The following is a 55803-nucleotide window of genomic DNA, read 5'->3' on the forward strand; positions in this document are numbered from 1 at the left end:
CATATCTGGCGTTGACTTTTGGCACGCTGTTGAGTTCTCAAGGAACGGAAGCTTCCTTCAGACCGTTTCACCGGCCCTCCGGGCTTTCCCTTCGTCGTGTCTCCGACTCTATCAGACGCTTTCCAGTGCCTGACCCCCAGTCAGCGGGGCTTGTCTTTCCGGCTGTTCGGCCGTTCCGACGAGTGAGACATTAGCTGAACTTCGGCGGTCGAACCAAATCGGCCGCTTTCCGTTCCCGCCCCATTCCGAATGCGCACAAGTGAACGCCACGGCATGCCGTAGTCGCTCGTTTGTTTGCTGCGGAATGGTCGTCCGGGGACCGACCGGAGTCGGCGCTCACGCTCGGACAACCCGGAGAACGTTACGCACGGGTCCGGAGAGTGTCAACTCGGTGCCCTGGCGGTGGCCGGAGGGCTACTGTGGGTCGTATGACATCGCATGCGTGCACCTCTCAGTGGTGGGCCGCCTAGGGCGGCCAGGAGTCACGTATGCATCCAACGGCCGCCGCCTCGGCGGCCGTTTTCTGTTGTCCCGGCCGCGGTGGGCGGTGGTCCCGCGAACCCGACCAGGACCAGGAGACAGCAGTCATGACGCGGATTTTCAGTGGGGTCAAGCCGACCGGGCACCTCACCTTGGGGAACTACCTCGGCGCGATCCGGCGGTGGGCGGACGAGGACCAGCACCGGGCGGAGTCGCTGTTCTGCGTGGTCGACCTGCACGCGCTCACCGTCGACCACGATCCGGCGCGGGTGCGACGGCTCACCCGGCAGGCGGCGAGCCTGCTGCTGGCGGCCGGGCTCGATCCGCAGGTGTGCACGGTGTTCGTGCAGAGCCACGTCGACGAGCACGCGCGGCTGTCGTACGTCATGGAGTGCGTGGCCACCGACGGTGAGATGCGGCGCATGATCCAGTACAAGGAGAAGTCCGCGCGGGCGCAGGCGGCCGGGCAGAGCGTACGGCTGTCGCTGCTCACGTACCCGGCGCTGATGGCGGCGGACATCCTGGCGTACGGCGCCGACGAGGTGCCGGTCGGCGAGGACCAGACGCAGCATGTGGAGCTGACGCGGGTGCTGGCGGAGCGGTTCAACCAGCGGTACGGGCGGACGTTCGTCGTGCCCCGCGCCGTACGGCCCGCCGTGGCCGCGCGGGTCATGGACCTCCAGGACCCCACCGGCAAGATGGGCAAGTCGCACGACGCCACCGCCGGGATCATCTACCTGCTCGACGAGCCCGAGGCGATCACCAAGAAGGTGATGCGGGCGGTGACGGACAGCGGGGCCGGCGAGGTGGAGTACGACCGCGAGGCGCGGCCGGGCGTCGCGAATCTGCTGGACATCCTGGCGGCTTGTACGGGCAAGGAGCCGGAGACGCTGGCCGGGGAGTACACGGCGTACGGGGCCCTGAAGCGGGACACGGCGGAGGCGGTGGTGGAGCTGCTGCGGCCGTTGCGGGCGCGGCACGCCGAGTTCAGCGCCGATCCGTCGTACGTGGACGGGGTGCTGCGGGACGGCGCGGCGGCGGCGCGGGCGCTGGCCCGGCCGACCGTTGACGCGGCCTACCGGGCGGTGGGGCTGCTGCCGCTCACGTAGCCGCGGCCGTATCCGTACTGCTCCCGTGCCGCCTCGCTACCCGCGGCCGTACCCGTCGAGCCGGGTCATCCGTTGCCGGAGGCCAGCTCGCGGCTGCGGTCGCGGGCGGCTTCGAGGGCGGCGAGGAGGGCGGCGCGTACGCCGTGGTTCTCCAGCTCGCGGATGGCGTTGATGGTGGTGCCCGCCGGGGAGGTGACGGCTTCGCGGAGCTTGACCGGGTGCTCGCCGCTGTCGCGGAGCATCACGGCGGCGCCGATCGCGGACTGGACGATGAGGTCGTGGGCCTGGGCGCGCGGGAGGCCGAGCAGGATGCCCGCGTCGGTCATGGCCTCGACCAGGTAGTAGAAGTACGCGGGTCCGGAACCGGACAGGGCGGTCGCGGCGTCCTGCTGCTTCTCCGGGACGCGGAGGGTCTTGCCGACCGGCTTGAAGATGGCCTCGGTACGGGCGAGGTGGGCCTCGGTGGCGTGGCGGCCCGCCGAGATCACGGACATGCCCTCGTCCACGAGCACGGGGGTGTTCGGCATGACGCGTACGACCGCGATGCCGTCCGCGAGCCGCTCCTCGAAGAAGGCGGTCGGGATGCCGGCGGCGGCGCTGATGACGAGGCGGTCGGCCGGTACGTGCGCGGCCAGCTCGTCCAGCAGGGCGCCCATGTCCTGGGGCTTGGCCGCCAGGATGAGGGTGTCGGCGGCCTTGGCGGCCTCGGCGTTCGTGACGGCCTCGACGCCGTAACGGGCGCGCAGTTCCTCGGCGCGTTCGGGGCGGCGGGCGGTGACCAGCAGGTCCTCCGGGGCCCATCCGGCGCGGATCATGCCGGAGAGGAGGGCTTCGCCGATTTTGCCGGTGCCGAGAACGGCGACTTTCTGCTTCTGGGCGGTCATGGGGTCATCTTCGCAGGGGCGGACGGGGCAAGCGGGCCGCGTCCGCCCTTCGGTCGTACGTCCGGGCAACCGGGGTGGCTCTGCTCAGGTGGTGCGGCTCAGGTGGTGCGGCTCAGGTGGTGCGGCGGCGCAGGGTGGCCGAGCCCAGGCCGAGGGCCAGGAGGGCGCAGCAGGCGACGATGATCAGATCGCGTACGAAGTCGCCGGTGACACCCGTGTGGTGGACGATCTGGGTGGTGGCGTCGGCGGCGTACGACATGGGGAGCACGTTCGACAGGCCGCTGAGGACCGGCTGCATGTCGCCGCGCGGGACGAACAGGCCGCAGAGCAGGATCTGCGGGAGCAGCACGGCGGGCAGGAACTGCACGGCCTGGAACTCGCTGGACGCGAAGGCGCTGACGAACAGGCCGAGCGCGGTGCCGAGGAAGGCGTCGGCGAGCGCGGCGACCAGCAGCAGCCACGCCGAGCCGGTGACGTCGAGGCCGAGCGCGAGGACGGACAGGCCGGTGGCGAGCGCGGCCTGGACGACGGCGACGGCGCCGAACGCGAGCGCGTACCCGGCGAGCAGGTCGGCCTTGCCCAGCGGCATGGACAGCAGCCGCTCCAGGGTGCCCGAGGTGCGTTCGCGCAGCGTGGCGATCGACGTGACCAGGAACATCGTGATCAGCGGGAAGATGCCGAGGAGCGAGGCGCCGGCCGAGTTGTACGTCTGCGGGCTGGCGTCGAAGACGTACTTCAGCAGTGTCAGCAGCACGCACGGGACGACGAGCATCAGGGCGATCGTGCGCGGGTCGTGGCTGAGCTGGCGCAGGACGCGGCGGGCCGTGGCGAAGGTGCGGTCGAGGTTCATCGCGCGGTCGATTCTGTGGGGGTGGACTCGGCGGATTCGTTGGCACTGGCACTGGCTTGTGCGGGGGGCTTCTGCTGAGAGGCGCCGCTCGCGCCCTCGGCCTGGCCGCCCTTGGCGTCGCCGCCCTTGGCATCGCTCGCGCCGCTGGCTTCGTCGTTGGCCGCGTCGACCAGGCGCAGGAACGCCTCTTCGACGGTGTCGGAGCCGGTGCGCTCGCGCAGTGCGTCGGGGGTGTCGTCGGCGAGGATGCGGCCCTCGCGCATCAGCAGCAGGCGGTGGCAGCGTTCCGCCTCGTCCATGACGTGCGACGAGATGAGTACGGTCGCGCCGCGCTCGTCGGCCAGCCGGTGGAACAGTTCCCACAAATCCCTGCGGAGCACCGGATCGAGGCCGACCGTCGGCTCGTCCAGCACGAGCAGTTCCGGCTCGCCGAGGAGGGCCACCGCGAGGGAGACCCGGCCGCGCTGGCCGCCGGAGAGGTTGGCGGCGAGGCTGTCGGCGTGCGACATCAGGTTGACGTCCGTCAGGGCGCGTTCGACCTGGGCGGCGCGGTCGCGGTGCGCGATGCCGAGGACGGCGGCGTAGTAGTCGAGATTCTGCCGGGCGGTGAGGTCGGAGTAGACCGACGGCGCCTGCGTCACGTATCCGAGGCGCGGGCGCAGGCTGCGGTGGCCCGCCGGGTGGTCCAGCACGTTGAGGGTGCCGGTGACGTGGGCCTGCGAGCCGACGATCGCTCGCATCAGCGTGGATTTTCCGCAGCCGCTCGGTCCGAGGAGGCCGGTGATTCGGCCGGGCGGGAGGGTAAAGGAGAGGTTGTCGAGCACGGTGCGGCCACCGCGTACGACGCGGAGGCCGGCGGCCTCGATGGCGGGTCCGGGGGCTTTATTCATCATGTGATGAATAAACACCCGTGACGGGGTGCGCGTCAAGCCGTGCTCCTCCGGAGGGGGTGGGTTTTCGGGGGGCCTGGCGGCGGCTCGGTGGGGGGCCGGGGTTCCTGGGCCGGGGAGCCTGGTCGGGGGGCGGTGTTCCTGGGCCGGGGGGTCGGTGTCCTCATCCGGATGGCCGGGGTTCCTGGGGCCGGGGTTCCTGGGCCCGGGGGTCGGGGTTCCTGGGCCCGGGGGTCGGTGTCCTGGTCGGGGGTCCGGGGTCGGTCAGGGTCATCCCCTATGGCGTACGCGGTGGGGGCGAAGGATCGTTGCGGTATGAGGCGTTCATCCCGAGAAGTTGCTGCATCGCGCGTTGAGAAGCGGCAGTTGGCCGTGGCCTCGGCGACGCTTGGACCTTGGCGGCCGGCCGCTGCCGTCGGTGCGATCGGGGGTGGGGTGTCGCTTGCCCTGCACCTCGTGCACGGGCACTTCGGGCTCGGCATTCTGGCCGGGGCGCTGTCCGTGGGCGCCCTGCTTTTCTACTGCGTGGGCGGGGCCGGGGCGGTGCTCGGGTACTCCGGGGGCGCGCGGGGGCGGGATCACCGGATACGGAGGTGGGCGCGGGAGCATCCGTGGCGGGTGGCGGCTGTGCCCGGGGCGCTCATGCTTGTCAGCGACTTCGTTATTCGGGAGGTCCTGACCAGTCAGGGGTTCTTCGGGTCGCTCTGGACCGGGGTCTGGCACGGGGCTGTCGTGGCGGCTGTCGTGGGAGCCGTCGGGACCGTTTCGGCTGCGCGGCGTGCCTGAGGCTTTGACGTCTTGAGCGCTTCAGTCTTTTGAGCGCTTGACGTTTCTTGAGCGCCTGACGTCACCCGTGTCGCAATGTCGGCGCACCTCGGTGCCTGGGGGGTCTTTCCCCCCGGGCACCTTTCCTTTGCCCACCGCCCTGTCCTTGGTGTCGGTCCCGGGCCGGGGCACCTCCTCGAGCTGCGTGCTGCCTGCCCCTTTCCCATTCGTCCACGCCCTGTCGGCACGCAAATCTGCGGGGGCACCCCGCCCCGTCCCCTCCGGCCCGTCTGCGCCTGACGGTCCCCCGTGGGTGGGGGGAGGGGGTGGGGGCGGTTCGCCGTGGGGTGGGCGGAGGGGGGTGGGTACCCGCCCCCTCCGGCACGGCTGCGGATGACGGTCCGCCGTCTTGGGCGTCAGGGTCAGCCCACACTCGAAGTCCTCGCCCGCCAAGCGGCGCGAGCTCATCGGCCTCGGAGCGGTAGTTGAAGCCGACCGAGGTGAGCCGACCGTGCAGGATCCGCTCGTCCTCCGCGGCGTCGATCTCGGCGATCCGCTCGTTCAGCTCGGCGAGCGAGGCGACGTCGGGAACGGGGACCAAGTGGGTGCGGCGGAACCGGCCGCCCTCCTGTTCCACCCCGCCCTTCTCGTGGGCGCCTTCCTGACCGGGGATGCAGTAGAACGCGTCGAAGCCGTAGCGGGAGCGGAAGGCCACCCAGCGTTCGGATTCCACTCGGCTGCGGCCGGTGCAGACCTGGTTTGACCGCCGGCTTGAGGTTGTCGTAGCGGATGTGCCTGGTCGGCACCCCTCCCAGCACGCGGAAAGCTTCGACGTGGCCTTCCAGGAAGGCTTCCTGCGCTTCGAAGGCGAAGACCCGGCGGACGGCCTTGCCCGAGTACTAAAGCCGCAGCGTGAACAGGTGGCACTTGACCGTGGTGCCGGCCAGCCGGGCCCACACGTCCGCGAAGTCCACCTCGGCTTTCTCGCCCGGCAGGTGGATCTGCGGGACCATCCCGTCCTGGTGGACCCGGCCTTCGCGGGCCTCCGCTTCGATTTGCGGTGTCCCGACGAATGCTTGCGAACAGCTCGACCCGCGACAGCGCCAACCTCGGCCTCCCGACACAACCATGACCGCAGCCACGGCCCCCGACAGGCCGTGATCACTGGATCACACCCAGGCGCGGCTGTCGAACAAAGTACCTGGATTCACTCGAAAGCGGGCGAGGCGCAGGGCCGAGCGGCCGGCCAGTGGCTGCCAGGAATCCTCTGCCGAGGCGGAGCTGCACGACTCAGTCGAGCCAGACCAGCATGGCCTCGCCTGCTTGGGCGGCGGCGCCGAAGAACGGAACCAGCGGGTCGAACCACCCACGCACCCATTCCAGGGCGTCGGCCTCATCCCACAGGAGCGGGTAGATCTGCGCGGCCGTCATCTGCTCGGGATCCACGTCCCGGATCAAGTCCTGGAAGGACAAGCCGGCCAGGACTCCGGCGGCGAGCTTGACCTGGTCCGCGTCCAGGTACTTGGCCGGCCCATAGCCCCAGTCCTCGCTGGTGAACGTCTGCCCGCCATGAACGATGTCCACGGGGAAACTCGCGCGTTCGAGGAGGAATGCGATGGCGTCGAACGCCTTGTGAGTCGATAGCTGCCGTGCATCTGAGGGAGCGACGTCATTGATGCCGTCTGTCTCCATGATCTCCATGACGTACTCGAACGCCCAGTCCGGGTCCTTGACTGCCCTGGCCAGCTCGGCCGGTGTTACACGCAAGTACTCACCATTCATGCTCACCCGCGCAGAGTACGAGGCACCACCGACACTGCGATGCCCAGGAGCACTGAGGGGCAGCTGGAGCCAGATCAACCTGCCACAACCTGGAGCCCGAACTACCTGCTGCAGTGGTCCCAGAAGAACCTGCCAGAGACATCCGGGGGGTTGGGTGGGGGCGGGGATAGGTTGGGGGGATGGGGGAGTTGGGGTGGGTGGAGGGGTGGCCGGGTGACGGGATTCGGACGGGGCGGCTCTGGTTGAGGGAGCCGGAGGCGGGGGATCGGGGGGCGGTGATTGAGCTGTTCTGTTCGGCGGAGGTGGGGACCTATGTGGGAGGGCCCCGGGAGCGGGACGAGATGGAGCGGGCGGTGCCCGAGACGCCAAGGCGGCGGCACGGGCTCTTCGTGGTCGACCTCGACGGGGCGATGATCGGCATCGTCACGATCGACCGGCACGGCGCCGGGAGCAAAGGGCACGTCCGTCCGGAGGGCGAGGAACCCGAACTCGGCTACATGTTCCTGCCCGAGGCGTGGGGCCACGGATACGCCACCGAAGCCTGCGCGGCAGCGCTCAACTGGGCCGCCGAAGCGCTCCCCGGCGAGCCGGTGGTGCTCTGCACCCAGACCGCCAATACGGCATCGCTGCGCGTCGCGGAAAAGCTTGGATTCACCGAGGTCGAACGCTTCGAGGAGTACGGCGCCGAGCAGTGGTTCGGCCTGTGGACGCGCCGAGGGTGACCCCGCGCAAGTAACCCCCTCCCCCCATCAGCCACAACGGACAGGCGGACGCCGACGGGCGAGGAGGGGGCGGGCCGGGGTGCCCCCGCAGGGGGACGAACGGACAAGGCCAGAAGCAGGCGCAGGTGCCCGCAGGTTCGTCGCCCGAGGTGCCCCGGCCCGGCACCGACCAGGCACAAGCGGCACCCGCAAGGAGGAGTAGAGGGGTTCGAGTTTTTCACCGACCGCGCGCGGCGCGCTGTGGTGCTGTCCCAGGACGAGGCCATCGCCCTCGGACACGACTTCATCGGTACATAGCACGTCCTGCTCGGCTTGCTGGCGGCGGGAGAAGGCCGCGGCCTCGAGGTACTGGCGGCCCTGGAAGTGGAACCCGCCGGCCTGCGCCAAGCGGTACTCACCCGGGTGGCCAGGGAGACGTCATAGCGACGACCGGGATATGCGCCCACCGCCCGGCCGGACAGGCCCTAGGACCGGCGGCGTGCCGAGGCGGTCGCGTGCTCGGCGCGGTGCAGCGCCTCCCCCGGCGCTTCGGTGAAGGCCCGAAGGAAATAGGCGAGGAGCACGCCGAGAAAGCCGATCGCCAGAAGTCCCTGCTCGGCCCCCGCCTCCCGCCGCCGCGAAAACCCCCGCCACGTCCGCTGGAAAGCGAGAGCGCTGCACACGGCGAACCCGGCCACCGCCAGAAACGTCACAAAGGGTCCGACGTCGGCGTCGGCCAGCCCCTGAAAGCCGAACCGCAGCACCGCCGCCCCCACCGCGATGGCGACGAGGGACCCGACCGCGAGCCCGGCCCGCCGCCAGGCGTATCCGCCGTCGTGCGCGACCCACGTCGTCCCGAAGAAACGGATCGGCTCCGGCCGCGGCACCCCCTCGGCCACCCCGCCGCTTCCGCCACCGCCCCCGCCAACCCGCCGCTTCACTTCGCTCACCTCGTCCACGCCATCGATTATGACCCAGAACGGGACGTTCCCTGACACACCCGTTCGGCCGACGGTCGACGAATCGCACGACGCGATGCGTTTTCCTGACGATATGTCAGACATCCGGTCAGACGTCCCCCCGGCCTCGCCCGGGCTCCGACGCCGTCCCCCCGCCCCCCACCTCCTCCTCGGCCTGGGCGCCGCCGCCCTCACCGCCGCCGCCTGCACCCTGGCCGCCGGGTCCGGCGCGGCGACGGCCGCGGGCCCCCGCGCGGCCGAGGCGGCGACCAGCTCCCTGGTCGACCTCACCCTCGCACCCGCCCCGCCGCTCGGCCTGAGCGCCTTCCACGGCCGGTACGGCCACGCCTCCTCCGCCCCGGACGGCGGTCCGGACGGCGGTGACTTCTCCGACCCGTCCGGCGTGCTGTCGCACCTGACGGTGATCGGCGCGGTCACGGCCCGTACGGACGCGGGTCCGGGCAAGACCTCCGCGCAGGCCCAGGCGGGCGGCTTCACGCTCGGCCTGAACTCCAAGGACTTCGTCAGCGTCGGGTCGCTGGACGCGTACGCGGAGTGCGTGCCGCCGCCGGTGGGCCCGTACGCGCTCGCGTACGCGCGGACGGACGGCGGGGTGATCGACGTACTCGGCCACACCGTCCCGGTCGGGACGACCACCTTCGACGTGACCGGCGCGGAGATCGGCGCCTCCGGCATCGGCGGCGGCACGCTCACCGTGACGTACGAGCCGTACCAGCACCCGCCCGGCGGCGCCCCGACCGCCGCCACCAGCGCGGACGCGGGCGTCGACATCACCGTCAGCGGCACGTTCACCGACACGAGCGGCGCCCCGGCGTACGCGGGACCGCTGGTCGACCTCCGCCTCGGCCACGTCGCCGTCACCTGCGAGACCACCACCCCGACCCCGACGAACTCGGTCGACTCGACGACGCCGGTGCCACCGACGACGACACCGCCGACCACCGCGACGACGACGCCGACGACGCCCACCCCGACCGGCCCGGAAACCGGCGGCACGACCCCACCGCCCACCACCCCGCCCACGACATCACCGACCACCCCGCCCACCACCTCCCCGGACCCGTCGGGGACGGCCGGCACCACTCCCCCGCCGACGCCCACCGGAACCTGGACCACCCCCGGCGGCGACACCCTCCCGCACACCGGCGCCGAGGTCGGATGGGCAGCGGGACTCGCCGGCGGATCGCTGCTCCTCGGCGGCTTCCTCGTGTTCAGGACCGCCCGGGCGAGGCGCGGCCGGCACCTCTGATTTGGCATATGCCAGCGTCATTCTCTGCCCAGGGGTCATACTTACTGTCCATGGAAGGAAAATTAACGGCGCACGCCGCTGAGAACCCCGCGCGGCAGGAGCGATTCCGCACGCTGGCGCGGTATCTGATGACGCACAGCCTCCGCCGTACACTCCCCGCGCACCTGCGGGTGCGCAGGGACGTGGCGGTGGTCGTGGACGAGCGCACGGTGGCCGAACCGGACATCGTCGTGGTCGGCGCGGAGGCGGAGAACGTTGTCGTCCTCGCCGTGGAAGTCCTGCCCGCCGACGCCGACGAGAGCGAGCCTCACCCGTACGAGGAAGCGGGGGTCACGCACCTGTGGCGCGTGGAGGAGGACACCGAGACCGAGCGCCCGATGGTCTACGTGCACGAGTGGGATCCGGCCTCGCACTCGTACGCCCTCACCGGCGTGCACCGCGAGGAGCTGACCGTCCAGGTCCCGTACCGCATCAACGTCGACCTCACGGGCATCGACCACCTCTGACGTCGACCCGTACGCGTGCGCGTCAACGTGCACGAACATGTGCCCGTCCCCGCACGGATACGCGTACGTCCAGGCACAGCGCGGCCGTACGCACGACGCCCCCGCACCGGGTCACGGTGCGGGGGCGTCGTGCGTGCGCTGCCGGTGTCAGCGCTCCAGCTTGGTGATGTCGCGGACGGCGCCGCGGTCGGCGCTGGTGGCCATGGCCGCGTAGGCGCGCAGGGCCGTGGAGACCTTGCGGGTGCGGTCGCGCGGGGCGTAGACGCCGCCGAGGGCTTCGCGGCGGGCGGCCAGCTCCTCCTCGGACACCAGGAGTTCCATGGAGCGGTTGGGGATGTCGATCCGGATGCGGTCGCCGTCCTCGACCAGGGCGATGGTGCCGCCCGAGGCCGCCTCGGGTGAGGCGTGGCCGATGGACAGGCCCGACGTGCCGCCGGAGAAGCGGCCGTCGGTGACCAGGGCGCAGACCTTGCCGAGGCCGCGGCCCTTGAGGAAGGACGTGGGGTAGAGCATCTCCTGCATGCCGGGGCCGCCGCGCGGGCCCTCGTAGCGGATCACGACGACATCGCCGGGGTTGACCTGCTTGGCGAGGATCTTGTCGACGGCCTCTTCCTGCGACTCGCAGACGACGGCCGGGCCCTCGAAGGTCCAGATCGACTCGTCCACGCCCGCGGTCTTCACGACCGCGCCGTCCAGGGCGAGGTTGCCGCGCAGCACGGCCAGGCCGCCGTCGGCGGAGTAGGCGTGCGCGACGTCGCGGATGCAGCCGCCCGCGGCGTCGGTGTCCAGGGTGTCCCACCGCTCGGACTGCGAGAACGCCTCGGCGGAGCGCTTGCAGCCGGGCGCCGCGTGCCACAGCTCGACGGCCTCGTCGGAGGCGGAGCCGCCGCGCACGTCCCAGGCGTCGAGCCACTCCTTGATGGAGGGCGAGTGGACGGTGTGCACGTCCTCGTTGAGCAGCCCGCCGCGGTACAGCTCGCCGAGGATGGCGGGGATGCCGCCGGCCCGGTGGATGTCCTCCATGTAGTACGTGCCGCCGGGCGCCACGTTCGGCGCGACCTTGGCCAGGCAGGGGACGCGGCGCGAGACGGCGTTGATGTCGTCCAGGCCGTAGTCGAGCTCGGCTTCCTGGGCGGCGGCCAGCAGGTGCAGGATCGTGTTGGTGGAGCCGCCCATGGCGATGTCGAGCGCCATGGCGTTGTCGAAGGCGGCGCGGGTGGCGATGGCGCGCGGCAGCACGGACGCGTCGTCCTGCTCGTAGTGCCGCTTGGTCAGCTCCACGACGGTGCGGCCGGCGTTCTCGTACAGCGCCTTGCGGGCGGTGTGCGTGGCCAGGACCGAGCCGTTGCCGGGCAGGGCCAGGCCCATGGCCTCGGTGAGGCAGTTCATCGAGTTGGCGGTGAACATGCCGGAACAGGAGCCGCAGGTCGGGCAGGCGTTCTCCTCGATACGGAGGATGTCCTCGTCCGAGATGTTCTCGTTGACGGCGTCCGCGATGGCGTTGATCAGGTCCAGCTTGCGGACGGTGCCGTCGACCAGCGTCGCCTTGCCGGCCTCCATGGGGCCGCCGGAGACGAAGACGGTCGGGATGTTGAGGCGCAGCGCGGCCATCAGCATGCCCGGGGTGATCTTGTCGCAGTTGGAGATGCAGATCAGCGCGTCCGCGCAGTGCGCCTCGACCATGTACTCGACGGAGTCGGCGATCAGGTCGCGGGACGGCAGGCTGTAGAGCATGCCGCCGTGGCCCATCGCGATGCCGTCGTCCACGGCGATCGTGTTGAACTCGCGCGGCACCGCGCCCGCCGCGAGGATCGCCTCGGAGACGATCCGGCCGACGGGCTGAAGGTGCGTGTGACCCGGTACGAACTCGGTGAAACTGTTGGCGACCGCGATGATCGGCTTCCCGATGTCGCTGTTGGCGACGCCGGAGGCGCGCATCAGCGCGCGGGCGCCCGCCATGTTGCGGCCGTGGGTGACCGTACGTGACCTCAGCTCGGGCACGGTGTCCACTCCCTTGGGTTCACTTGGCTCGTACTGCTCCGTACTAGAGCATCGAGGGTACGCCCGTCGCCCAGGATCCGGACGTTCGGTCCGGTATGCGGGACGTGCGGTCCCATGGGGCTGTACGGGGGCGGGGTCCTACGGGTGGACGTCGGCGGCGGTGAGGTAGCGCTGGAGGACCGGGCCGACCATGGCGACGATGTCCTCGGGGTCGGCGGAGGCCATCGGCTCCACCCGCACGATGTACCGCAGCATGATGATCCCGACGAGCTGGGCGGCGGCGAGCTGCACGCGGAACTCGGCGTCGGGCACGTCGAGGCCGCCCGCGAGGCGGGCCAGGACGCGGCGGCTGACCAGGCCGCGGAAGACCGCGGCGGCCGTCTCGTTGGTGACCGCGGACCGGACGATGGCCAGCAGCGGCTCGCGCGAGACCGGGTTCTCCCAGATCCGCAGCATCAGCCGGGCCACCCGCTCGCCCATGCCGTCGACGCCGCCCGCCACGACGAGGTCGGGGATGTTCATGGCGGGCGCGAAGGACAGCTCGATGGCGGCGCCGAAGATCTGTTCCTTCGTGCCGAAGTAGTGGTGGACGAGGGCGGAGTCGACGCCCGCCGCCTTGCCGATCGAGCGGACGGAGGTCTTGTCGTAGCCGCGGGCGGAGAACTCCTCGCGGGCGGCGGCGAGGATACGGTCACGGGTCTCGGCGGTCCCGGCCTTGGTGCCCGCGGGACGGCCGCGGCGGCGGCCGGCCGGCTTGCCGGACTCCTGGGGGCCCTCGGATTCCTGGGGCTCGTCGGGTTCCGGGAAGCCGGGGGACGCCTTCGCCGTACTCACGCCGGACCACCGCCGACCGGCGCCGGTGTCGCGTAGTGCAGCCGGGTGAAGGCCAGCGCCTCCGCCAGGTCGGCCTCGCGCTCGGCCCTCGACATCGCCCGCCGGGTGGTCACCTCGACCACCACATGGCCGTCGTAGTCGCTCGCCGCCAGCGCCGCCAGCAGCTCCGCGCACGGCAGATTCCCGCGTCCCGGCACCAGGTGCTCGTCCTTGGCGGAGCCCGTGCTGTCGCCGAGATGGACGTGCACCATCCGCTCGGCCATCCTCGCCATCAGCGCGAACGGCTCGGTACGGGAGGTCGCCGCGTGCGAGAAGTCCACGGTCAGGTGGCGGTAGTCGTCGTTGGTGACGTCCCAGTCGGGCGCGTACGCCTGCATCTCGCGGTCCCGGTAGCGCCACGGGTACATGTTCTCGACCGCGAACCGTACGTCCGTCTCGTCCGCCATCCGCCAGATCCCGGCGACGAAGTCCCTGGCGTAGCCGCGCTGCCAGCGGAACGGCGGGTGCACCACGACGGTCGAGGCGCCCAGCGTCTCGGCCGCCGCGCGGGCCCGCTGGAGCTTGACCCACGGGTCGGCGGACCAGACGCGCTGCGCGATCAGCAGGCACGGCGCGTGGACGGCCAGGATCGGCATCCGGTGGAAGTCCGACAGGCGGCGCAGCGCGTCCACGTCCTGGCTGATCGGGTCGGTCCACACCATCACCTCGACGCCGTCGTAGCCGAGGCGGGCGGCGATCTCGAAGGCGGTGGCGGTGGAGGCCGGGTAGACGGAGGCGGTGGACAGGACGATCTTCGACGTGCCGCCGCGGGGCCCCGCGGTCGGGGCGAGACGTTCCCGCGCGTGCTGCGCGCGCTGCCCCGTACGCCATTCGCGTCTCAGGGCGGCGTCCGTCGTCCGGCCGTCCGTCTTCCGGCCCGCTGGTTCAGCCACGGGAAACAGCGTACGGCGGCGGCCGGGGCGGAAGGGGCAGGTGCCGGGGGGTGCGGGGGGACTGTCGCCGATCTCACGGCGGGGCGCGGCGGGCGCGGCGGACCGGCTCAGTCGCCCCAGCGGGCCAGGGCCGCCCCCGGTCCGGCGTCGTTCACCATCAGGTCGAGCTTGCGCAGGATGACGCCCTCGCGCAGGGCCCAGGGGCAGATCTCCAGCTCCTCGACGCCGAAGAGGTCCATCGCGGCGTCCGCGACCAGGGCGCCCGCCAGGAGCTGCCCGGCCCGGCCGACCGAGACGCCCGGCAGGGTGCTGCGCTGGGCCGCCGTCATCTCCGCGAGCCGCGGCACCCACTCCTCCAGCGCGCCGCGCCGCAGCCGGCGCTGGGCGTACAGGCCGTCGGCGGAGCGGGCCGCGCCCGCGAGCCTGGCGAGCTGCTTGAACGTCTTGGACGTGCCCACCGCGTGGTCGGGCCGGCCGAAGCGGGCGAAGTCCGGGACCGTACGGGCGATCTCGGCGCGTACGTGCCTGCGCAGCGACCGTACGTCGTGGGCGGTCGGCGGGTCGCCCGGCAGCCACGCACCGGTCAGGCGTCCCGCGCCGAGCGGCAGGGACACGGCCGCGTCCGGGTACTCGTCCATGCCGTAGCCGACCTCCAGCGACCCGCCGCCGATGTCCAGCACCAGCAGCCGCCCGGCCGACCAGCCGAACCAGCGGCGTACGGCGAGGAACGTCAGCCGCGACTCGTCCTCGCCGGACAGGACGGTGAGGCGTACGCCCGTCTCCGCGTCCACCCGGGCCAGGACGGCCTCGCCGTTCGCCGCCTCCCGCACCGCGGAGGTCGCGAAGGACAGCACGTCCTCGGCGCCCTTGTCCTCCGCCACGCGCAGCGCGTCCGCGATCGTGGCGACCAGGCGGTCGACGCCGGCGGCGCTGATCGCGCCGTGCTCGTCGAGGAGTTCGGCCAGGCGCAGCTCCGCCTTGTGCGAGTACGCGGGGAGCGGGCGCGCGCCCGGGTGCGCGTCCACCACCAACAGGTGGACGGTGTTGGAACCCACGTCGAGCACTCCGAGTCGCATGGGCAAGACGCTAGCGCGCCGACGTGGGTGTCCGTTCCGCGGGCCGCGCGGGGCCGCCGGGCGGTGGCGCGCGGGCGATCCGCGACCCGTTGGCGACCATTCGGCGCATTCCGGTCTTACTCTTGGGCGCGTGGCGAAGGTGAAGGCCCTCAAGGCCAAGAAGAAGAGTGCAGGCACGGTCCGCGACGAGGTGGGGCTGGACTTCGCCCGCGCCTGGGTCGAATTCGCCGATCCGGCCGACGAGGAGCAGGTCTTCCGCTGCGACCTCACGTGGCTCACCTCGCGCTGGACGTGCGTCTTCGGCAGCGGCTGCCAAGGGATCGTGGCGGGGCGCGCGGACGACGGGTGCTGTTCGCTGGGCGCGCACTTCTCGGACGACGACGACGAGAAGCGGGTGGCCGGGCATGTGGCCAGGCTCACGCCGGAGACGTGGCAGTTCCACGCCGAGGGCGCCGACGGCGCGTGGGCGATGGAGAACGAGGAGGGCGAGCGGCAGACGCGTGTCGTGGACGGGGCGTGTGTCTTCTCCAACCGGGCCGGGTTCGCGGGCGGCCAGGGGTGCGCGCTGCACGCGCTGGCCCTGCGGGAGGGGCGCGAGCCGCTGGAGACGAAGCCGGACGTGTGCTGGCAGTTGCCGATCCGGCGGACTTTCGACTGGGTGGACCGGCCGGACGATTCGCGGGTGCTGGTCGTGTCGATCGGGGAGTACGACCGGCGGGGGTGGGGGCCGGGGGGCCACGACCTGCACTGGTGGTGCACGTCGGCGACGTCCGCGCACGGTGCCGGTGACCCGGTCTACGTGTCGTACCGCCCGGAGCTGACGGAACTCATGGGTCCCGACGCCTACGCCGTGCTCGCTGCGCTGTGCGAGTCCCGCCTGTCCACCCCCCACCTTCCTCTTCTGGCCCCCCACCCCGCCGACCCCGCTTCCTAGGGCCCTCTTGTGCGTGGGGGCGGCTGGGGGGGTCGGTCCCGGCACCGTCCGGGCGCCCTCTTGTGCGTGGGGTCGGTCCCGGTACGGGGTACCTCCTCGAGCTGCGTGCTGCCTGCTCCCGCGCATCCGTCAACGCCCTGTCGGCACGCAAATCTGCGGGGGCACCCCGCACCGTCCCCTCCGGTGCGTCGGCGCCCGACGGTTCGTGGGGGTGGATGGGGCCGGGCACGGGGGCTGCGGGGGGGGGTTGACGCCCCACACGGTGGTCAAAGGGGACGTGTTCGATGTTCGGGGGGGAGGCGCTTTGCGGGGTGTCGTCAGCCGAGGTGGCGGAGGGTGTCGGAGATGGTGGACCGGAAGGTCTGGAGGGCGTGGAGGCCGGCGGTGTAGCGGTCCTGGTGGGCGGCGATGTCGGCGGTCTGCTGCTGGGCGCGTACGGCGTGCAGGAGTTGGGCGGTGTGGTGGCGGCGCTGGCAGGTGACGTCGGCGACGGCGGTGCGCCGCTCGGTCGGGGTGTGCGTGGTGTTGCCGTCGCTGCCGCGATGCCACGCCTTGTCCCCGAAGGCCGCGAGCGGGTCGGAGTAGCGGGCGAACCCCTGGCCGGCCACGCAGCGGGACCACGCGTCCCAGGCCGCGAGCAAGCGGGGATCGCGTTTGACGGCCTTGTCGATCTCGACCGAGCGCGTGCTCGCGTAGAGCCAGTCCCGTTTGACGTCGATCCCGCGCATCAGCCGCCGGTTCGCCTCCACGTTGCAGGCCGGAAAGTCCGCGTACTCGGCCTGGGTCATCCGACGGCCCTGCGGCCGCGTGGGAGTGGACTTCGCCGGGTCCCATCCGTAGCCCCAGCGGCTCGCGTTGGCGAGGTCGAGTGCGCCGTAGCCAGTGCTGACCGCGGTGAGCACGGTGGGGTCGACGGGGTAGCGCGGATCGAGCGGAAAGTCCGCGTGCCCGCGTTTCGCCATGCACTGCCGGACCAGCAACGCCGTTGCCCGCTTCTCCCGTTGATAGTCCTCGGGCGTGTAGTTATAACGATCCGCCGGAAGCGGCCCAAGCCCCACCGTCGCACGGACCGCCTCCGCCCGCTCCGGCCCCGAGGCAGCCACCCCCGCCAGCACCGCCACCCCCACCACGGCCCCAAGCCGCCACCCCCGCGTCCCCATGCCCCCGGATGCTAGCCCCCGCCCCACCCGAGCCCACCCACCCCCCTCCGCCGACTGCCACCGGACAGGCGGACACCGACGTACCCAAGCCCCCCACCCCCTCCCCCCCCCAGCCACAGCGGACAGGCGGACGCCGACGTACCCAAGCCCACCCACCCCCTCCCCCCCACCCCCACCGGACAGGCGGACGCCGACGGGCGAGGAGGGGACGGGCCGGGGTGCCCCCGCAGGGGGACGAACGGACAAGGGCTGGACGTTTTCGAAGTGGGTGCACGTTCGTCGCCCGAGGAGGTGCCCCGGACCGGCACCGACCAGGCACAAGCGGCACCCGCAGACGAAGAAAGCACCCGCACGGGCGGGCGGGCGAGAAAAATAAGCAAGATGAGGACACACGCGGTGATCGCCTCCCCCGTAGGCGACCTGACAGTGGTCCGCGAGGGCCCCGCCCTCGTAGGGCTCTACTTCGAGGGCCACAAACGAAGGCCCAACAAAACCACCTTCGGCGAACGCGCCGACGAATCCTTCGACGACGTACGCCACCAGCTCAAGGAATACTTCGCCGGAACCCGGCACACCTTCGACCTCGAACTGACCCCGGAGGGCAACGAGTTCCAGCGCCGCGTCTGGACCCTGCTGACCCGCATCCCGTACGGAGAAACCCGCTCCTACGGCGACCTCGCCCGCCAGCTCGGCGACATTTCCCTCTCCCAGGCCGTCGGCGCCGCGAACGGCCTGAACCCCTTGTCGGTGATCGTCCCGTGCCACCGCGTGGTGGCGGCCGACGGAAACCTGCGCGGCTACGCGGGCGGCCTCGCCCGCAAGCGGTACCTGCTGGAACTGGAGGAGCCCGACGCCGCCTCGGCGGACCGCCTCTTCTGAAGCGAACCGCAGTTCCGCGGCGAACCGCACCTCCGAAGCGAACCGCAGTTCCGCGGCGGACCGCAGTTCCGAAGCGGACCGCAGGTCCAAAAGCCCCCCGCGAAAGCCACCTCACGTTTCGGCGCCCCCACGCGTTTACCCCATGTGAGCAAGCCACTGTTCGAACAGATCGTGACCGACCACGGGCCGATGGTGCTCCGGGTGGTCCGGGCCGTCGTGGGCCCGCACGACGCGCAGGACGCGTGGTCGGAGACCTTCCTGGCCGCGCTGCGGGCGTACCCGGAGCTGCCCGCGGACGCGAACGTCGAGGCGTGGCTGGTGACCATCGCGCACCGCAAGGCCGTCGACATCACGCGGGGCAACGCGCGCCGCGCGACACCGCTGGCGGAGCTGCCCGAGCGGGCGAGCCGCACCGGGCGGCCCGAGGACTGGGACCCGGATCTGTGGACGGCGCTGAAGGCGCTGCCGGAGCGGCAGCGACAGACGGTCGCGTACCACTACCTGGCGGGCCTGCCGTACAAGGACATCGCCGCCGTGACGGGCGGCAGCCCGGACGCGGCGCGCAGGGCCGCCGCCGACGGGGTGAAGGCCCTGCGCCGCAGCTATCCGCGGGACACCGCGGGAGGAGGAGACCCCTCATGAAGGACGCGAACGACACGAACGACACGCAGGACGTGCAGGACGTGCAGGACACGAACGACACGGCCGCCCAGCTCCTGGAAGCCCTCGCCGCGCAGGACGACGCGACGATGGACCGGCTCCACGAGCGCCTGGCGGCGGAAGCCGGGCAAGCCGGGCTGCTGGACGTCGCGTACCGGACGCTGGACAGCCCGGTGGGCCCGCTGCTGCTGGCGGCGACCGAGAAGGGCCTGGTCCGCGTGGCGTTCGCCGTGCAGGACCACGCGGCGGTGCTCCAGCAGCTCGCGGACACCATCAGCCCGCGGGTGCTGCGCGCCCCGCGGCGGCTGGACGCGGTGAGCCGCCAGCTCGACGAGTACTTCACCGGGCAGCGCCGCGGCTTCGAAGTCCCCCTGGACTGGCGGCTGTCGAAGGGCTTCAGGCGCGAGGTGCTGACGCACCTGCCCGACATCGCGTACGGCAGGACGGCGAGTTACGCGCAGGTGGCGGCGGCGGCGGGCAGTCCGCGGGCGGTCCGCGCGGTGGGTACGGCGTGCGCGCTCAACCCGCTGCCGCTGGTGGTGCCGTGCCACCGGGTGGTGCGCTCGGACGGTTCGGCCGGGCAGTACGCGGGCGGCGCCGACGCCAAGCACCTGCTGCTGGAGCTGGAGACGGCCGCCTGAGGCGGGCGTGACGTCCCGCGTCAACGGCCGTACGGACCATGGCCGTTACGGCAGCACCCCGTCCTCCGTCCGCAGCAGCCGCAGAAACGCCTTCAGACCGGCGATGATCTCGGTGTTGTCGGTCAGCCGGTTCACCGTCGCCTCGAACTCCCGCGCCAGCGCGGCGATCCGGCGGTCGGTCCCGTCGGCCCGCGCGTAGACCGACAGGCCCAACGCGTCGACCGCGGACCGGAGTTCGCCGAGCGCGTGGTACTGCTCCTCGGCCTTGCCCTCCAGGACCTTGGCGCCGCTCTCGACGCGGGTGACGGTGGCGCGCAGGGCGAGGACGTCGTCGCGCGGGTAGGTGACGTCCTTCAAGAGGGTGCCGAGGCGGCGCCGCAGCGCCGCGAACCAGGCGCCCGCGGGCCGGAAGACGGTGCTCAGCAGGAAGAATCCGGCGAGCCAGTAGCCTGCGGCGCGGCCGGTCGCCGCGGCGACGGCGACCGCGAGGGCGGCCGTGACGAGGTGTCCCGCGAGGGCGACGCGCAGCATCAGGCGGGCGATCCGCCCGGCCTCGGTGTCGCGTTCCGGGGAGACGGTCAGGCCCTTTTCGCGGCTGGTCCGGATCTCGGCGAGGACGGCGTGGGCGCGGAAGTAGAGGTTCCACGGCACGGTCAGCAGAAGGAGCAGCCAGAGCAGGCCGAGCAGGCCCGCGGCGGTGCCGAGGACGGTGGACAGCGGTGCGCCGACGGCGTGGACGACGGCGAGTGTTCCGACGGTGACGAGGGTGACCACGACCGTGCCGGTGAATTTCCCCATGCCGCTCATCGTCCCGCCGCGCGGGCGGCCCGGCATGAGTACGGCTACTCAGGAGTAACACCCTCTCGCCGTACGGCTATCCGGCCGGGCTCGGCGACTCCGGCGCGGTGCTGGGGGCGTCGGTCGTGGGCGGCGCGGTCGTCGGCGGAGGTGTCGTCGGGGGCGGGGTGGTGGGCGGCGGGGTCGTCGGCGGAGGCGTGGTCGGCGGGGGCGTCGTCGGGGAGGACGAGGACGGCGGCGGGGTGGTCGGGGAGTCGGAGGCGGGCGGCGGCACATTGCGGGTGGAGGAGCCGCGCAGGATCACGGTCGCGTGCGCCGGGGAGAAGGCGATGCGGGCGGTCCAGGAGCCGGAGGGCTCCAGGGCGTGGTCGACGCTCAGGGTGAGAGTGACCGATTCTCCGGGCCGCAGGTCGCCCGAGGTCGCGGAGAGCCGGATCCAGAACGCGGCGGTGTCGGCCGTCCAGTGCACGGGGGCCGCGCCGCGCGCGGTCAGGGTGACGGTGGTGCCGCTGGCGGTGACGGTGAGCGTACTGCCGCCGGGGGACGCCGAGCCGGCGGCCGTGGGGTCGGTCGAGACGGTCGTGGTGAGGACCGGCGCCGGGGTGTCCGTACCGCCGGAGTGCTGGGGGTCGGGGGCCTGCCGGGAGCTGCCCGCCTCCTGGTACGGGTCGCCGTTGAGACCGTCGGGCTCGCTGGCGGCGCGGTCCGTGCCGGGCGCGTCGGCGCCGAGCGGCGCCGCGTGGTAGGCGGCCCACAGGGCGAGTACGGGCGCGGCGACGACGGCCGCGACGACCGTACTGGTGACGGCCCGGTGCCTGAGCTGCGCGCGGCGGGCGGCGCGGTCCTTGAGGTCCATGGGGAAGCCGCGCCGGTCGAAGCGCGGGGTGGCGTCGCGGGAGCGCCCGGCCCCGGCGTCCATGGCGTGCAGCAGGGCGGCGTACGCGGCCGAGCGCGGCGCCTCGATGAGGGCGAGCACGGCGGTGGACCCGGCCCCCGGAGCGCCCGGTACGCCCGAGGCCCCCGGCCAGGGCCCCGCGGCGACGACGCGTTCCGCCGTACGCCTGCACACCGGGCAGTCGTCGACGTGCCTGACGAGTTCCGTGCGCAGCGCCGTACCGAGCAACACCTTGGTCTCGCCCGCGATCTGGGCGAGGGCGGCACAGTTGCCGGTGTCCACGACGGACAGCGCGGTGCGGGTCCGCTCCACCTCGCAGGCGGCGCGGGCGAGCAGGCCGCGCGCGGTGTCGGCGTCGATGCCGAGGACGGCGGCGACTTCGTGCGGCGGGAGTTGGTGGCGGACCGCCAACTCCAGGGCCTCGCGCTGCTCGGGCGTGGTGCCCGCGGCCTCGGGCCAGGCGAGCGCGGCGAGTTGGGCGTGCCGCTGCTCGGCGACGGCGACCGACGTGCTCGGCGGCTCCGGCGGCCCGGCGGCGAGCCGGCGCAGGCAGGTCCAGCGGGCGAGCGCGTACAGCCAGGGGCGGAGCAGCTTCGGGTCGCGCAGGTGGCCGCGCTGCCGTTCGGCGAGCGCCAGCACCTCGCCGAGCGCCCCGGCCGCCGCGTCGTGCTCGCACAGGATCGACAGGCAGTACGTGAACAGGCCGTCCAGATACGGCTCGTAGTGCGCGGGCGGCTGCATGGGGAGCGTGCCGTGCGGGCGTTGACGGTCGTGCGCCTTGTGCGTCGCTTCCCGGCGGACATCCTTGCGGGCGTCCTTGCGGGCGTCCTTGCGGGTGTCCTTGCGCGACGGCTCCTTGCGGGCGGCCTTGCGCGCGTCGCCGCGGGCCTCCTTGCGGGACACGCGCGCTCCCTCCACGCGCGGTCCCTCCGGACGCGGCGCCTCGGTGCGCGGCGCCTCGCCGCCCGGCGTGTCCTTGCGGGCGGCCCGGCCGGCCGGCGCGCGGTGCTTGCGGTGTGCGCCGGTCGTCTGGTTCTGGGTGGGGGTCTCCTGCCTGCTCATCACCGGGCGACGGTAGGCCCGGTACGGCCCCCGGTTCAGCTCTCCTGGCGTGCATTAATCCTTATGGGTAGTGATGCTGCCCAAAAGGGGACAGCTCCGTCATTCTTACGAGTGAACGCACGTGCGCGCGCTCGATGTCCGCGCCGCACGCCCCCTTGAGCGCCCCCGGCAGCCGCAGGAGCCGGTCCGGCCGCCTTGTCGGACCCTCCCGCTACGGTGGGCGGCATGGCTGCCCGTAAGACCGTCTCGAAGGACCGTCCCTCCTACCGCTGCACCGAGTGCGGGTGGACGGCGCTGAAGTGGCTGGGCCGCTGCGGCGAGTGCCAGGCGTGGGGGACGGTGGAGGAGTTCGGTGCCGCGCCCGCCGTACGGACCACCGCTCCCGGCCGGGTGACGACGGCGGCGCGGCCGATCGGCCAGGTCGACGGGCGGCAGGCGACCGCGCGCTCCACGGGCGTGCCGGAGCTGGACCGCGTGCTCGGCGGCGGCCTGGTGCCCGGCGCCGTCGTCCTGCTCGCGGGCGAGCCCGGCGTCGGCAAGTCCACGCTGCTGCTCGACGTGGCGGCGAAGGCGTCCAGCGCGCAGGGCGCGACGCTGTACGTGACCGGTGAGGAGTCCGCCTCGCAGGTACGGCTGCGCGCGGACCGGATCGGCGCGCTCGCCGACCATCTGTATCTGGCCGCGGAGACGGATCTTTCGGCCGTTCTCGGTCACCTGGACGACGTGAAGCCGGCGCTGCTGGTGCTGGACTCCGTGCAGACCGTCGCGTCGGCCGAACTGGACGGCGCGCCCGGCGGCACCGCGCAGATCCGCGAGGTCGCGGGCGCGCTGATCCGGGCGTCGAAGGACCGCGGGATGTCGACCATCCTGGTCGGCCACGTCACCAAGGACGGCTCGATCGCGGGCCCGCGGCTGCTGGAGCACCTGGTGGACGTGGTGCTCAGCTTCGAGGGCGACCGGCACGCGCGGCTGCGGCTGATCCGCGGCATCAAGAACCGTTACGGCGCCACGGACGAGGTCGGCTGCTTCGAACTGCACGACGAGGGCATCACCGGCCTGGCCGATCCGTCCGGCCTCTTCCTCACCCGGCGCGACGAGCCGGTGCCCGGCACCTGCCTGACCGTGACCCTGGAGGGCCGCCGCCCGCTGGTCGCCGAGGTGCAGGCGCTGACCGTCGACACCCAGATCCCCTCGCCGCGCCGCACCACCTCGGGTCTGGAGAACTCGCGCGTGTCGATGATGCTCGCGGTGCTCGAACAGCGCGGCCGGATCAAGGCCATCGGCAAGCAGGACATCTACACCGCGACCGTGGGCGGCGTGAAGCTCACCGAGCCCGCCGCCGACCTCGCGGTGGCGCTCGCGCTGGCCAGCGCCGCCATCGACACCCCGCTCCCGAAGAACCTGGTGGCGATCGGCGAGGTGGGCCTGGCCGGTGAGGTCAGGCGCGTCACCGGCGTGCAGCGCCGCCTGTCGGAGGCGGCCCGGCTCGGCTTCACCCACGCCCTGGTACCGCCGGACCCCGGCAAGATCCCGGCGGGCATGAAGGTGGTGGAGGTCGCGGACATAGGGGACGCGCTGCGGGCCCTGCCGAAGCGGACCGCACGGTCGTAGCGCCACGGCGTACGCCGGTACGGCCGCGGACGCCGGTGCCCGTACGGCTGTGCAGACGTCCGCGTTCGTACGGCCGTACGGCCGCAGGGTACGGCTGTACGGCCGCGGGCGCCCGGCTCGCGGGCACGGGGATCGGCCCCGCACCCCTTCCCGGAGAACGCCCGGCTCGCGGTTCCGGGGAACACCCGGCACCCGTTCGGGTTGCGCGCGGCGTACAGTCACGGAAGGCCCGGCACACGGTCGTGCGGGGCCTCGCGCGCGCTCCCGGGAGAGCCCGCGCGCCGTCGCGGGACCCCCATAGGACCGTCGTGGGACCCCGGTAGGAGCCGTCCGGCCCGCGCCGCGCCCCCCGGAAGCCGTAAACTTTGCCCTGGTCTCGCCCATTGGGCATCCGTAGCGACCGGAGGATTGCAGAGTGGCAGCCAATGACCGGGCAGGGGGCCCTCCCCCGGCCCGAAGGGCATCGGGCGACTCCCCCGGCAGGTCCGGCGGGGTTTTCGGCGCCGACGCCGGGCTGATGCGCGCCTCTTTGAGCGCCGTCGCACCCGGCACCTCGCTCCGTGACGGCCTGGAGCGCATCCTGCGCGGCAACACCGGCGGCCTCATCGTGCTGGGCATGGACAAGACCGTGGAGTCACTGTGCTCCGGCGGCTTCGTGATGGACGTGGAGTTCACCGCGACCCGGCTGCGCGAGCTGTGCAAGCTGGACGGCGCGCTGGTCCTCGACAAGGACATGACGAAGATCCTGCGCGCGGGCGTCCAGCTCGTCCCCGATCCGACCATCCCCACCGAGGAGACCGGCACCCGGCACCGCACCGCCGACCGGGTCAGCAAACAGGTCGGCTTCCCCGTCGTCTCGGTCAGCCAGTCGATGCGGCTGATCGCGCTCTACGTGGACGGGCAGCGCCGCGTCCTGGAGGACTCCGCCGCGATCCTCTCCCGCGCCAACCAGGCGCTGGCCACCCTCGAACGGTACAAGCTGCGCCTCGACGAGGTCGCGGGCACGCTGTCCGCGCTGGAGATCGAGGACCTGGTGACGGTGCGCGATGTCACCGCCGTCGCCCAGCGCCTGGAGATGGTCCGCCGGATCGCCACCGAAATCGCCGAGTACGTCATCGAGTTGGGCACCGACGGACGGCTTCTCGCCCTGCAACTGGACGAGTTGATCGCGGGCGTCGAGCCCGAGCGAGAACTGGTCGCCCGCGACTACGTGCCGGAGCCGACCGCCAAGCGCAGCCGTACGGTCAACGAGGCGATGGCCGAACTCGACTCGCTGCCGCAGAGCGAACTCATCGAACTCACCACCGTGGCACGGGCCCTGGGTTACACCGGCTCCCCCGAATCCCTCGACTCCGCCGTCTCGCCGCGCGGTTACCGGCTCCTCGCCAAGGTGCCCCGGCTGCCCAACACCGTCATCGAGCGCCTGGTCGAGCACTTCGGCGGCCTCCAGAAGCTGCTCGCCGCGAGCGTCGACGACCTCCAGACGGTCGACGGCGTCGGCGAGGCCCGCGCCCGCTCCGTCCGCGAGGGCCTCTCCCGCCTCGCCGAGTCGTCCATCCTGGAGCGGTACGTCTAGGCGTACCGCTGGAGTCAGCTGCCTCGGGGACCGGAAGCGCCCCGACCTCGTCCGCCGCCCACACGAAGCGGCGGACCGGGGACGGCCGGGGGGCCGGGCCCCCCGGGGTTAGTCCTGGGAGAGGACGAAGGAGACCTGCTTGGCGCCGTAGCCGGAGAGCCGGGCTTGGATCAGGTAGGTGCCGGGCGCGGCAGCGCTCCCCTTGGGGGTCGCGCACTTCGGGGAGCTGGTCTTGGCGTTCCACCGGAGCGTGTACGTCGTGGAGCCGTGGGCGGGCACCTGGAGGAGGTAGGAGCCGCTGCCCGCGGTGGGGCAGTCGTCGGAGGCCCAGGTGTGGGCGTTGCCCGCGGTCGAGGTGATCGTGAAGACGGCCTTGGCGGGGCCGAAGTCGACCTTGCAGGAGACGGATCCGGAATTCGCGGCGCGCAGCTCGAAGACGGGGGTCTCGTCCGGCGAGTAGGAGTTCTGGACGCTGCGCAGCGAGAGCTGGACGCTGCCGGGCGAGCAGTCGGGGAGCGTGGAGCCGGCGGGCAGTTGACCGCCCGAGCCGCCGTTGCCCGAGCCGCCGCTGGTGGCGACACCGCCGGAGGCCGCGCCGCCGGACGATGAGGTGCCCGCCGTACCCGACGTACCGCCGTCGTTGCCGCCCGAGGAACCGGCACCGGCCGAACTTCCGTCCGTGGCACCGCCGTTGGAGCCGCCATTGGAGCCGCCGTCGGAGCCGGAGGAGCCCGCGGAGGAACCGGAGGAGCCGCCGCTGTCGCCGCCCGAGGTGTCGCGGCCACCGGGGCGCCCGGTGATGTGCGTACCGGTCGGCTCGGGGCCCGGCGTGATCGTGCCGACCGGCGTGTGGGTGCCCGAGGAGCCGTTGTTGCCGCTACCGCCGCCCCCGCCCGTCGAGTTGACCAGCCAGAAAATCAGCAGGGCGACGAGCGCGAGCACACACAGCGCAACGGCCCGCCGCCGCCAGTAGATGGTCGACGGCAGAGGTCCGACGGGATTGCGCATTGAGCCCACACCCGAACTCTAGGGGAGATCACCCGCGCCTCGCCGCAACACCCGCCGCTCGGCGCCCGGTCTTTGCCGATCATCACGTTTAAGGGGACGGCCGGTCGCTGTCAGTGGCCTGTGCGAGGATCGGGAGGACATGAGCACCGACATCCGCGACGCTTCCGTCAGCACCTCAGCCCGCACGTCCCCGGCCGCCCCCGCGGGTTCGGCGGTCCCCCCGGCTTCCCCGGCCGCCGTCACCGAACTGCACGACCTGGTGATCGACTGGTTCGGCGAGCACGCCCGCGATCTGCCCTGGCGGCGGCCGGACGCGGGCGCGTGGTCGGTGATGGTCAGTGAGTTCATGCTCCAGCAGACGCCGGTCGTCCGGGTGCTGCCGGTGCACCAGGAGTGGCTGGCCCGCTGGCCCCGCCCGGCCGACCTCGCGGCGGAGTCGCCCGGCGAGGCGGTACGCGCCTGGGGGCGGCTCGGCTATCCGCGCCGCGCGCTGCGGCTGCACGCGGCGGCCACCGCCATAGCGGCCCAGCACGACGGCGAAGTCCCCGAGGACCACGGTCAGTTGCTGGCCCTGCCCGGTGTCGGGGAGTACACGGCGGCGGCCGTCGCGTCCTTCGCGTACGGGCGGCGGCACATCGTGCTCGACACCAATGTGCGGCGGGTCTTCGCCCGCGCGGTGACCGGCACCGCGTATCCGCCGAACGCGACGACGGCCGCCGAGCGGCGGACCGCCCAGACGCTCCTCCCGGCCGAGGAGCCGGTCGCGGCGCGGTGGGCGGCGGCCACCATGGAGCTGGGCGCGCTGGTGTGCACCGCCCGCTCCCCCGAGTGCGGGCGCTGCCCGATCGCGGCGCGCTGCGTCTGGCGGCTGGCCGGTTCGCCCGCGCACGACGGGCCGCCGCGCCGGGGCCAGACGTACGCCGGGACCGACCGGCAGGTACGCGGCCGGCTGCTGGCCGTCCTGCGCGCCTCCACCGCTCCCGTACCGCAGGCCGCGCTCGACGCCGTGTGGCACGAGCCGGTGCAGCGGGCCCGGGCGCTGGACGGCCTGGTCGAGGACGGCCTGGTCGAGCCGCTGGCGGACGGCGTGTACCGGCTGCCGGTCTAGGGCGTACCCGCCACCGCCGTATCCGCCGCAGCGCCGTATCTGTCACCGCGCGGTATCCGCCACCGCGCCGTATCCGCTTCAGCGCCGCATCCGTCACAGCGCCGTAACCGTCACAGCTCTGCGCCGGGCACGGTCTCCGGATGATCCGGGCCCGGCGGTGCCGCGCGCCCTCCCGCGGCGGTGCCGCGTGCCCGCCCCCATCCCCACTCCCACCTCGGCTTTCGTGGGCCGCGCCCCCTGTGACGCTTGACTTCTCGGGTCCGCAAATGCCCGTTTCATCACGGAAAGCTCCTATTCATAGCCATTCACGGCTTGCATTCCACCCGTTACAGAACCGATGGGTTGCTGTGAGGCCGCTGTGCGCTCGCGGTGGCGAAAGCCCAACATCCGCTCCGTAGCGTCCTCGATGTCGGCAGGGAACGACGACAGCGGCAGGCAGGCACGGGACGGAGTCACACCATGGCGGGGAACGGCGAGGTACTGGAGTTCGAGGAGTACGTGCGGACTCGGCAGGACGCCCTGCTGCGCAGCGCCCGCCGCCTGGTGCCCAATCCGGTCGACGCGCAGGACCTCGTACAGACCGCGCTGGTGCGGACGTATCCGCGCTGGGAGGGCATCGCCGACAAGACGCTGGCCGACGCGTACATGCGCCGGGTCATGATCAACACCCGTACCGAGTGGTGGCGGAACCGGAAGCTGGAAGAGGTGCCCACGGGCGAGCTGCCGGACGCGAGCGTGGACGACGGCTCGGAGCAGCGCGCGGACCGCGAGATGCTGCTCGACGTGATGACGGTGCTGGCGCCCAAGCAGCGGCAGGTCGTGATGCTGCGGCACTACGGCCAGCTCTCCACCCAGGAGACGGCCCGCGCGCTGGGCATGTCGACCGGTACGGTGAAGAGCACCCTGCACCGGGCGCTGGCCCGGCTGCGGTACGAACTGGAGCACGGCCGCTACGGCTACTCCCGGCTGGACGCGGTGGACCGGGACTCTGCCGGGCGTGACGCGTCCCAACCGGAATCGGCATACTCGACGCACCCGGCTCATTCGACGGACGCGACCGGACCGCTCGGCGCGGCCGCTCCGCTCGGCACGGCCGGCTCGACCGGGTCGGCCGGATCGACCGACCCGCTGGACCCGGCCGCGCTCGGCCGGGAACCGATGGAACGCATGGAGGGCGTGTGGGCCGCGTAGCCTCGACTCTCGCGACGGGCGCGCTGGCGTGCGCGTGCGTCGTGGTCGCAGGCTGCGGTACGGCCGCCACCGGCGCCCGCCGCGAGGGCCCGGCGCCGGCCGCCACCCGGGTGAAGACGCCGTCCACCGTCGCCCCGGCGATCGTCGCCGACCAGGTGGCGCTGGCCACGATGGTGCGCAAGGACAACAGCGTCAGCGCGGACGTACGCGAGGATCTGACGCCGTGCGTGGGGGCCGGTTACCCGATGGACACCGACTCGGGCGACCTCACGGCGGGCGACGGCCCCGACCTGGTGATCAACGTGACGACGTGCGGCGACGGCCTCGGCATCGCCGCGTACGTGTACCGGATGGTCAACGGCAAGTACCAGAACGTGTTCGCGGACGAGCAGCCGCCGGTCTACGGCAGCGTCGAGGACGGGCGGCTCCAGATCATCCACGAGGTGTACAGGACCGACGACCCCGCGACGTATCCGACCGGGCAGGAGTCGATCACGTACGCCTGGCGCGGGCAGCGCTTCGTCGAGGTCGCGCGGGACTTCTCGGACTTCGGCGCGCGGACCCCGACCGTCTCGCCCGAGCCGACCTCGACCGACCCGGCGCCGCTGCCCAAGTCGGACCCGGTCGACCCCGGCGTGCCGGCGGCGGAGACCACGACCCCGGCGCCGGCCAAATCCCCCTCCTCCGGCGTGTCCGGCAGGCCGAGCAGTCCCGCCGCTGCCGGTTCGACGGCCCCGCAGATGTCGGCCGACGGCGACGCCGTCCAGCACGGCCAGGGACAATAGCCCGGTGGCCGCCACTCATGTCCTGTTCGTCGAGGACGACGACGTCATCCGCGAGGCGACGACTCTCGCGCTGGAACGCGACGGCTTCGAGGTCACGGCCGCGCCCGACGGGCTCGAAGGGCTCACGGCCTTCCGCGCCCGCAGGCCGGACCTCGCGCTGCTCGACGTGATGGTGCCGGGCCTGGACGGCGTGTCGCTGTGCCGCCGGATCAGGGACGAGTCGACGGTGCCGGTGATCATGGTGTCGGCGCGGGCCGACGCCATCGACATCGTGCTCGGCCTGGAGGCCGGGGCCGACGACTACGTGACCAAGCCGTTCGACGGCGCGGTGCTGGTGGCGCGCATCCGCGCCGTACTGCGCCGCTTCCGGGCGGCGGGCGGTGACGACGGGCTGGACGACGCGCCGCAGCTCTCCTTCGGGGACATCGAGATCGACCCCGAGGGCATGGTGGTCACGCGGGCCGGGGAGCGGCTGGCGCTGACCCCGACCGAGATGCGGCTGCTGCTGGAATTCGCGGGCGCGCCCGGCACCGTGCTCTCCCGCGACCGGCTGCTCCAGCGGGTCTGGGACTACGAGTGGGGCGGCGACACGCGGGTCGTGGACGTCCATGTGCAGCGGCTGCGCGCCAAGATCGGCCAGGACCGGCTGGAGACCGTCCGCGGTTTCGGCTACAAGCTGCGGGCCTGAGGTCGCGTGCCGTCCCGTCCGGCGGACTCGCCGTCCGCCTCCTCGTACCCCGGAGCCCCGCGCCGCTTGCGTACCGGCCCGCGCCGCTTGCGTACCGGCCCGCGCCGCTTCGGTACCGGCCCGCGCTGGTTCCGTGCCGGTCTGCGCTGGAAGATCGCCGCGGCCATCGCCGTGGTGTCGGCGCTGGTCGCGCTCGCGCTGAGCCTGGTCGTGCACAACGCGGCGCGGGTCAGCATGATCAACAGCACCCGTGACGTCCAGGACGAGCGCGTCCAGTCGGCGCTGCGGATCTACGAGACGACCGGGCGGCTGGTCTTCTACGCCAAGATCGACGACCCGGAGCTGCCGCGCGAGCTGAAGGAGTTCGCGGCCAAGGGGCAGCGCGCCACGTATGTGCAGGACACCGGCGGTCACCCGATGGTGTGGGCGGAGACGCCCGCCGCGGACGGCCGGGTGCTGTCGCTGAAGACCGGTTTCACCGACCGCTACTCCGTGCTGGACGACCTCGACCAGGCGCTGGTGGCCGGGTCGCTCGCGGTCGTCGTCGGCGGTACGGCGATCGGCGTGCTGATCGGCGGCCGGATGTCGCGGCGGCTGCGGAAGGCGGCGGTCGCGGCCCGCAAGGTCGCGGACGGCGACACCGAGGTACGGGTGCGCGAGGCGATCGGCGGCCGGCGCGTACGGGACGAGACGGACGAGCTGGCGCGGGCCGTGGACGCGATGGCCGACGCGCTGCAACTGCGGCTGGAGGCCGAGCGGCGGGTGACGGCCGATATCGCGCACGAGCTGCGGACGCCGGTCACCGGTCTGGTCACCGCCGCCGAGCTGCTGCCGCCCGGCCGCCCCTCGGAGCTGGTGCGCGACCGCGTGCACGCGCTGCGGACGCTGGTCGAGGACGTCCTGGAGGTGGCGCGGCTGGACGGCGCCGCGGAACAGGCCGACCTCCAGGAGCTGGCGCTCGGCGAGTTCGTCCGCCGCCGCGTCGTGGCACTGGCGCCGGACGCCTCGGTCACGGTGGCCGAGGAGGCCGTCGTGCCCACCGACCCGCGCCGCCTGGAGCGCATCCTCGGCAATCTGCTCGCCAACGCCGCCCGGCACGGCGGCGCCCCCGTCGAGGTGGTGGTCGACGGCCCCTATCTGCGCGTCCGCGACCACGGGCCCGGCTTCCCCCCGGACCTCCTGCGCGACGGCCCCAACCGCTTCCGTACGGGCTCCGCCGCCCGCTCGGGCGGCGGCCACGGCCTGGGCCTGACGATCGCCACCGGCCAGGCCCGCGTCCTCGGCGCCCGCCTCACCTTCCGCAACGTCCCCGCCGAGGACGGCGGCGGCGCGGTCGCGCAACTGATGCTGCCCCGCGAGTAGCCGTGGGTCCGGCACTTCGCGGGGCTTGCACAATCCAGTGGCCTCCCGCCACGCGAATGTCGGTCGCAGTCGAATGGCACGCGTCTACATCTCCCGCGGGTGGGCGGTGGACACCGCGGGGACAGCCGTTGGCTGCCAGGGGTCGGTGAGTTCGTAGCAGTGGCCGCCGGGATGGTCCGCGTACTGGCAGCACCCCTCGTCCAGCGGTTCGGGCGCGCGTACCCGGCAGTCGGGCAGCACCGTGAGGGCGAGTGGCCCCTCGCTTCGGTCCCACCGGGCCCAGACCGAACCGGTGTCGCGGCCGTCGATGTGCATCACGTACGCGTGGTGGTCACCTGCGGCGTGGGCCTGGAGCACGCATCGCAGGTCGCGGTCCACGTGCTCGGGCTCCGTGGTGTCGGGCGGGGCGAACGCCCTGGCCGCGGGCACGAGTTGGTCGGGCAGGAGGCGGCGGGCACCGCACACGGGTAAGGGTGCGGGCACGAAGTCGTTCACGGCGGACCCTCCATGGTTGTTCTCGAAGTCGCGTCGCCCGGAATCGAACCGGGGCCTGCCCGACCGGAGGGCCGGGTCTCTTCCACGGAAATACGGGGGGGGGTGACGGTCACGCGGGCTCGCGCACCAAAGCGGCTACGACGGCCCACGTCGTCTTCGTGCCGTTCTCGTGCGGTGTCCAGCCCCAGTCCCGCGAGAGCGCGGCCACCAACGGCAGCCCGCGACCGGTCTCGCCGTAGCGATCGGGGCCGCGGTCGATGACCGGCGGACGGCGCGAGCCGTCGCGTACTTCGATCAGCACGTGACCGTCGGCTGCGGTCACGGTCAACGCGATGCTCGGGCACGGCGCGTGCTGTAACGCGTTGCCGACCAGTTCGCTGAGCACGATCAGCGCCACGTCCGCTGCCTCGCTCAGTCGCCACTCGGCCAGGCGGTCACGCAACTCGTGGCGCGCACGGCCCACCTCGGCGAGTTCGGGCCTCAGCCCGAGTGCGATGCGATGCCGCGCAATCATGCGGGGCCGGCCGCGAGGCGCAACGGTTTTGGTCGGCATGGGCGATCTCCGTTCCAGAATGAGCAGCGTCTCCGGTAGTTGCTCGTAGTTGCTCATCGAGGAAAACCGATAGCGTCCGGCGATCGCGTGGCCACCGACGTGTAAGAAGCATGCAATTCGCACATCGGAGTCGCCCCGACCGGGCATCCAGCCTCCAACGTGCCGCTTCAGAAGCTACGTTCTGACCGTCAACGTGCTGAAGTGCCGGAGCCGAGATGACCGCAGACGCCAAGCCCAACAACGTCATCCGCGATGTGCGGGAAGCTCAGTTCCGCATGAGCCGGACCGAGTTCGCCCGACACGTCAACGCCACGGCGTCAACTCTGGGCGAGAACACCGGCTGCACTCCGCGCCTCATCGCGGCGTGGGAGCGCGGAGAGGTCGCCAGCCCCCGGCCTGTCTACGAGCGCGTGCTGCACAAACTCACCGGTCGCTCCCTGACCGACCTGGGATTCAGCCCACGGCGGGCCACGATCAGCACAGTCGCGGTGACCGTCCGGCGGGCGACGTACGGACGGACCAGGGCCAGGACCGCGACCGGACACGGCGGGCCAATCCATATCGACAACGCGTTCGTTCAGGAGCCCGACTCAGGCACTCTTGAGGACATGATCCGTCGTGAGTTCCTACGACTCGTCAGCGTCACGGGGGCGATAGTCGCGCTCCCGCAGCCCGTGGCGCCGCCCGAGACCGGTGCGGCTCCCACCGAGGACATGCGTGAGCGCAGCACGCTCAATGCCGATCTATGGAGCGTCTACGGTCTGACATCGACCAAGCAGTCGGTGTATCCGCTGGTGCGGGAACAACTCGCCTCTCTCACCTCTGCCCTGAGGGGAGGGCAGCGGGCCTCGGATCACCGCGAACTGTGCGGCATGGTCGGCGACATCGCCCAACTCGCCGGCGAGGTCTGGTTCGACGCGAACCGGTACACCGAAGCCGCTCAGTGCTACCTGCTGGCCGGTGACGCGAGCAAGGAAGCCGGGGACCGGGATCTGTGGGCCTGTGCGCTGGTCCGGCACTCGTTCGTCAGTCTCTACGCGCGCCAGTACGACGAGGCGCTTCCGCTGCTTGAGGCAGCCGCGGCCCTCGCGCGGAACGGAGACGGTGAGCTGCCCACCCGCCACTGGGTCGCATCCGTGCGGGCGCAGGTCCTCGCCGGGCTGGGTGACGCGGACGGCTGCAACCGCGCGCTGGACGAGGCGGCCGGCGTGCAGGATCTGACCGGCCCCGCCCCCGGCGGCTGGCTGCGCTTCACCGGCGACCGACTGGCGGAGGAACGGGGGGCCGCCTATATCTCCCTGGGTCGGCTGGACCTGGCCGAGCAGGCTCTCACGAGAGCGCTTCGTGAACCGCTCTCCCCGCGCCGCCAGGGCTCGGTGCTCACCGACCTCGCCGTGATCGGTGCCCGCCGCAAGGACATCGACCGGCTGGTGAGCCATGGGACGGGCGCGGTGGACGTGGCATACCGGACCAGGTCGGGTTACATGATCCAAAAACTGCACGGCTTGAGGAGTCATCTCACGCCGTACGTGTCCGACAGGCGGGTCCGGGAGTTGTCCGACCGCATGACAGCGTTGGGAGTCCGAACGTGACACAAGAACCTGGACGCCTGTTTCGTGAGGCGTGGATCACCGGAGTGCACCGGCACTTCCCGGGGGAGCCGAAGGCCGGGTACGTAACGCCGTGGGAGGCGACGCCGGAGTGGGAGCGGGCGTCGGCAGCGGCCGTGGAGGGGCAGGTGCGGGAGTTCCTGGCGGTGAGCGGCGGGCACGCGGGCAGGCTCGGCCGGGAGCAGAAGGGGCGGTTCGTGGCGACGTGCTGGATCGCGCAGATCTACCGGCACTTCGAGGACCCGAAGCCCGGGTATGTCGCGGACTGGGCTGAGCTGCCGCCCTGGCAGCGGGAAACGGACGCGGACATCTTCGAGGCGGTCGAGGCCGCGTCGTAGCCGCGGCGCGACCGAGCCCCGCGTCGGCCGGGGCGGGCGCGGGGCTCGTACGGGGTAACGGTCAGATGATCAGATGGCGTCGGCCAGGACCGGGGGCTGTTCGTCCTCGGAGCTGGCGGCCTTGGGGGCCGCGGCGCGCAGCGGGGTCTCGGTGATGAACCAGGCCGCGGCGAAGCCGACGACGCTGATGACGGCGCCCCACAGGAAGACGGTGTGGGTGCCGTCGGCGACCGCGTGGAAGTAGGCGTCCTTCACGGCCGGCGGGAACTTGGCGATGGTGGCCCGGTCGAGCTGGGCACCGGCTCCAGCGGCCCCGGAACCGGCTCCGGCGGCGCTGGAGGCCATGCCGTGGGAGACGGTGTGCGTGAACAGGGCGCCGAAGAGCGAGACGCCGAAGGAGCCGCCGATCGTACGGAAGAGGGTGGAGGACGAGGAGCCGACGCCGATGTCCTTCATCTCGACGCTGTTCTGCGCGATCAGCATCGTGATCTGCATGACGAAGCCCATGCCGACGCCCAGTACGGCCATGTAGAGGCCGGAGGTGAACCGGCTGGTGTTGACGTCCATGGTGGAGAGCAGGAACAGGCCGAAGGTCATGAAGGCGCCGCCGACCAGCGGGAAGATCTTGTACTTGCCGGTGGAGGTGGTGATGCGTCCGGCGACCATGGAGACGACGAGCATGGCGCTGAGCAGCGGCAGCAGCAGGAGTCCCGAGTTGGTCGCGGAGGCGCCCTGGACGGTCTGCTGGTACAGCGGCAGGAAGGTCATCGCGCCGAACATCGTGAAGCCGACGATGAAGCCGACCAGCGAGATCAGCGAGAAGTTGCTGTTGCGGAAGATCCGCAGCGGCAGCACCGGCTCGGCGGCGCGGGTCTCGGCGTAGAGGAAGGCCGCGAGCGAGACGAGGCCGAGCACGAGCAGGCCGATGATCTGCGCGGACCCCCAGGCGTACTGCGTGCCGCCCCAGGTGGTGAGCAGGACCAGCGAGGTGATCGCGACGGTGAGCAGCGACGCGCCCCAGTAGTCGATACGGCCCGAGCGCCGCTTCTTCGGCAGGTGCAGCACGATGGTGACCATCGCGAGGGCGACGACGCCGATCGGCAGGTTGATGTAGAAGCTCCAGCGCCAGCCCCAGTTGTCGGTGATGCTGCCGCCGACGAGCGGGCCGCCGATCATGGCGATGGCCATGACACCGGCGATCATGCCCTGGTACTTGCCGCGCTCGCGGGGCGGGATCATCTCGCCGATGATCGCCATCACGCCGACCATCAGACCGCCGGCGCCCAGGCCCTGGACGGCGCGGAAGCTGATGAGCTGGTCCATGGTCTGCGACATGCCGGAGAGCGCGGAGCCGAGCAGGAACAGCACGATGGACGTGAGGAAGATGCCCTTGCGGCCGTACATGTCGCCGAGCTTGCCCCAGATGGGGGTGGAGGCGGCGGTGGCCAGCGTGTAGGCGGTGACGACCCACGACAGGTGGTTGAGCCCGCCGAGTTCGCCGACGATCGTCGGCATCGCGGTACCGATGATCATGTTGTCGAGCATCGCGAGCATCATCGCGATCAGCAGGCCCGCCATGACGACGCGCACACTGCGCTGTCGCGGCTCCGCCTTGACGGCGGCGGCGGTGTCGGTCTGGGACATGGCGGTGGGTCCTCCCCCGGTGAGGGCGGTTCTCCGGCTCCGGCGACACTCACTTCGCCGTCCGCTTACTTGCCGCCCGGCTAGCTAGGTACGGAATGAAGGTACGGGCGTAACTAGCCGGGCGTCAAGTAAGTGCGTAGGGTTTGACCAAGGCCGTACCGTCATGCCCCGTACAGCCCGTCGAGCCGGTCGGGCTCCGTCTGCCCGACGCGAGCGCAGCAGGAGTGCACAGCCATGGTCACAGCGCAGACCCGCCGCGGCGACACCCGCCGCCGCATCCAGGACGTCGCCCTCGAACTCTTCGCGGAGCAGGGCTACGAGAAGACCTCACTGCGCGAGATCGCCGAGCATCTGGACGTCACCAAAGCGGCGCTCTACTACCACTTCAAAACCAAGGAAGACATCCTCATCAGCATCGCGCAGGACCTGTCGAAACCGGTCGACGCGCTGATCGCCTGGGGCAACGAGCAGCCGCGCACGCTGGCCACCAAGCAGGAGGTGCTGCGCCGCTACAGCGAGGCGCTGTGGGGCGCGGAGGCGCTGTTCCGGTTCTTCCAGGAGAACCAGGCCACGGTGCGCGAGCTGAGCATCGGCGAGTCCTTCAAGGGCAAGATCGGCTCGCTGAGCGGGCTGCTGAGGGAGCCGGAGTGGCCGATGCCCGCGCAGGTGCGCTGCATGACCGCGCTCTTCGCCATGCACGCCGGGATGTTCGCGATGCGCGACATCGAGGGCGATCCGGCCGCCAAGCGCGCCGCCATCCTCGACGTCGCGCTCGACCTGGTCGCCCAGGCGGAGGCCGAGGCGGGGGTCTGAGGGGGCTGAGCTTACGAGGGGCTGAGCTTGCGAGGGGCTGAGGGGCTCTTCCGAGGGTCCTCGCACGGGTAGAGACGGCGGCCGGATGTTGACGGCCGCCGTCTCTCTTGTACGACTGGATCTCTTGTACGACTGGTGGGATCAGACGTGCGTCGGACGTACGTCAGATGTGCGTCAGACGTGCACGCCGTGCGTGCGCAGGAAGTGCAGCGGCTCGACGGAGGAGCCGTAGTACGGGGTCTTGCGGATCTCGAAGTGCAGGTGCGGACCGGTCGAGTTTCCGGTGGAGCCGGACTTGCCGATCTCCTGGCCGGTGTCCACCTTCTGGCCGACGTGCACGCCGATGTGCGACAGGTGGCCGTACTGCGAGTACGTGTTGTCCGCGTGCTTGATCACGATGTTGTTGCCGTACGCGCCGCCCCAGCCCGCCGTCACGACGGTGCCGGTGTGCGCGGCCCGCACGCTCGTGCCGCTCGGCACGACGAAGTCCTGGCCGGAGTGGGTGTGCGCCCAGTGCGGACCGGCCTGCGCGTACCCCGCGCCGATCACGTAACCGCTGGTCGGGGTCACCCAGGACGCGCTGCGGGCCTTGCGGTCGGCGGCGGCCTTGGCGTCCGCGCGCTTCTTGGCGTCGGCCGCGGCCTTGGCCTTGGCCTCGTTGGCGGCCTTGGTCTTCGCGGCGTCGGCCTTCACCTTGGCCGCGGTGGCCTGCTGGCCGCTGGCCTGCTTCTGCACCACGTCGGAGATGCTGCTCGCCGTCCCGGCGGCGAGGAATCCCTCGTGCTGCGTGTCGGCGGCGATCGCCGCCGTCGAGCCCAGGGCGAGCGCCGCGACCAGTCCGCCCGTCACTACCGCGACACGGCCACGGGTGACGGACTTCGGGGCACGGTTCATCGTCGAGTTCTTGCGCATGAAGAAACAACCTCACTGAAAGGGGGGAGCAACAGGTCCGGAGATCCGAAACATCCGACTGCGGCTCGTTGCCCATCCTTGGTAACGCGGCATTCCGCCGGACCACAAGGACCCCTATTACTAAGCGCGGTCGTAGTGCCGACCTCTCGGATTCCGCCCTTCCCTTCACCCTTTTTACGTCGAATGCCCGGTACGCCCCCGCACTCAAGTCGCACCAAAACGGGCATCAAGGGCCCCGCCCCTTCACTTCCCTGTCCCCCGCCTGTGCGTGATCCACAGGCTCCGCACACCCCGCGAACCCGCCACTATTTCGCTTAGTAAGTGGCCTGGCTCACATGGGGCACATCACCTCGCCACGCGATTCGGCGAATTCCACCGGGACCAAGGACCTGTGACCGCCGCCACTTCCCCGCCCCTTAGAACCCGCCCCCTTGCACCAATTCGTGGCGCGGGTCACATTCCCGCCCCTATCGTGAGGCCCGGACACAAGGGGGGCTCCATGCCGGATCTGCCGCACACACCGCTCGACGCCATCGACCTGGCCGACGCCGTCGAAGCCGTCCGCCACGGCCTCGTCACGGGCGCCGCCCGCGGCGCGGGCCAAGCCGTCCGCTTCGAGGTCGGCGAGATCCACATGGAATTCGCCGTCACCCTCGAACGCGTCCGCACCGGCCACGGCGGGATCAAGGCCGTGGTCGTCGAAGCGGGCGCCGACACCGCCCGCACCACGGGCCGCACCCACACGGTCTCCTTCACGCTCCGCCCGAAGGACGCGGCGACGGGCCGGCCGGTGGAGATCGCCGCCCCGGACGAGGGCACCCTGCCGGGTGACGCGCCCCGGCCGCCCCGGTGAGCGGACCCTTACGGGAGCGGCTGACGGTCGTCCGCAGCCGAGGCGTCCAGGGCAGCGGCTACCTGCTGACGCCCACGCTGGTCCTGACGGCCGCGCACCTCGTGGCGGGCACGGACGAGGCCAGGGTCACCGTGCTCGGCGGCGCGGGCGAGGTCGGCTGCCGCGTCGCGGGCCGCTGGTACGAGAACACGTCGGGCACCGACGTGGCCGTCCTCGTCGCGCCCCGGCCGCTGGCCGACGAGAGCGCCTTCGCCCGCGGTCGCCCCAACCTGTGGGCCATGCTGTCCTCCCTCGCCCCCGTCCCCGACTGCCAGGCGATCGGCTTCCCCTACGCCCAGCGCGACGCGACCGGCGGCCTCGACACCGAACAGCTCACCGGTACGTACAAGCCCGGCTCGGGCCTGCTCGGCGGCCGGGACGTACTCGCCGTCGACGGCACCCCGCCCGCGCCGCGCCCCGACGGCCTCTCCCCCTGGGCGGGCATGTCCGGCGCCGCCGTCTTCGCGGGTGACGTCCTGATCGGCGTCGTGACCACCGACCCGACCGGCTGGCAGCGACGTCCTGGCCGAACGGCGCGGGCTGGTCCTCATCGACGGCCTGGACGAGATCGACGAACGGTCCCGTGAGCGCGTCGGCGACTGGCTGCGCGGCCTGCTCGCCGCGTATCCCGGCAACCGCTGGCTGGTCACGTCCCGCCCGACGGCCGTCTCCGACTCCTGGCTCGCCGACGAGGGCTTCACCGACCTGACCCTCTCCCCCATGAGCCGGGGCGACATCCGCGCCTTCACCGAGCGCTGGCACGACGCCGCCCGCGCCAGCGTCCCCGACGAGGAGCCCGAGGAGCGGGCGCGCCTCGACACGTACCAGCGCACCCTCCTCGACGCCCTCCACACCAAGCAGGACCTGGCCCGGCTCGCCACGAACCCGCTCATGTGCGGCCTCATCTGCGCCCTGCACCGCGACCGCAGCGGCTACCTCCCCACCGGCCGCAAGGAGCTGTACGACGCCGCCCTCGGCATGCTGCTGATCCGCCGTGACCGCGAACGCGGTCTGGCGACCCCGCTCACCGAGGAACCGCAGATCCAGCTCCTCCAGAAGCTGGCGTACTGGCTGGTGAAGAACGGCCAGGCCGAGATGGACATCTCCGACGCCATGAGCCTGATCTCAGCCGCCCTGCCCGCGATGCCGTCCGCCGCCGCGCTCGGCGACAGCGCCTCCGTCTACTGCCACCTGCGCGACCGCAGCGGGCTGCTGCGCGAGCCCACGCCGGACACGGTCGACTTCATCCACCGCACCTTCCAGGACTTCCTGGCCGCCCGCGCAGCCGTCGAAGACCTCGACTTCGACCTGCTGGCCGCCAACGCCCACCACGACCAGTGGGCCGACGTCATCCGCATGGCCGTCGCCCACGGCCGCCCGGCCGAGCGGGCCAGGCTGCTGCGGAAGCTGATCGAGCGCGGCGACGCGGAACCGGACCACTCAGCCCGGCTGCACCTGCTGGCGACGGCGTGCCTGGAACACGCCACAGAGCTGGACCCGCGGGTCCGCGCGGAGGTGGTGCATCGTGCGGAGAGGCTCATCCCGCCACGGACGGCCGAGGACGTCCAAGGACGGGTGAGCGTCGGCCCGCTGGTCCTGGAACTGCTTCCGGGCCCGGAAAGGCTGAGCCGCGACGAGGCCTCGGCCGTCGTCCAGGTGGCGTGGTCCATCGGTGGAGACGCCGCGGTCGTTCTTTTGGCTCGGTTCGCAGCTCACGACCGCCATCTTGGAAGCGCGTTGCCCCAGGGACCCCGGCCCGGTCGACCTGGCGCCGCTCGCGGCCCTTCCCGCTCTGACCAAGGTCACGGTCACCGGCCTCGGCCCCGTCCTCAACGCCGACCGCATCCCGCGCGTGAAGGTCACCGTCCACGCCCCGAGGTGACAAAAGGGGCGGGCCCCGGACCGTTACCGCTGGTCCGGGGCCCGCCCCTCACTGCGCCGCTGTCGCGGCGGACGCTACCGCGCCGGAGGCGCTACGCGTCCTTGGTCAGATTCGGCCCGCTCGCCGTCTCCACCGGCGGCGCGTCCGCGACCGTGACCTTTTCCTCGCCACGGAACGTGAACTTGGCCGTCTCGCCCTCGCCCTCGACGTCGACCACGACGATGTGACCGGGGCGCAGCTCGCCGAAGAGGATCTTCTCGGAGAGCGAGTCCTCGATCTCGCGCTGGATGGTCCGGCGCAGCGGCCGGGCGCCCAGGACGGGGTCGTAGCCGCGCTTGGAGAGCAGCACCTTGGCGTCGGGGCTGAGCTCGATGCCCATGTCGCGGTCGCGCAGCCGCTCGTCGACCCGGCTGATCATGAGGTCGACGATCTGGAGGATGTCCTCCTCGGTGAGCTGCGGGAAGACGATGACATCGTCGACGCGGTTCAGGAACTCCGGGCGGAAGTGCTGCTTCAGCTCGTCGCTGACCTTGTTCTTCATCCGCTCGTAGTTGGACTTCGTGTCGCCCTGGGCGGCGAAGCCCAGGTTGAAGCCCTTGGAGATGTCCCGGGTGCCGAGGTTGGTGGTCATGATGATCACCGTGTTCTTGAAGTCCACGACCCGGCCCTGGGAGTCGGTCAGGCGACCGTCCTCCAGGATCTGCAACAGCGAGTTGAAGATGTCGGGGTGGGCCTTCTCGACCTCGTCGAAGAGGACGACGGAGAACGGCTTGCGGCGCACCTTCTCGGTGAGCTGGCCGCCCTCCTCGTACCCGACGTAGCCGGGAGGCGAGCCGAAGAGCCGCGAGACGGTGTGCTTCTCGCTGAACTCCGACATGTCGAGCGCGATCAGCGCGTCCTCGTCGCCGAAGAGGAACTCGGCGAGCGCCTTGGACAGCTCGGTCTTACCGACGCCGGACGGGCCGGCGAAGATGAACGAGCCACCGGGACGCTTGGGGTCCTTCAGACCGGCACGCGTGCGTCGGATGGCCTTGGAGAGCGCCTTGACGGCGTCCCGCTGGCCGATGACGCGCTTGTGCAGCTCGTCCTCCATGCGCAGCAGGCGGGAGGACTCCTCCTCGGTCAGCTTGAAGACCGGGATGCCGGTGGCGGTCGCCAGGACCTCGGCGATCAGGTCGTCGTCGACCTCGGCGACGACGTCCATGTCGCCGGCCTTCCACTCCTTCTCGCGCTTGGTCTTCGCGGCGAGGAGCTGCTTCTCGTTGTCCCGGAGCGAGGCCGCCTTCTCGAAGTCCTGCGAGTCGATCGCGGACTCCTTCTCGCGGCGCACGTCGGCGATCTTCTCGTCGAACTCGCGCAGGTCCGGCGGCGCGGTCATCCGGCGGATGCGCATCCGGGAACCGGCCTCGTCGATCAGGTCGATCGCCTTGTCCGGCAGGAAGCGGTCCGAGATGTACCGGTCGGCCAGGGTCGCGGCGGCCACCAGGGCGGAGTCCGTGATGGACACCCGGTGGTGCGCCTCGTACCGGTCGCGCAGGCCCTTGAGGATCTCGATGGTGTGCTGGAGCGACGGCTCCGCGACCTGGATGGGCTGGAAGCGGCGCTCGAGGGCCGCGTCCTTCTCCAGGTACTTGCGGTACTCGTCCAGCGTGGTGGCGCCGATGGTCTGGAGCTCACCGCGGGCCAGCATGGGCTTGAGGATGGAGGCGGCATCGATCGCGCCCTCGGCGGCACCGGCGCCGACCAGGGTGTGCAGCTCGTCGATGAACAGGATGATGTCGCCGCGGGTGCGGATCTCCTTGAGGACCTTCTTCAGGCGCTCCTCGAAGTCACCGCGGTAGCGGGAGCCGGCGACCAGGGCGCCGAGGTCAAGCGTGTAGAGCTGCTTGTCCTTCAGCGTCTCGGGCACCTCGCCCTTGACGATCGCCTGGGCCAGGCCCTCGACGACGGCGGTCTTGCCGACGCCGGGCTCGCCGATGAGCACGGGGTTGTTCTTGGTGCGGCGGGACAGCACCTGCATGACCCGCTCGATCTCCTTCTCGCGCCCGATCACCGGGTCGAGCTTGGTCTCACGAGCGGCCTGGGTCAGGTTGCGGCCGAACTGGTCGAGGACGAGCGAGGTCGAGGGGGTGCCCTCGGCCGGGCCGCCTGCCGTGGCCGACTCCTTCCCGCCGGAGTAGCCGGACAGGAGCTGGATGACCTGCTGCCTGACCCGGTTGAGATCGGCGCCCAGCTTCACCAGGACCTGGGCTGCGACGCCCTCGCCCTCGCGGATCAGGCCGAGCAGGATGTGCTCGGTGCCGATGTAGTTGTGGCCGAGCTGGAGGGCCTCGCGGAGCGACAGCTCCAGGACCTTCTTCGCCCGGGGGGTGAAGGGGATGTGGCCGGACGGGGCCTGCTGGCCCTGGCCGATGATCTCCTCCACCTGCTGGCGGACCGCCTCGAGCGAAATCCCGAGGCTCTCCAGGGCCTTAGCGGCGACACCCTCACCCTCGTGGATCAGGCCCAGGAGGATGTGCTCGGTGCCGATGTAGTTGTGGTTGAGCATCCGGGCTTCTTCCTGAGCCAGGACGACAACCCGCCGCGCGCGGTCGGTGAACCTCTCGAACATCGTTAATCGCTCCTCAGAGCGGTCGGGCAGTGAGGGGTCGGTCCCCTCCCTGTCCTTCCGCATGCTAGTCCCGCACAGCGGCGCCGCTCACGTATCCACCCCCGCTCGCGCGAGGAAAGCTGCGCTACCGGCTGACGTCACTCACACAACCTCGATGGTGCGAGACGATGTTCCCGCAGGCCAGGCGAATACCCCTTTATCAAGTACGCCCGTGGCGAACGCACGCCCTCGCCTGCTCGAACACCAGCCCTTCCCACTAGGTACTTCTTACCCTCTGCCCAGGACACTCCATGCCGAAAGCGGCTGGGGAGTGCGCTAAGGGCGAACAACCTTGCGCCGTTACGGACACTTCCGGCCGACACCGAACGTGTTCACCCATCGACGGTACGTGGTCGCCGCCGTAACCCCTGCCCCGGCGGGCAGTTGCACACGGCATGGGCTGGTACGAGCACGAACTGGGGTGGCCGACCACCGGGGCGCTGCCGCCGGGTCTGGTCACCGGGGTGCGGTTCGACGCGGTGGACGTGCCCGCGGAGGCGGGTCTGGCGATGCTGAACCGTTTCCCGCGGCCGGGCCAGCTCGGCCCGGTGGCGCTGGACGGCCACCGGATCCGGCTGCTGGTGGCCGCCGGATCCGCCGAGGAGCTGCCGGGGCTGCTGGAGTGGCTGGAGTGGGGCGGTATCCGGCTGGATCTGACGGCGCTGGGGTCCGGCGCTCCGATGCGAGCGCCCGCGCACCCCGAGTGGGGCCGCCGGGAGGCCGCGTACGACCGGTCCGCGCCGGTGTGGCTGCGGCCTCCCCGACCGGGGTGCGAAGTCGAGTCCACGGTGCCCGCGCTGCGTGTCACGGATGGAGCCGATGGAACGGGGGTACCCATCGGGCTCACGGCACTGGTGGCCGCCCTTGCGACGGCCTGCCACCGGATCACGCTGCGGACGCGTAGCCAGGATCAGCCGTGGGCCTTCTCGTACGCCTCACGAATGGTGGCCGGAACACGACCGCGGTCGTTGACCTCGTAACCCTTCTCCTTGGCCCACGCACGGATCTTCGCGGTGTCGGGACCGGAAGCGCCGCCTCCGCGGACCGCCTTGGTGCGGCCACGACCGGCCCGTCCGCCGGTACGACGGCCACTGTCCGTGTACGGGTTGAGCAGCCCGCGGAGCTTGTCAGCATTCGCGGTGGTGAGGTCGATCTCGTAGGTCACACCGTCGAGAGCGAACGTGACGGTCTCGTCCGCCTCGCCGCCGTCGAGGTCGTCAACAAGAAGAACCTGGACCTTCTGAGCCACCGGCTTCCCTTTCATCGAAAACGGATTAACGGTAAAAGCAAAGCGCCTTTGCGGGAAAAACACAAACCCCTTGCACGAACGGGCGCCCGCGAGGTAGCGCGATCCGGACAAACCGGAACGGTCAGAGTTGCAGCAGCATGCGGCTGTTGCCCAAGGTGTTCGGTTTCACTCGCTCCAGGTCCAGGAACTCCGCGACACCCTCGTCATTGGAACGGAGGAGCTCGCCGAAGACATCGCCGTCGACCGGCGTCTCCCCGATCTCCACGAAGCCGTGCTTCGCGAAGAAGTCCACTTCGAAGGTGAGGCAGAAAATTCGGCGGACTCCCAGCCAGCGTGCGGTGTGCAGCAACTTTGCCAGCAACTGGTGGCCGACACCCTTGCCGCGCTGTGTCGGGTCCACCGCCAACGTCCTGACCTCGGCCAGGTCCTCCCACATCACGTGCAGGGCGCCGCACGCGACCACGTTCGCGTCCTCGTCCCGTTCCGCGACCCAGAACTCCTGGATGTCCTCATAAAGGGTCACTGTCGGCTTGTCGAGCAGGATGCCGTCACGCACATAGGAGTCGAGCAGCGTCCGTACCGCGGCGACATCGCCGGTGCGCGCCCGGCGGATGGTGACGTCATTCGACATGAGGGGCATGTGCGGACGCTATCGCCCTTCGGGATCCGCAGGACCGGAGGGGTCGACGGACTGGATGATGCGCAATGCGTCACGGACCGCTTCACGCTGTTCCGGAGACATCATGCCGAAGAAGTGGACGAGCGCGGCGGCCGGGTTGTCGCTCGCGGACCACGCTTCGTTCATCAGTGCGGCAGAGTATGCGGCACGCGTCGAAACGGCCTCATAACGATAAGCGCGGCCTTCCTCCTCGCGGCGGAGCCAGCCCTTCTGGCGCAGGTTGTCCATTACGGTCATGACAGTTGTGTACGCGATGGATCGATCCCGTGAGAGATCCTCCAGGACCTCACGAACCGTGACCGGTCGGTTCCACTCCCACACTCGCGTCATGACGGCGTCTTCGAGGTCTCCCAATGGCCGGGGCACATTCCGGATACTAGCCGCAGACGTTCCGCTTATCGGGACCAAACGGGTCGGACCGGCGCACGGCGCCTTGTCGGGCGCCGCGCACCGGTCCGTGGATCGGGCATGGATCTTCGGCCAAGTATCAGATGATATTGATTTCCTTGGCCGTCAAATGCCGCGGCGGGCGTCAGCGGTCCTCGGCGGAGGGCTGGCGCGCGGCCTCGGCGCGGGCGAAGGCGGCGTCCACCGCCGCGTCCTCCTTGGCCTTGTTGGCCCCGCCCTGGTTCTTGATGATCGTCACGATGACGGCGATGAAGAGGATCGCCATCACCAGCGGCGGCACGATCGCGGATACGTAGTCCATACCGACCAGCGTAGCCACGCCTCCCGCGCCGCCGACGGCGGGTGGGTGCGGCGGGGCCCGTCAGGCCGAGCGGGCCTCGTCGTCCCGCTTGGGCGCGGCGGGCTTGCGGCCGGGCGGCCAGATCTCGGCGGGCGTCGGCGGGCGCTTGGGCGCGCCCTCGCCGGGCCCCGGCGAGGGGGACGGCGCCGGGGACTTCGGGCGGGGCGAAGGAGCCGGGGACGGCTTCTTCTCCGCCGGGTCCGCGGCGGTGGCGGAACGGGCGCCCGGAAGGGCGAGCAGGCGGCGCGACGTGGTCATATGGGCCTCCAGACGGAGTCGTACGTCGTTCTCTGCGAGGGTTTCGCAGCGGCGCAGCAGTGCGGTGCGCCGCCGGTACTCCGGGGTTCCGCTCGGTGCGGCCCGCAGGCGGCGCAGTGCGGCGAGGTCGTCCGCGCCGGGTACGTAGCCGCCGGCGAGCGCGGCGGTGAGCCGTTCCAGATACCCGCCCGCGCTTCCGGGCAGCGCCTGCCGGTACCGGCTCAGCTCGTCCAGCAGGAACGACCGCAGCCGTCCCGCCTCGGCCACCGCGTCGTCCACGGCGTGCACGAGCCGGAGGTATTCCTGTACGTGCTCGGCGGGCCGCGCCGGTACGCGCGCCTGTGCGGCGGGGCGTACGGGTCCGCGGAGCTGTTCCGCCGGGCGTACGTGCTCGGCCGGGCGCGGCGCGAGCACGGCGTCGGCGGCGGCGGTGTCGGTCCGGCCCGCGTAAGGGGACAGGACTTCCGCCAGGGCTCGGCGCAGCACGCGCAGTTCGTCCGCGCTGAACGCCATCCCGCCTCGGTTTCCGTGTGGCGTGGGCATAGCGAAAGATTAGTCTTTAACCGGACAAATCACACGCATCCTCGCGCACTCGGGTGCGTCGCCCGCCCCGTACCGCCGCAAGCCCCCCGTACGGCCCGGAGCCGCCCCGTACCGCCGGGCGACACGGCGAGACACGGCGAGACACGCCGGGCAACACGGCGTACACCCCGGGCGCTACGACGTCTGGACGTTCCGCTCGTACACCAGCCGCAGTCCGATCAGCGTCAGCCAGGGCTCGTGCTCGTCGATGATCGACGCCTCGCCCAGGACCAGCGGCGCCAGGCCGCCCGTCGCGATCACCGTCACGTCGTCCGGGTCGTCGGCCAGCTCGCGCGCCATCCGCTCGGCGATGCCGTCGGCCTGCCCGGCGAAACCGTAGAGGATGCCGGACTGCATGGCCTCGATCGTGTTCTTGCCGATGACGCTGCGCGGCCTGGCCAGCTCGATCTTGCGCAGCTGCGCGCCGCGCATGCCGAGCGCGTCCACCGAGATCTCGATGCCGGGCGCGATGGCGCCGCCCACGTACTCCCCGCGCGCCGACACCGCGTCGAAGGTGGTCGCCGTGCCGAAGTCCACGACGATGCACGGGCCGCCGTAGAGGTGCACGGCGGCCAGCGAGTTGATGATCCGGTCGGAGCCGACCTCCTTGGGGTGGTCGACCAGGATCGGCACACCGGTCTTGACGCCCGGCTCGACCAGGATCGACGGGACGTCGCCGTAGTAGCGGCGGGTCACCTCGCGCAGCTCGTGCAGCACCGACGGCACCGTCGAGCAGATCGCGATGCCGTCGATGCCGTCGCCGAGGTCGCCGAGCAGCGGGTGCATCCCCATCAGGCCCTGGAGCAGTACGGCCAGTTCGTCGGCGGTACGGCGCGGGTCGGTGGAGATCCGCCAGTGCTCGACGATCTCCTCCCCGTCGAACAGCCCGAGGACGGTGTGGGTGTTGCCGACGTCGATGGTGAGCAGCATGCGCCCCTACGCTTCCGCTCGCCGGCCCGCGGCGTCCGCGCGCAGGTCGAGGCCGATGTCCAGGATCGGGGAGGAGTGGGTGAGGCCGCCGACCGCCAGGTAGTCCACGCCGGTCTCCGCGTAGGCACGGGCGGTGTCCAGGGTGAGGCGGCCCGAGGACTCCAGCACCGCGCGGCCCGCGACCAGCGCGACGGCCTCCGCGGTCTCGGCCGGGGTGAAGTTGTCCAGCAGGATCAGGTCGGCGCCCGCGTCCAGCACCTCGCGCACCTGGTGCATCGTGTCGACCTCGACCTCGACCGCCAGGTCGGGGAACTCCTCGCGGACCAGCTTGAACGCCTGCGCCACGCCGCCCGCCGCGACCACGTGGTTGTCCTTGACCAGCGCCGCGTCCGACAGCGACATCCGGTGGTTGACGCCGCCGCCGCAGCGGACCGCGTACTTCTCCAGCGCCCGCAGGCCCGGTGTCGTCTTGCGGGTGTCGCGGACCTTCGCGGAGGTGCCCTCCAGCACGTCGGCCCACTCGCGGGTGGCGGTGGCGATGCCCGAGAGCCTGCACAGCAGATTGAGCGCGCTGCGCTCGGCGGTCAGCAGGTCGCGGGTGCGGGTGCGCACGGTGAGCAGCTTCTGCCCGGCCGCGACCCGGTCGCCGTCCTCCACGTGCCGCTCGACCTCGAATTCGTCGGTGCACACCACCGACAGCACCGCCTCGGTGACCCGCAGGCCCGCCACGGTGCCCGCCTCGCGGGCGGTGAAGTCGCCGGTGGAGAAGGCGTCCTCGGGGACGGTCGCCACGGTCGTGACGTCCACGCCCTGGTCCAGGTCCTCCTCGATCGCCATGTGCGCGATGTCCTCGACCTGCACCGGGTCAAGGCCCGCGTCCATCAGGAGCTGCGCCAGGTCGGGGTCGAGGCCGCACTCCAGCGGGTCGAGGCCGTACGCGTCGTCGTACGCCTCGCCCGCGCCGCAGCCGCAGCCGTCACCGCAGCCGCCGCCGGTCACCTCGCTCGGCGGGCCGATCTGCGGCAGCGGGAGGGCGACGGGCCGGGGACGGTCGGGGGTGGTCACGAGGGCTCCTTCGGATTCCGAGCGGCGTGCGGCGGACGGTTCGCGGTACTGGGCGCGGCGTCCGGCGCGGTGCCGTTGGGGGCGGCCCCATCATCCACGATCGGAGCGGCGCCGGGGGCGCCGCCCCGGGTGTCCCCCGTGCCGCCGCCGGTCGGCGGGAAGTCCGTGCCTTCGGTGGTGTGCACCGCGAGCGTGCGGTGCGGGGTGAGGCGTACGACGAGATGCCGGCGCCACGCCCGGTCGTCGCGGTCGGGACGGTCCTCGCGCCAGTGGCAGCCGCGGGTCTCCTCGCGGCGGCGGGCGGCGGCGACCAGCACCCGGGCGACCAGGCCCAGATTGGTCGCCTCCCAGGTCTCGACGCACGGCTCGGCGGTCTTGCCGTCCCTGTCGTACTCCTCGACGGCCGCGGTGTGCAGCCGTTCCAGCGCGCCCGCCGCGGTGGCCAGGCTGTCGGCGCTGCGCAGGACGCCCGCGCCCGCCGACATGATCCGCTGCACCTCGTAGCGCGCCTCGGAGGCCAGCAGCGGGGTGTGCGCGGGCTCCGGGATGACGGGCTCGCCCGGCACCGTCGGGTCGGCGACGATGTCGGCGGCGATCCGCTCGGCGAAGACCAGCCCTTCGAGGAGCGAGTTCGACGCGAGCCGGTTCGCGCCGTGCACGCCCGTACAGGCGACCTCGCCGCACGCGTACAGGCCGGGGACGGTCGTACGGCCGAGGAGGTCGGTACGGACGCCGCCGGACGCGTGGTGCGCGGCGGGCGCGACCGGGATCGGCTCGGTGACGGGGTCGATGCCGTGGGCGCGGCAGGCGGCCAGGATGGTGGGGAAACGCTCCTCCCACATGGTGGCGCCGAAGTGCCGGGCGTCGAGGTACATGTGCTCGGCGCCGGTCTCCTGCATCCGCCGCGTGATGCCCTTGGCGACGATGTCGCGCGGGGCCAGCTCGGCCAGTTCGTGCTGGCCGACCATGAAGCGGACCCCGTCGGCGTCCACCAGGTGCGCGCCCTCGCCGCGTACCGCCTCCGAGACCAGCGGCTGCTGGCCCTCGGCGTCCGGGCCCAGCCACAGCACGGTCGGGTGGAACTGGACGAATTCCAGGTCGCTGACCTCGGCCCCCGCGCGCAGCGCCAGCGCCACGCCGTCGCCCGTCGACACCGCCGGGTTGGTGGTCGCCGAGAACACCTGGCCCATGCCGCCGGTGGCCAGGACGACGGCGCGGGCGCGTACGGCTCCGACGCCGTCGCGCTGCCCGGCGCCCATCACGTGCAGGGTGACGCCCGCGGTGCGGCCCTCGGCGTCGGTGAGCAGGTCGAGGACCAGCGCGTTCTCGACGAAGTCGATATTGGCTTCGCGGACCGCCTCGATCAGCGCGCGGGAGACCTCGGCCCCGGTCGCGTCGCCGCCCGCGTGGACGATCCGGCGGCGGTGGTGGCCGCCCTCGCGGGTCAGCAGGATCTCGCCGCTGGTCTTGTCGGTGTCGAAGTGCGCGCCGGTCGCGATGAGGCGGCGCACCGCGGCGGGGCCCTCGGTGACCAGGGTGGCGACGGCCGTCTCGTCGCAGACGCCCGCGCCCGCGACGAGGGTGTCGGCCAGGTGCTGCTCGGGGGTGTCGCCCTCGCCGAGGGCCGCGGCTATGCCGCCCTGCGCCCAGCGGGTCGAGCCGTCGTCCAGGTGCGCCTTGGTCACAACGGTGACCTTCGCTCCCGCGGCGGCGCAGCGCAGGGCGACGGTGAGGCCCGCGACGCCCGAGCCGACCACGACCACGTCGGAGGTCAGCGTCCAGCCGGGCTCGGCGGCGTACAGGCGGATGCCGGTACTCACGCTTGTGGCTCTGGTTCCGTTCATTCGGCGGCTCCGAACTCCAGCGGGAGGTTGTCGATCAGGCGGGTGGTGCCGGCCTTGGCGGCGACGGCGAGGACGGCGGGGCCCGCGTGGTCCGGCGCGGCTTCGGTGAAGTCGGCGGGGTCGATGAGGGCCAGGTAGTCGACGGCGAGGCCGTCGGCCGTGGCCAGGACGTGGCCTGCCGCCCGTCGTACGGCGTCCGGGCCGCCCCCGGCCGCGTCCCGGCCCGCGAACAGGGCGCGGGACAGGGCCAGGGCGTGCTCGCGGTCCCGCTCCGACAGGTAGCGGTTGCGGCTGGACAGCGCCAGGCCGTCCGGCTCGCGCACGGTCGGTACGGCGACGATCTCGACGGGGAAGTTCAGGTCGGTGACCATGCGGCGGATCAGGGCGAGCTGCTGGGCGTCCTTCTGCCCGAAGAAGGCCGCGGCGGGCCGCGTGAGGTGCAGCAGCTTGGCGACGACGGTCAGCATGCCGTCGAAGTGGCCGGGCCGGGACGCGCCCTCGTACCGCTCGCCCATGGGTCCCGCGGTGATACGGACCTGCGGTCGGCCGCCGGGGTAGACCTCGTCGGTGGCGGGCGCGAAGACGTGGTCGGCGCCGGCCTTCTGCGCCAGCACGACGTCGGCTTCGAGGGTGCGGGGGTAGCGGTCGAGGTCCTCGTTCGGCCCGAACTGGAGGGGGTTGACGAAGACGGTGACGGTGACGAGGCCGTCGCCCGCGTAGGCGCGGGCCGCGCGGATCAGGGCGGCGTGGCCCTCGTGCAGCGCGCCCATCGTCATGACGACGGCGGCGGCCGGGGGCAGTTCCGCCGCGGTGTGCACCAGCTCGGTCACGGGGTCCCTCCATTGGCGAGGGCGCCGAGCAGCGCCTCCGCGAACTCCGGTTTCAGCATTCCGTTGGCCAGAGCGCGGTCCGCGGTGGCGCGGGCCATTCCCACGTACGAGGCCACCGTCTCGGGGGCGTGCGCGCGCAGTTCGTCCAGGTGCGCGGTGACGGTGCCGGCGTCGCCGCGGGCGACCGGCCCGGTCAGGGCGGCGTCACCGGAGCGCAGGGCGTTGTCGAGCGCGGCGCCCAGCAGCGGGCCGAGCATGCGGCCGGGCTCGGCGACGCCCGACGCCTTGAGCAGGTCCATCGACTGGGCCACGAGGGTGACGAGGTGGTTCGCGCCGATGGCCAGTGCCGCGTGGTAGAGCGGGCGGGCGGCCTCCTCGATCCACTCGGGCTCGCCGCCCATCTCGATGACGAGCGCCTCGGCGGCCAGCCGCAGCTCGCCGGGGGCGGTCACGCCGAAGGAGCAGCCCGCCAGGCGCTGCACGTCCACCGGGGTGCCGGAGAAGGTCATCACCGGGTGCAGCGCGAGCGGCAGCGCGCCCGCGCGCAGCGCCGGGTCGAGCACGGACGTGCCGTACCGGCCCGAGGTGTGCACCAGCAGCTGGCCGGGCCGCACCGCGCCGGTCTCCGCGAGGCCCTTGACCAGGTCGGGCAGGGCGTCGTCGGGGACGGTCAGCAGTACGAGGTCGGCGCGTTCGAACACCGCGGCCGGTTCCACCAGGGGGACGCCGGGGAGCAGCGCCGCGGCGCGGCGCTTGGACGCCTCGGACACGCCGGACGCCGCCACGGGGCGGTGCCCCGCCATGCGCAGCGCCGCCGCCAGTGCGGGACCCACCCTGCCGGCTCCCACGACCCCGACGGCCAGTCGCGCCGGCCGCCCCTCCGCCTTGCCCATCTCGTCCACGCGCGCTCCGAGCCTTCCGTTCCAGTCCTCACCGGGGTACCGGACGCCTTCTCGTCAATCCTACGCGAATCCCCTCCGGGGCGGTCAGCCCGTGCGGGGTGCCCCCTGCGAGAGCTTCAGCACACCGCTGCGTCTCTTTGTCTTGTTTCTTTCCCGCCCGCCCACCCGTGCGGGTGCTTTGTCGTCTGCGGGTGCCGCCTGTGCCTGGTCGGTGCCGGGCCGGGGCACCTCCTCGAAATCCGTACCACCTGGCCTTCGCGAATCCGGTACCCGGCCGTCAACGTATTTCTGCGGGGGCACCCCGGCCCGTCCCCTCCTCGCTCGTCGGCGTCCGCGTGTCCGGTGGGGGTGCCGGGGGGGAGGGGGGTCTTTCGGCGAACCGTCCCGCGTCACCCGACGTCCAGCCGGGGGGGGCGAAAGGTCTGTCGGAAGGGCGCACCGGCGCAGGGCGGTTCGCCGGGAGGACCCCCCTTCCCCGGCCACCCCCATCGGCGGGCGGACGCCGACGTACAGGGAGGGGACGGGCCGGGGTGCCCCCGCAGGGGGACGAACGGAAAGGGGCTGGACGTCATCGAAGTGCGGGCACGTTCGTCGCCCGAGGAGGTGCCCCGGACCGGCACCGACCCAGGCACAGGCGGCACCCGCAGACGAAAAAGCACCCGCACGGGTGGGCGGGGAAAGGAGGGAGGGCGGGCACCCGCGCGGGGGGCGATAAGGCGTGGCGGGGGACCGCCCTGGAAGGGAGTATCGGGGGATGGGCGATGACGGCGAGATGCGGGAGAAGGTCGCGGCGGCAGTCGCGAAGTGCGACGGAAGGGTCCTGATGTCCGGCCCCAAGGCAACCCTTGGGGAACGGCTGGCGCGGCTCGCCGAAGAGGCGGCGACGGCGTACGACGTGACGGAACCGGTGGACATCTACGGCGACGGCGTCGTGGCCGCCCTGGAGCGCCGCGTGGCGGAAATCCTCGGCACGCAGGACGCGGCCTTCTTCCCGACGGGCACGATGGCCCAGCAAGTGGCCCTGCGGGCATGGGCGGGCCGCACGGGCAACGCGACGGTGGCGCTGCACCCGATGGCGCACCCGGAGGTGCACGAACGCGGCGCGCTGCACGCGGTGAGCGGCCTGCGCACCGTCCACCCGACGACGGAACCCCGCCTGCCGACCGCGGAAGAGATCCGCGACTTCGAGGAGCCGTTCGGCACCCTGATGCTCGAACTGCCGCTGCGGGACGCCGGTTTCGTGCTGCCGTCGTGGGACGAGCTGACGGCGACGGTGGCCGCCGCCCGCGACCGGGACGCGGTCGTGCACTTCGACGGCGCCCGCCTGTGGGAGTGCACACCCCACTTCGGCCGCCCGCTGCCGGAGATCGCGGCCCTCGCGGACAGCGTGTACGTGAGCTTCTACAAGTCGCTGGACGGCATCTCGGGCGCGGCCCTGGCCGCCTCCGCGGACGTCGTCGCGGAGGCGAAGGCGTGGCGGCACCGGTACGGCGGCATGCTGTTCCAGCAGTTCCCCGCGGCGCTGGCGGCGCTGGCCGGTCTCGACACCGTACTGCCGCGGCTCCCGTCGTTCGTGGCGCACGCCAAGCCGGTCGCGCGGGCCCTGCGCGAGGGCCTGACGGAGGGCGGCGTGCCGTGGCTGCGGGTGCACCCGGAAGAGCCGCAGACCCACCAGTTCCAGCTCTGGCTGCCGTATCCGGCCGACGTCCTGGGTGAGGCGTCACTGCGTCAGGCCGAGGAGACCAGGATCTCCCTCTTCGGCCGCGCCGTCTTCGCGGAGCCGGGCGTGCCCGGCCTGTCCATGACGGAGGTGACGGTCGCGGCCCCGGCGCTCGAATGGACCGAGCAGGACGTCAGGGAGGCGGCGGCGGCCTTCGCGCGCCGCCTCCCCCGGCCGTAGGACCGAGGCCGCCCGCTCAGCCGCCCACCCGCAGCAGCAGCTTCCCCGTGCTCCTGCGCGACTCCAGCAGCCGGTGCGCCTCCGCCGCCCGCTCCAGCGGGAATTCGGCGCTCACCGGCAGCTCCACATCGCCATCGGTGACGGTACGGAAGGCGGCGTCGGCGATCCGCCGCAGCCGCTGCGGCTCCTGCGCGGCCATGCCGAGGACGGAGAAGCCCGAGACGGACAGCCCCAGCGGATACGTGTCGGCGGGCCCGATCCGCCAGGGCTCCTCCGAACCGGCGTTGCCGAAGGAGACGAGGCGGCCGAAGCGGCCGAGCGTGCCGAGGGTGCGGCGGAAGGTCTCCCCGCCGACCGGGTCGAGGGCGATGTCGACGCCCCGCCCGCCGGTCGCCGCCCGGACGTCGGTGTCGAAGGTCGCGGCCGTGAAGACCTCGTCGTAACCGGACTTGAGCGCGTGGTCGGCCTTGTCGAGGCTGGAGACGACGCCGTAGACGGCCGCCGCGCCGCCCAGCCGGGCGAGCTGTCCCGCGACCGTGCCGACGCCGCCCGCCGCGCCCTGGACGAGCACGGTGTCGCCCTCGCGCAGCCGCCCGACCTCGTGCAGCAGCGCGTACGCGGTGGGCAGCACGCTGGGGAGAGTGGCGCCGGTGCGCAGGTCGAGCCCCGCGGGCAGGGCGAAGACGGTGGCGGCGGGCGAGAGCGCGGTCTCGGCGTAGCCGCCGCCGTCGAGGAAGGCGGCGACCTCCTGGCCGGGCGTGAAGTCGGTGACGTCCGGGCCGACCTCGCGGATCAGCCCCGAGACCTCGAGGCCCGGCCGGAAGGGCAGCGCCTCCACCCGGTAGCCCTCGGCCCTGGCCTTGACGTCGGCGAAGTTGACGCCCGCCCAGGCGACGTCGACGGTGACCTCGCCGGGGCCCGGCGAGGGTCGCGGCACGTCCGCGAGGCGCAGCACCTCGGGACCTCCGTACTGCTCGAAAACGATGGCGCGCATGTCGTACTCCCCCGTGCTGTGATCCCTACCGGTCGGTACGGACCTTCCCTGATCGGCCCGGCGTGAACCCGTATCCGCGAACCGCCGGTAACCGCTTCAGGGGTCCGGCCGCCTCAGCCGCCGGCCCGCACCAGGCCCGTCTCGTAGGCCAGGACGACGGCCTGGACGCGGTCGCGCAGGCCCAGCTTGGTGAGGATGCGGCCGACGTGCGTCTTGACCGTGGCCTCCGACAGGACCAGCTTGCGGGCGATCTCGCCGTTGGACAGGCCCTGGGCGACCAGCAGCAGCACCTCGCGCTCGCGCTCGGTCAGCTTGTCGACCTCCTTGTGCTCCTCGGCCGCCGCGGACGGCAGCATCGGGGTGAAGCGGTCGAGCAGCCGCCGGGTGGTGCTGGGCGCCACCACGGCGTCGCCGCTGTGCACGGCCCGGATCGCGCCGAGCAGTTCGTCCGGCGGCACGTCCTTGAGCATGAAGCCGCTGGCGCCCGCCTTGAGCGCGGCGAAGGCGTACTCGTCCAGGTCGAAGGTGGTCAGGATGAGGACCCGCGGGCCCTCGCCCTCCCGGCGGACTGCCTCGCCGCGGTCGCCCCCGCAGATGTGCCGGGTCGCCTCGACCCCGTCCATCCGCGGCATGCGG

Annotated in this window: 54 protein-coding genes and 1 pseudogene (1 of these 55 only partly in view); 25 read left to right on the forward strand and 30 right to left on the reverse strand. The window is 72.1% G+C overall.

The window, feature by feature from the left end; genetic code table 11:
* Positions 1-587: 587 nt before the first annotated feature.
* On the forward strand, positions 588-1589 hold the full coding sequence (trpS, locus tag ACFZAM_RS25590; RefSeq protein WP_391049598.1) for a tryptophan--tRNA ligase: 1002 nt from the start codon (positions 588-590) through the stop codon (positions 1587-1589).
* A gap of 65 nt (positions 1590-1654) precedes the next feature.
* Here trpS and proC read toward each other — a convergent pair whose 3' ends face one another.
* From proC to ACFZAM_RS25605, 3 genes are all read right to left on the reverse strand, one after another.
* A complete protein-coding gene (proC, locus tag ACFZAM_RS25595) occupies positions 1655-2473 on the reverse strand; it encodes a pyrroline-5-carboxylate reductase (protein ID WP_355350229.1) in 819 nt (272 codons plus the stop codon).
* Positions 2474-2585: 112 nt separating this feature from the next.
* On the reverse strand, positions 2586-3323 hold the full coding sequence (locus ACFZAM_RS25600) for an ABC transporter permease (RefSeq protein WP_355350226.1): 738 nt from the start codon (positions 3321-3323) through the stop codon (positions 2586-2588).
* Positions 3320-4216 (reverse strand): ABC transporter ATP-binding protein, encoded by an 897-nt coding sequence (locus tag ACFZAM_RS25605; RefSeq protein ID WP_355350223.1) that lies wholly within the window; start codon positions 4214-4216, stop codon positions 3320-3322. The genes ACFZAM_RS25600 and ACFZAM_RS25605 overlap by 4 nt, the downstream gene beginning before the upstream one ends.
* A 1273-nt stretch (positions 4217-5489) precedes the next feature.
* Here ACFZAM_RS25605 and ACFZAM_RS25610 point away from each other — a divergent pair.
* On the forward strand, positions 5490-5741 hold the full coding sequence (locus ACFZAM_RS25610) for a hypothetical protein (protein ID WP_391049601.1): 252 nt from the start codon (positions 5490-5492) through the stop codon (positions 5739-5741).
* Between the two features lie 527 nt (positions 5742-6268).
* Here ACFZAM_RS25610 and ACFZAM_RS25615 read toward each other — a convergent pair.
* On the reverse strand, positions 6269-6760 hold the full coding sequence (locus ACFZAM_RS25615) for a DUF1877 family protein (RefSeq protein WP_391049782.1): 492 nt from the start codon (positions 6758-6760) through the stop codon (positions 6269-6271).
* A gap of 179 nt (positions 6761-6939) precedes the next feature.
* Between ACFZAM_RS25615 and ACFZAM_RS25620 the strand changes: the two genes are divergently transcribed.
* Entirely contained in the window at positions 6940-7482 is a 543-nt protein-coding gene (locus ACFZAM_RS25620; protein WP_391049602.1) for a GNAT family N-acetyltransferase, read from the forward strand.
* A 303-nt stretch (positions 7483-7785) separates the two neighbouring features.
* On the forward strand, positions 7786-7905 hold the full coding sequence (locus ACFZAM_RS25625; RefSeq protein WP_391049784.1) for a hypothetical protein: 120 nt from the start codon (positions 7786-7788) through the stop codon (positions 7903-7905).
* A 41-nt stretch (positions 7906-7946) separates the two neighbouring features.
* On the opposite strand, the gene ACFZAM_RS25630 is transcribed toward ACFZAM_RS25625, so the two are convergent.
* Positions 7947-8420 carry a hypothetical protein gene (locus tag ACFZAM_RS25630; RefSeq protein WP_391049604.1) on the reverse strand — a complete coding sequence of 158 codons (474 nt, stop codon included), beginning with the start codon at positions 8418-8420 and terminating at the stop codon, positions 7947-7949.
* A 94-nt stretch (positions 8421-8514) separates the two neighbouring features.
* Here ACFZAM_RS25630 and ACFZAM_RS25635 point away from each other — a divergent pair, with 94 nt between their 5' ends.
* Positions 8515-9690, forward strand: a complete 1176-nt coding sequence (locus tag ACFZAM_RS25635; protein ID WP_391049606.1) for an LPXTG cell wall anchor domain-containing protein — start codon at positions 8515-8517, stop codon at positions 9688-9690.
* A gap of 50 nt (positions 9691-9740) precedes the next feature.
* Positions 9741-10196 (forward strand): Uma2 family endonuclease, encoded by a 456-nt coding sequence (locus tag ACFZAM_RS25640; protein ID WP_355350205.1) that lies wholly within the window; start codon positions 9741-9743, stop codon positions 10194-10196.
* Between the two features lie 147 nt (positions 10197-10343).
* Here ACFZAM_RS25640 and ilvD read toward each other — a convergent pair whose 3' ends face one another.
* The 4 genes from ilvD to ACFZAM_RS25660 all read right to left on the reverse strand — a co-directional run bounded on the left by ilvD (position 10344) and on the right by ACFZAM_RS25660 (position 15039).
* Entirely contained in the window at positions 10344-12197 is a 1854-nt protein-coding gene (ilvD, locus tag ACFZAM_RS25645; protein WP_391049609.1) for a dihydroxy-acid dehydratase, read from the reverse strand.
* Positions 12198-12335: 138 nt separating this feature from the next.
* Positions 12336-13031: a TetR family transcriptional regulator gene (locus ACFZAM_RS25650; protein ID WP_391049611.1), complete on the reverse strand. Its 696-nt coding sequence runs from the start codon at positions 13029-13031 to the stop codon at positions 12336-12338.
* Positions 13028-13822 carry a sugar phosphate isomerase/epimerase gene (locus ACFZAM_RS25655; protein WP_355350235.1) on the reverse strand — a complete coding sequence of 265 codons (795 nt, stop codon included), beginning with the start codon at positions 13820-13822 and terminating at the stop codon, positions 13028-13030. Before ACFZAM_RS25655 ends, ACFZAM_RS25650 begins: the two co-directional genes overlap by 4 nt.
* A gap of 248 nt (positions 13823-14070) precedes the next feature.
* Positions 14071-15039 (reverse strand): Ppx/GppA family phosphatase, encoded by a 969-nt coding sequence (locus tag ACFZAM_RS25660; RefSeq protein ID WP_391049613.1) that lies wholly within the window; start codon positions 15037-15039, stop codon positions 14071-14073.
* A gap of 130 nt (positions 15040-15169) precedes the next feature.
* Between ACFZAM_RS25660 and ACFZAM_RS25665 the strand changes: the two genes are divergently transcribed.
* Positions 15170-15973 carry a hypothetical protein gene (locus ACFZAM_RS25665; RefSeq protein WP_391049614.1) on the forward strand — a complete coding sequence of 268 codons (804 nt, stop codon included), beginning with the start codon at positions 15170-15172 and terminating at the stop codon, positions 15971-15973.
* Positions 15974-16290: 317 nt separating this feature from the next.
* Here the strand turns inward: ACFZAM_RS25665 and ACFZAM_RS25670 are convergent, their stop codons facing one another.
* A complete protein-coding gene (locus ACFZAM_RS25670) occupies positions 16291-16935 on the reverse strand; it encodes a hypothetical protein (protein WP_391049616.1) in 645 nt (214 codons plus the stop codon).
* A 579-nt stretch (positions 16936-17514) separates the two neighbouring features.
* On the opposite strand from ACFZAM_RS25670, the gene ACFZAM_RS25675 reads away from it, so the two are divergent.
* The 3 genes from ACFZAM_RS25675 to ACFZAM_RS25685 all read left to right on the forward strand — a co-directional run bounded on the left by ACFZAM_RS25675 (position 17515) and on the right by ACFZAM_RS25685 (position 19313).
* Positions 17515-18012: a methylated-DNA--[protein]-cysteine S-methyltransferase gene (locus ACFZAM_RS25675; RefSeq protein WP_355342321.1), complete on the forward strand. Its 498-nt coding sequence runs from the start codon at positions 17515-17517 to the stop codon at positions 18010-18012.
* A 144-nt stretch (positions 18013-18156) separates the two neighbouring features.
* Complete coding sequence (locus ACFZAM_RS25680) at positions 18157-18654, forward strand: sigma-70 family RNA polymerase sigma factor (RefSeq protein ID WP_355342318.1); 498 nt, start codon at positions 18157-18159, stop codon at positions 18652-18654.
* Positions 18651-19313, forward strand: coding sequence for a methylated-DNA--[protein]-cysteine S-methyltransferase (locus ACFZAM_RS25685; protein WP_391049618.1), 663 nt, complete (start codon positions 18651-18653; stop codon positions 19311-19313). Before ACFZAM_RS25680 ends, ACFZAM_RS25685 begins: the two co-directional genes overlap by 4 nt.
* Before the next feature lie 45 nt (positions 19314-19358).
* Here the strand turns inward: ACFZAM_RS25685 and ACFZAM_RS25690 are convergent, their stop codons facing one another.
* Both ACFZAM_RS25690 and ACFZAM_RS25695 read right to left on the reverse strand, forming a co-directional pair.
* On the reverse strand, positions 19359-20111 hold the full coding sequence (locus ACFZAM_RS25690; protein WP_355342312.1) for a hypothetical protein: 753 nt from the start codon (positions 20109-20111) through the stop codon (positions 19359-19361).
* A gap of 76 nt (positions 20112-20187) precedes the next feature.
* Complete coding sequence (locus ACFZAM_RS25695) at positions 20188-22068, reverse strand: hypothetical protein (RefSeq protein ID WP_391049620.1); 1881 nt, start codon at positions 22066-22068, stop codon at positions 20188-20190.
* Between the two features lie 225 nt (positions 22069-22293).
* Between ACFZAM_RS25695 and radA the strand changes: the two genes are divergently transcribed.
* Complete coding sequence (radA, locus tag ACFZAM_RS25700) at positions 22294-23679, forward strand: DNA repair protein RadA (protein ID WP_355342306.1); 1386 nt, start codon at positions 22294-22296, stop codon at positions 23677-23679.
* Between the two features lie 415 nt (positions 23680-24094).
* Complete coding sequence (disA, locus tag ACFZAM_RS25705) at positions 24095-25255, forward strand: DNA integrity scanning diadenylate cyclase DisA (RefSeq protein WP_391049623.1); 1161 nt, start codon at positions 24095-24097, stop codon at positions 25253-25255.
* Positions 25256-25363: 108 nt separating this feature from the next.
* Here the strand turns inward: disA and ACFZAM_RS25710 are convergent, their stop codons facing one another.
* Complete coding sequence (locus ACFZAM_RS25710; protein ID WP_391049625.1) at positions 25364-26263, reverse strand: hypothetical protein; 900 nt, start codon at positions 26261-26263, stop codon at positions 25364-25366.
* Positions 26264-26402: 139 nt separating this feature from the next.
* Between ACFZAM_RS25710 and ACFZAM_RS25715 the strand changes: the two genes are divergently transcribed.
* From ACFZAM_RS25715 to ACFZAM_RS25735, 5 genes are all read left to right on the forward strand, one after another.
* On the forward strand, positions 26403-27371 hold the full coding sequence (locus ACFZAM_RS25715) for an A/G-specific adenine glycosylase (protein ID WP_391049627.1): 969 nt from the start codon (positions 26403-26405) through the stop codon (positions 27369-27371).
* 459 nt (positions 27372-27830) lie between these two features.
* Positions 27831-28562 carry a SigE family RNA polymerase sigma factor gene (locus tag ACFZAM_RS25720; protein ID WP_391049628.1) on the forward strand — a complete coding sequence of 244 codons (732 nt, stop codon included), beginning with the start codon at positions 27831-27833 and terminating at the stop codon, positions 28560-28562.
* A complete protein-coding gene (locus ACFZAM_RS25725) occupies positions 28550-29347 on the forward strand; it encodes a hypothetical protein (RefSeq protein WP_355342297.1) in 798 nt (265 codons plus the stop codon). The genes ACFZAM_RS25720 and ACFZAM_RS25725 overlap by 13 nt, the downstream gene beginning before the upstream one ends.
* Positions 29348-29351: 4 nt before the next feature.
* Positions 29352-30035 (forward strand): two-component system response regulator CseB, encoded by a 684-nt coding sequence (gene cseB, locus ACFZAM_RS25730; protein ID WP_355342294.1) that lies wholly within the window; start codon positions 29352-29354, stop codon positions 30033-30035.
* 87 nt (positions 30036-30122) lie between these two features.
* Positions 30123-31397 carry an ATP-binding protein gene (locus ACFZAM_RS25735; protein WP_391049787.1) on the forward strand — a complete coding sequence of 425 codons (1275 nt, stop codon included), beginning with the start codon at positions 30123-30125 and terminating at the stop codon, positions 31395-31397.
* An 84-nt stretch (positions 31398-31481) separates the two neighbouring features.
* Here the strand turns inward: ACFZAM_RS25735 and ACFZAM_RS25740 are convergent, their stop codons facing one another.
* On the reverse strand, positions 31482-31892 hold the full coding sequence (locus tag ACFZAM_RS25740; RefSeq protein ID WP_391049630.1) for a hypothetical protein: 411 nt from the start codon (positions 31890-31892) through the stop codon (positions 31482-31484).
* A 109-nt stretch (positions 31893-32001) separates the two neighbouring features.
* Positions 32002-32502: an ATP-binding protein gene (locus ACFZAM_RS25745; protein ID WP_355342288.1), complete on the reverse strand. Its 501-nt coding sequence runs from the start codon at positions 32500-32502 to the stop codon at positions 32002-32004.
* A 158-nt stretch (positions 32503-32660) separates the two neighbouring features.
* Between ACFZAM_RS25745 and ACFZAM_RS25750 the strand changes: the two genes are divergently transcribed.
* Together ACFZAM_RS25750 and ACFZAM_RS25755 are read left to right on the forward strand one after the other, a co-directional pair.
* On the forward strand, positions 32661-34037 hold the full coding sequence (locus ACFZAM_RS25750; RefSeq protein WP_391049632.1) for a transcriptional regulator: 1377 nt from the start codon (positions 32661-32663) through the stop codon (positions 34035-34037).
* The gene (locus ACFZAM_RS25755) at positions 34034-34393 is read left to right on the forward strand and encodes a hypothetical protein (protein ID WP_355342282.1); all 360 of its coding nucleotides are present in this window, start codon (positions 34034-34036) and stop codon (positions 34391-34393) included. The genes ACFZAM_RS25750 and ACFZAM_RS25755 overlap by 4 nt, the downstream gene beginning before the upstream one ends.
* A 69-nt stretch (positions 34394-34462) precedes the next feature.
* On the opposite strand, the gene ACFZAM_RS25760 is transcribed toward ACFZAM_RS25755, so the two are convergent.
* Positions 34463-36037 (reverse strand): DHA2 family efflux MFS transporter permease subunit, encoded by a 1575-nt coding sequence (locus tag ACFZAM_RS25760; RefSeq protein ID WP_391049634.1) that lies wholly within the window; start codon positions 36035-36037, stop codon positions 34463-34465.
* 234 nt (positions 36038-36271) lie between these two features.
* Here ACFZAM_RS25760 and ACFZAM_RS25765 point away from each other — a divergent pair, with 234 nt between their 5' ends.
* A complete protein-coding gene (locus tag ACFZAM_RS25765) occupies positions 36272-36850 on the forward strand; it encodes a helix-turn-helix domain-containing protein (RefSeq protein WP_355342276.1) in 579 nt (192 codons plus the stop codon).
* A 174-nt stretch (positions 36851-37024) separates the two neighbouring features.
* Here ACFZAM_RS25765 and ACFZAM_RS25770 read toward each other — a convergent pair whose 3' ends face one another.
* Entirely contained in the window at positions 37025-37762 is a 738-nt protein-coding gene (locus ACFZAM_RS25770) for a M23 family metallopeptidase (protein WP_355342273.1), read from the reverse strand.
* A 499-nt stretch (positions 37763-38261) separates the two neighbouring features.
* Between ACFZAM_RS25770 and ACFZAM_RS25775 the strand changes: the two genes are divergently transcribed.
* The 3 genes and pseudogenes from ACFZAM_RS25775 to ACFZAM_RS25785 form a co-directional block, all read left to right on the forward strand.
* Entirely contained in the window at positions 38262-38615 is a 354-nt protein-coding gene (locus ACFZAM_RS25775) for a trypco2 family protein (RefSeq protein ID WP_391049637.1), read from the forward strand.
* Entirely contained in the window at positions 38612-39241 is a 630-nt protein-coding gene (locus ACFZAM_RS25780) for a trypsin-like peptidase domain-containing protein (RefSeq protein WP_391049639.1), read from the forward strand. Before ACFZAM_RS25775 ends, ACFZAM_RS25780 begins: the two co-directional genes overlap by 4 nt.
* Positions 39222-39362, forward strand: a pseudogene (locus tag ACFZAM_RS25785) (hypothetical protein); the annotation flags it as partial. The gene ACFZAM_RS25780 and the pseudogene ACFZAM_RS25785, both read left to right, overlap by 20 nt.
* A 1265-nt stretch (positions 39363-40627) precedes the next feature.
* On the opposite strand, the gene ACFZAM_RS25790 reads toward ACFZAM_RS25785, so the two are convergent.
* Positions 40628-43147 (reverse strand): ATP-dependent Clp protease ATP-binding subunit, encoded by a 2520-nt coding sequence (locus tag ACFZAM_RS25790; protein ID WP_355342267.1) that lies wholly within the window; start codon positions 43145-43147, stop codon positions 40628-40630.
* Positions 43148-43581: 434 nt separating this feature from the next.
* Here ACFZAM_RS25790 and ACFZAM_RS25795 point away from each other — a divergent pair, with 434 nt between their 5' ends.
* Positions 43582-44166, forward strand: coding sequence for an SCO3374 family protein (locus ACFZAM_RS25795; protein ID WP_355342264.1), 585 nt, complete (start codon positions 43582-43584; stop codon positions 44164-44166).
* Here the strand turns inward: ACFZAM_RS25795 and ACFZAM_RS25800 are convergent.
* From ACFZAM_RS25800 to ACFZAM_RS25845, 10 genes are all read right to left on the reverse strand, one after another.
* Positions 44097-44435, reverse strand: a complete 339-nt coding sequence (locus ACFZAM_RS25800) for an Lsr2 family protein (RefSeq protein ID WP_355342261.1) — start codon at positions 44433-44435, stop codon at positions 44097-44099. The two genes, ACFZAM_RS25795 and ACFZAM_RS25800, sit on opposite strands and share 70 nt — an antisense overlap.
* 121 nt (positions 44436-44556) lie before the next feature.
* The gene (locus ACFZAM_RS25805) at positions 44557-45075 is read right to left on the reverse strand and encodes an amino-acid N-acetyltransferase (RefSeq protein ID WP_355342258.1); all 519 of its coding nucleotides are present in this window, start codon (positions 45073-45075) and stop codon (positions 44557-44559) included.
* A gap of 9 nt (positions 45076-45084) precedes the next feature.
* Complete coding sequence (locus ACFZAM_RS25810; RefSeq protein ID WP_355342255.1) at positions 45085-45480, reverse strand: BlaI/MecI/CopY family transcriptional regulator; 396 nt, start codon at positions 45478-45480, stop codon at positions 45085-45087.
* Positions 45481-45646: 166 nt separating this feature from the next.
* Positions 45647-45823 (reverse strand): hypothetical protein, encoded by a 177-nt coding sequence (locus ACFZAM_RS25815; RefSeq protein WP_355342252.1) that lies wholly within the window; start codon positions 45821-45823, stop codon positions 45647-45649.
* Positions 45824-45883: 60 nt separating this feature from the next.
* On the reverse strand, positions 45884-46663 hold the full coding sequence (locus ACFZAM_RS25820; protein ID WP_355342249.1) for a hypothetical protein: 780 nt from the start codon (positions 46661-46663) through the stop codon (positions 45884-45886).
* A gap of 174 nt (positions 46664-46837) precedes the next feature.
* A complete protein-coding gene (locus ACFZAM_RS25825; RefSeq protein WP_355342247.1) occupies positions 46838-47632 on the reverse strand; it encodes a type III pantothenate kinase in 795 nt (264 codons plus the stop codon).
* 6 nt (positions 47633-47638) lie between these two features.
* Positions 47639-48697 (reverse strand): carboxylating nicotinate-nucleotide diphosphorylase, encoded by a 1059-nt coding sequence (nadC, locus tag ACFZAM_RS25830; RefSeq protein WP_355342244.1) that lies wholly within the window; start codon positions 48695-48697, stop codon positions 47639-47641.
* Positions 48694-50541, reverse strand: a complete 1848-nt coding sequence (locus tag ACFZAM_RS25835) for an L-aspartate oxidase (protein WP_391049642.1) — start codon at positions 50539-50541, stop codon at positions 48694-48696. Before ACFZAM_RS25835 ends, nadC begins: the two co-directional genes overlap by 4 nt.
* The gene (gene panC / locus ACFZAM_RS25840; protein WP_391049788.1) at positions 50538-51317 is read right to left on the reverse strand and encodes a pantoate--beta-alanine ligase; all 780 of its coding nucleotides are present in this window, start codon (positions 51315-51317) and stop codon (positions 50538-50540) included. The genes ACFZAM_RS25835 and panC overlap by 4 nt, the downstream gene beginning before the upstream one ends.
* A gap of 50 nt (positions 51318-51367) precedes the next feature.
* Entirely contained in the window at positions 51368-52264 is an 897-nt protein-coding gene (locus ACFZAM_RS25845) for a DUF2520 domain-containing protein (RefSeq protein ID WP_355342364.1), read from the reverse strand.
* A gap of 763 nt (positions 52265-53027) precedes the next feature.
* On the opposite strand from ACFZAM_RS25845, the gene ACFZAM_RS25850 reads away from it, so the two are divergent.
* Entirely contained in the window at positions 53028-54173 is a 1146-nt protein-coding gene (locus tag ACFZAM_RS25850) for a beta-eliminating lyase-related protein (protein WP_391049644.1), read from the forward strand.
* A gap of 16 nt (positions 54174-54189) precedes the next feature.
* Here the strand turns inward: ACFZAM_RS25850 and ACFZAM_RS25855 are convergent, their stop codons facing one another.
* Together ACFZAM_RS25855 and ACFZAM_RS25860 are read right to left on the reverse strand one after the other, a co-directional pair.
* On the reverse strand, positions 54190-55167 hold the full coding sequence (locus ACFZAM_RS25855) for a zinc-binding dehydrogenase (protein ID WP_391049645.1): 978 nt from the start codon (positions 55165-55167) through the stop codon (positions 54190-54192).
* 113 nt (positions 55168-55280) lie between these two features.
* Positions 55281-55803 carry the 3' portion of a response regulator transcription factor gene (locus ACFZAM_RS25860; protein WP_355342358.1) on the reverse strand. Its footprint extends 167 nt past the window's final position, so 523 of the gene's 690 nt are visible here — the last part of the coding sequence; its start codon lies beyond the right edge, outside the window — the gene reads right to left on this strand; the stop codon is at positions 55281-55283.

This window comes from Streptomyces sp. NPDC008079, from assembly GCF_042957385.1.
Lineage (GTDB): Bacteria > Actinomycetota > Actinomycetes > Streptomycetales > Streptomycetaceae > Actinacidiphila.

Coding starts and splice junctions, on each gene's coding strand:
- radA (WP_355342306.1), top strand. CDS start 22,294: ATGGCTGCCCGTAAGACCGTCTCGAAGGACCGTCCCTCCTACCGCTGC.
- ACFZAM_RS25675 (WP_355342321.1), top strand. CDS start 17,515: ATGAGGACACACGCGGTGATCGCCTCCCCCGTAGGCGACCTGACAGTG.
- ACFZAM_RS25835 (WP_391049642.1), bottom strand. CDS start 50,541: ATGAACGGAACCAGAGCCACAAGCGTGAGTACCGGCATCCGCCTGTAC.
- ACFZAM_RS25635 (WP_391049606.1), top strand. CDS start 8,515: ATGTCAGACATCCGGTCAGACGTCCCCCCGGCCTCGCCCGGGCTCCGA.
- ACFZAM_RS25750 (WP_391049632.1), top strand. CDS start 32,661: ATGACCGCAGACGCCAAGCCCAACAACGTCATCCGCGATGTGCGGGAA.
- trpS (WP_391049598.1), top strand. CDS start 588: ATGACGCGGATTTTCAGTGGGGTCAAGCCGACCGGGCACCTCACCTTG.
- ACFZAM_RS25805 (WP_355342258.1), bottom strand. CDS start 45,075: ATGCCCCTCATGTCGAATGACGTCACCATCCGCCGGGCGCGCACCGGC.
- ACFZAM_RS25715 (WP_391049627.1), top strand. CDS start 26,403: ATGAGCACCGACATCCGCGACGCTTCCGTCAGCACCTCAGCCCGCACG.
- ACFZAM_RS25770 (WP_355342273.1), bottom strand. CDS start 37,762: ATGCGCAAGAACTCGACGATGAACCGTGCCCCGAAGTCCGTCACCCGT.
- panC (WP_391049788.1), bottom strand. CDS start 51,317: ATGACGATGGGCGCGCTGCACGAGGGCCACGCCGCCCTGATCCGCGCG.
- ACFZAM_RS25815 (WP_355342252.1), bottom strand. CDS start 45,823: ATGGACTACGTATCCGCGATCGTGCCGCCGCTGGTGATGGCGATCCTC.
- ACFZAM_RS25690 (WP_355342312.1), bottom strand. CDS start 20,111: ATGGGGAAATTCACCGGCACGGTCGTGGTCACCCTCGTCACCGTCGGA.
- ACFZAM_RS25710 (WP_391049625.1), bottom strand. CDS start 26,263: ATGCGCAATCCCGTCGGACCTCTGCCGTCGACCATCTACTGGCGGCGG.
- ACFZAM_RS25745 (WP_355342288.1), bottom strand. CDS start 32,502: ATGAGCAACTACGAGCAACTACCGGAGACGCTGCTCATTCTGGAACGG.
- ACFZAM_RS25660 (WP_391049613.1), bottom strand. CDS start 15,039: ATGCGACTCGGAGTGCTCGACGTGGGTTCCAACACCGTCCACCTGTTG.
- ACFZAM_RS25855 (WP_391049645.1), bottom strand. CDS start 55,167: ATGCGCGCCATCGTTTTCGAGCAGTACGGAGGTCCCGAGGTGCTGCGC.
- ACFZAM_RS25790 (WP_355342267.1), bottom strand. CDS start 43,147: ATGTTCGAGAGGTTCACCGACCGCGCGCGGCGGGTTGTCGTCCTGGCT.
- ACFZAM_RS25615 (WP_391049782.1), bottom strand. CDS start 6,760: ATGAATGGTGAGTACTTGCGTGTAACACCGGCCGAGCTGGCCAGGGCA.
- ACFZAM_RS25720 (WP_391049628.1), top strand. CDS start 27,831: ATGGCGGGGAACGGCGAGGTACTGGAGTTCGAGGAGTACGTGCGGACT.
- proC (WP_355350229.1), bottom strand. CDS start 2,473: ATGACCGCCCAGAAGCAGAAAGTCGCCGTTCTCGGCACCGGCAAAATC.
- ACFZAM_RS25820 (WP_355342249.1), bottom strand. CDS start 46,663: ATGCCCACGCCACACGGAAACCGAGGCGGGATGGCGTTCAGCGCGGAC.
- ACFZAM_RS25765 (WP_355342276.1), top strand. CDS start 36,272: ATGGTCACAGCGCAGACCCGCCGCGGCGACACCCGCCGCCGCATCCAG.
- ACFZAM_RS25685 (WP_391049618.1), top strand. CDS start 18,651: ATGAAGGACGCGAACGACACGAACGACACGCAGGACGTGCAGGACGTG.
- ACFZAM_RS25670 (WP_391049616.1), bottom strand. CDS start 16,935: ATGGCGAAACGCGGGCACGCGGACTTTCCGCTCGATCCGCGCTACCCC.
- ACFZAM_RS25760 (WP_391049634.1), bottom strand. CDS start 36,037: ATGTCCCAGACCGACACCGCCGCCGCCGTCAAGGCGGAGCCGCGACAG.
- ACFZAM_RS25605 (WP_355350223.1), bottom strand. CDS start 4,216: ATGATGAATAAAGCCCCCGGACCCGCCATCGAGGCCGCCGGCCTCCGC.
- ACFZAM_RS25825 (WP_355342247.1), bottom strand. CDS start 47,632: ATGCTGCTCACCATCGACGTCGGCAACACCCACACCGTCCTCGGGCTG.
- ACFZAM_RS25775 (WP_391049637.1), top strand. CDS start 38,262: ATGCCGGATCTGCCGCACACACCGCTCGACGCCATCGACCTGGCCGAC.
- ACFZAM_RS25695 (WP_391049620.1), bottom strand. CDS start 22,068: ATGAGCAGGCAGGAGACCCCCACCCAGAACCAGACGACCGGCGCACAC.
- ACFZAM_RS25600 (WP_355350226.1), bottom strand. CDS start 3,323: ATGAACCTCGACCGCACCTTCGCCACGGCCCGCCGCGTCCTGCGCCAG.
- ACFZAM_RS25620 (WP_391049602.1), top strand. CDS start 6,940: ATGGGGGAGTTGGGGTGGGTGGAGGGGTGGCCGGGTGACGGGATTCGG.
- ACFZAM_RS25845 (WP_355342364.1), bottom strand. CDS start 52,264: ATGGGCAAGGCGGAGGGGCGGCCGGCGCGACTGGCCGTCGGGGTCGTG.
- ACFZAM_RS25640 (WP_355350205.1), top strand. CDS start 9,741: ATGGAAGGAAAATTAACGGCGCACGCCGCTGAGAACCCCGCGCGGCAG.
- ACFZAM_RS25850 (WP_391049644.1), top strand. CDS start 53,028: ATGGGCGATGACGGCGAGATGCGGGAGAAGGTCGCGGCGGCAGTCGCG.
- ACFZAM_RS25795 (WP_355342264.1), top strand. CDS start 43,582: ATGGGCTGGTACGAGCACGAACTGGGGTGGCCGACCACCGGGGCGCTG.